Below are 57,671 nucleotides of genomic sequence, written 5' to 3'. Positions count from 1 at the left end.
AAAGAGTAGTGGCGAGTCAGCAAAAGGTGCACTATCTGCCGCCTTACAGGCCTGAGAATCTACTGAAGTTAAGTACCTGGCTACAAGTGGCACCACGTGCTGTTAAAGAAAATGCTTCAGTAACTCTTATTAAAGCGATAGTAGCGCAACGTTCCATTAAATCGCAACTAGAGGTACGTGAGATTGAAAAGGCGGTAAATATTACGGTTGCTATGCAGTTAAAAGCCATTAAAGCCGCGCAGGAAGGGATGACGGAGGCGCAGGTAGCGGCAATGGTGCAGGAGGTAGCCATCTCAGAAAATGTACAAATGGCTTTCTCTTCTATTTTAACCGTAAATGGGCAAACCCTGCATAACCACTACAGTGCTACTGTTTTGCAAAAAGGACTGATGGTATTGTGCGATTGTGGGGCTGAGTCGCCTATGCACTATGCAGGCGACCTTACCAGAACGTTTCCTGTAGGCAATACCTTTTCGCAGCGGCAACGCGAAGTATATGAGATCGTGTTAAGTGCCTATGAAGGCGCAGCAAGTTTGTTAAAGCCTGGTATATTATTCAAAGATGTGCATACAGGTGCCTGCGAGAAACTGGTAGAGGGACTTAAGCAGATAGGGCTGATGCGAGGCGATGCAAAGGAGGCAGTAGAGCAAGGTGCACATGCATTGTTCTTTCCCTGTGGCTTAGGGCATATGCTAGGACTGGATACACATGATATGGAAGACCTGGGAGAGGAGTATGTAGGATACACAGAATCCTTAAAAAAAAGCACACAATTTGGCCTTAAATCGTTGCGCCTGGGCCGTTCGCTTGAACCAGGATTTGTTTTAACAGTGGAACCAGGCTTGTACTTTATTCCGGAACTCATAGATAGGTGGTCTGCTGAGAAAAAGTATGCTGATTTTATCAACTATGATAAAGTTGCAACCTATAAAGATTTTGGAGGCATTCGCATAGAGGAAGATTACCTTATAAACGAGGAAAAAGGTGTTGTAATAGGTAAGCCGTTGCCTAAAACTGCTGATGCTATAGAAGAACTCAGAGTTTAATTCCTGCATCATATAAAACAGAAAACAAGCAACGTTTGTCTTAGAAGTTCGCTTTAAAGGTTAATGACAGCCTAGCTGAAAAGTTGCAAGACATCTTACAAAATGTGCTCTTCTCTGGCTATTAATTACGTGGCGAAATGATCGATCTAATTCATAATTTCTAATTCTTAAATCTTAATTCTTAATTCCAATAAACCATGTCCTATAAGAATAGCTGGTCCTGCCTTTTTATATTAACCATAGTTTTACTTTGTGGTATTGGCGCAGTAGCCCAGAATAAAACTTTTTCCAGGCAGGATTCACTTCGTGGTGCTGTCACTCCTGAGCGCGCGTGGTGGGACTTAACCTATTATCATCTTAACATTCGGGTAAATCCCGCTGACAGCACCATTGGGGGAGTAAATACGATTCAATACAAAGTGCTTCAGCCAAAGCAGGTCATGCAGGTAGATTTGCAGGAGCCCATGAAGCTTGAAAAGGTGGTGCAAAACGGGAAGGAGTTAAAGTTTAAAAGAGAAGGAAATGCCTTTTTTGTGCAGCTCGAAGAAAGTCAGCAAGCAGGTGCTTTAAATCAGGTTGATGTATACTACAATGGAAAACCTGCTGTCAGCAAGAACCCACCCTGGAGTGGCGGAATCACCTGGAAGAAGGATGCAAAAGGAAATCCGTTTATAGCCAATTCAAATCAAGGTGATGGAGCCAGCATGTGGTGGCCCTGCAAAGACCACATGTACGATGAGCCGGATAGCATGCAGATAAGTGTGCGAGTGCCTGAGCACCTGATGGATGTTTCCAACGGAAAGCTGAGGAAGGTGGAGCAGCATAACGATAAAACTAAAACCTACCACTGGTTTGTTGCTAACCCTATCAATAACTACGGCGTGAACATCAGCATTGCAGACTATGCTCACTTTTCTGAAAAGTACCAGGGCGAAAAAGGTACCTTAGACTGTGATTACTATGTACTGAAGGAAAACCTGGATAAAGCCAAAGAACAGTTCAAAGATGCGCCACGTATGCTGCAAGCTTTTGAGCATTGGTTTGGGCCTTATCCTTTTTATGAGGATGGTTATAAATTAATAGAAGTGCCATATCTGGGCATGGAGCATCAAAGTGCTGTAACTTATGGGAATGGGTACCAGAACGGCTACAGAGGCAGAGATGGAAGTGGCTCCGGATGGGGACTTAAATTTGATTTTATTATTATCCATGAATCTGGTCATGAATGGTTTGCCAACAACATTACCTATAAAGATATTGCTGACATGTGGATTCACGAAAGCTTTACCAATTACTCTGAAAATCTTTTCCTGGACTACCATTATGGTAAGGAAGCCAGTAGTGCCTATGTAATTGGAACAAGGCAGGGTATCCGCAACGATATTCCTATTATCGGGGTGTATGATGTAAATCAAAGAGGCTCTGGCGATATGTATCCGAAGGGTGGAAACATGTTGCACACCCTTCGCCAGATTGTGAACAATGACGAGAAGTGGCGAAATATACTTCGAGGCATGAACAAGGAGTTTTATCACCAGACGGTTACTACACAACAGATTGAGGACTATTTAAGTCAGCAGGTTGGCCGTAACCTGGCACCTGTTTTCGACCAGTACCTGCGCGATGTGCGAATTCCTAAACTGGAGTATAAAGTAACAGGAAGCAAGCTTTCTTACAGGTGGAGTAACAGCGTGAAAAATTTCGATATGCCTGTGAAGGTGTTTGTGGATGGAAAAGAGAAGTGGCTGGAGCCAACCACGACCTGGAAAGAAATGAAAGGACTAAAGAAGAATGCCTCTGTTAAGGTAGATCCAAATTTTTATGTAGAGGCGGGGTCCTTGCCAGTACAGTAGCATATACGGCTGCCTAAAAGAAGTCTCATTCAATTGTCTGTTCGCATTGAGTGGGACTTCTGCATTTGTAAACAATACAGTATGTTATTCTCCAGGAATCGCTTTTCACGGCAAAATGGAAACAAGGTTAATATAGTATTACAATGTGCTAACATGTTGAAGGAGTTTATTAGATTATAAATGCATCTTGCTCATGTCTAACAATCACAACATTCATCATGGCTGCGATTCCAAATGCAGGTGTCGGCTCTTGTTCAGGCAAGGGAGGTACCAACCAACATCTTTTTGTCTTATTTCTGCTTATTCTTTTTCCGAGCCTGTTATGGGCTCAGGGTACTAAAGAAGATTACCTCCGGGCCGAATCATTCAAAAAGAAAGTGGAGGGGAAAGTATTTAACACCCCATATGCCTTTCAGTGGCTGGAGAAAGAAAATAAGTTCTGGTATATAAATAACACACCTCAGGGCAAAGAATTTGTGCTTGTTGATGCGGACAAACAAACTCGTAAACCGGCATTCGACCAGGCAAAGCTGGCAAAAGGATTAGCTACGGCATCAGGTAAGCCAGTAGAACCTTATAACCTGCCTTTTTCTACTATCGAATTTTTGGAAGGCGGTAAGATGTTAGAATTTGAATATGATGATAAACGCTGGCAATATATACTCAGCACAAGTAAACTAGTAGACAAGGGAAAGGTAGAGCCCAAAGAGAGACCTAATAGATATTGGGGAGCTGGAGCGAATGAGCTAAATAACAAACCTGTCGTTTCTCCGGATGGTAAATGGCTAGCTTTTATCAAAAATTTTAATGTTTACATCAAAGATAACGCATCCGGGGAAGAAGAGTACCAGTTGAGTTATGATGGCTCTGAGGGGGAGTATTACTCGTCGTTTTTTTCCTGGTCGCCAGATTCAAAAAAACTGGCAACCAATAAGGTGCGGCCTAACAAAGAACACCTGATCTACTTTGTGGAATCTTCTCCGGAGGATCAGCTTCAGCCCAAACTGCACTCTCGGAACTACCTGAAGCCGGGCGATGCACTGCCGCAGCGCGCACCTCAGTTATTTCTGGTAGAGGACAAGAAACAGCTTGATGTCGATGCCTCTCTGCTGGAAGACCAATACAACCTGACCTACCCGGTGTGGCGCAAAGACAGCCGCGGCTTTACCTTCGAGTATAACCAGCGGGGTCACCAGGCCTATAGAGTGCTGGAGGTGGAAGCCTCGACTGGCAAGGTGAAAGAGTTGATAAGCGAAGAGAGCAAAACCTTCATCGACTACAGCGGCAAAAAGTACCGCTACGATGTGGCAGACGGCAAGGAGATCATCTGGGCTTCGGAGCGAGACGGCTGGAACCACCTGTACCTCTACGATGGGACTACGGGCAAGGTGAAGAGCCAGATAACAAAAGGTGAATGGGTGGTGCGGCGGGTGGTGCACGTAGATGAACTCAAGCGGAAAATCATATTGGAGGGAAGTGGCAAAGAGCAGGGGCAGGATCCTTACCTGATCCAATACTACAGCGTGAACTTCGACGGTACCGGTTTGACTGCCCTTACAACGGAAGACGCCAACCATAAAGCTGTCTTTTCACCGGATTTTACCTATTTTGTAGATACTTATTCTAAAGTAGACCTGCCTCCAACCACAGTGTTGCGCAGTGCCGCAGACGGGAAGATAGTGATGGAGTTAGAGCAGGCGGATGCAACGGCATTGTTGGCAGCTGGATGGAAAGCACCTGAAGTGTTTACTGCAAAAGGCAGAGATGGTAAAACAGATATTTGGGGAATAATTGTAAGGCCATCAAATTTTGATCCCGCCAAGCAGTACCCTGTGATTGAGTACATTTACGCAGGTCCCCACAGTTCTTTTGTGCCAAAGACCTATAATCCTAACTCCCGATTTATGCATGAACTGGCAGAGCTAGGTTTTGTAGTGGTGCAGATGGATGGCATGGGTACATCAAACCGATCCAAGGCTTTTCATGATGTGTGCTGGAAAAACCTGAAGGATGGCGGCTTTCCAGACCGAATTGCCTGGATGAAAGCGGCTGCGCAAAAATACTCCTACCTGGATCTGAATCGTGTAGGGATTTTTGGAACATCTGCTGGAGGGCAGAGTTCAGCAGGAGCTCTGCTTTTTCACCCTGAGTTTTACAAAGTGGCTGTTTCTTCAGCTGGTTGCCATGATAACCGCATGGATAAAATCTGGTGGAACGAGCAGTGGATGGGTAAAATTGGACCCCACTATGCCGAGTCTTCAAACGTGGTAAACGCCCACAAGCTGCAAGGGAAATTAATGCTGATCCTGGGGGAGCTGGATGATAATGTAGATCCTGCTTCTACGCTTCAGGTGGTGAACGCATTGATCAAAGCCAATAAAAATTTTGATTTCCTGATGGTGCCGGGTATGGGGCATTCTTCAGGCGGAGATTATGGCGAACGCAAGCGCCGGGACTTCTTTGTAAAACACCTTCTCAGTATAGATCCGCCAGCATGGGAAAATTCAGATAGCCCTGCCAGAGCTACGGGCGGAGCGATAGGTATGACAAAGTAGACTAAAGCATACCAACTCGTTTACAACTTTAATGTATAGATAGTTAAAAGAATGAGTTGTTCTTATTTTAACCATGTATAAGAATATGCTTTATAATAGAAGGTAGTATAGTATCATGATTTGGTTGAATACTGAAATTTCTAAAGCAGCTCATGCATTAGTTTTGCTCCATGGTAGTAAGAGTTATTAGATTGATTCACAACTAAAAGATAACAAATTTATGAGTGTAAAATGGGAGGGAGTTTTCCCGGCAGTAACCACAAAGTTCACAGCAGAAGATGAACTTGATATTCCGGCTTTTGTAGCTAACCTTGAGGCTCAACTTGCAGCAGGTGTTGACGGAATTATTTTAGGGGGCACACTTGGCGAAGCGAGTACTTTATCCGACGAAGAGAAATTTGAGCTGGTTAGGCAGACGGTGGCTTTTGTGGATGGCCGTGTACCTGTAATTTTAAACATTGCCGAACAAACAACCGCTAAAGCTATTGAAGTAGCTGCTACTGCTAAGAAGAACGGTGTAAGCGGCTTAATGCTGCTTCCTCCAATGCGTTATAAAGCAGATGCCAGTGAAACGGTTGCTTACTTCAAGGCTATTGCGAAATCAACTGATTTGCCTATCATGATCTATAACAACCCGATTGACTACCGTATTGAGGTAACATTGGATATGTTTGAAGAATTGACAGCGTGTGCTAATATCCAGGCGGTGAAAGAATCAACTCGTGAAACTTCCCGAGTTACGGAGATGATCAATCGCTTCGGTGACCGATTCAAGATTCTGAGTGGTGTTGATACAATTGCTTTCGAAAGTCTGGTACTAGGTGCTGATGGTTGGGTAGCAGGTCTGGTATGTGCTTTCCCTGCTGAAACAGTGGCTATTTACCGTTTGGTTAAAGCCGGCAGAATAGCCGAGGCAGTTGCTATAAATCGTTGGTTTTATCCGCTATTGCAACTGGATGTGCATCCTAAACTGGTGCAGAACATTAAGCTGGCTGAATTAATGACGGGTTTAGGTACAGAACAAGTGCGGCTGCCAAGAATGCCCTTAGAGGGCGAAGAACGTGAGCGTGTATTGGGTATTATTGAAAATGCCTTACAAAAAAGACCAGTTCTTCCTGAGGTGGAAGTAGCCGATCTGGTCTAAAATAAGCACAAAAGCTTTTTGCCCATTTCTTCCTTTGTCCTGTTGCCTTATGCCAGACGTTTGCTCTTTTATCAAGAAATGGCTATACTTTCGTTAGCAATAGGATTACCAATTTACCCAAATTAGCTAAACATGTCTTACAACGAATTATTCGATAAAGCAGAAGAAGCATTTAAAACCTATTCAAAAACAACGGCTGCGGAGAAAGCTAAGTTTTTAAGAGCGATAGCCACCGAGGTTGAGCAGTTAGGAGAGAAACTGCTGGAAACAGCAAGCCAGGAGTCAAATCTGCCCTTAGCGCGCCTTACCGGCGAGCGGGGCAGAACAACCGGGCAGCTTCGTCTTTTTGCTTCTTTGCTGGAAGAAGGCACTTGGGTAGAAGCCACCATTGATACTGCCTTGCCTGATCGAACACCTTTGCCCCGTCCTGATCTCAGACGGATGTTGATACCCCTGGGTCCAGTGGTGGTATTTGGTGCCAGTAACTTTCCACTTGCATTTTCTACGGCAGGGGGTGATACAGCATCGGCATTAGCTGCCGGTTGTACTGTGGTGTATAAGGAGCATCCAGGGCACCCTAAAACTTCTCAGATGGTGGCAAAAGCCATTGAAAAGGCTCTACAAGCCTGTGAGTTGCCAGAAGGTGTTTTTCAGCATGTAAGTGGCGGCATTGAAGCAGGACAGGACCTGGTGAAGCACCCGAAAGCCAAAGCCATTGCTTTTACAGGCTCTTATAAAGGAGGCCGTGCCATTTTTGATTTAGCCTGCCAGCGGGAGCAGCCAATACCTGTTTATGCTGAAATGGGCAGTATTAATCCTGTTTTTGTTTTACCTGCAAAAGCAGGGAGCGATGCTCCTAAACTGGCGGAACAGGTAGCACAATCGGTATTGCTTGGTGTGGGGCAATTTTGCACATGTCCCGGACTCGTGTTTTTCCCTGAATCAGAGACAGCAGAATCTTTTCTGCAAACCCTATCCAATAAATTAGCCGAGGCCCCTGCAGTTGCTATGTTAAATGATCGCATCTGCAGCAACTACCATGAAAGCCTGAAACACCTGGCTGGGCGTGAAAGTGTAGATCGAATTATAACTCCCGACGAAGATGTACTGACAGCAGGTGCAGCCCTGGCTAAAACCAACGTGAGGCAATGGGTACAGGATAAGGCATTACAGGAGGAAATCTTTGGCCCTTATACCTTGATAGTAACCTATACCAGCCTGGAAGAACTGGAGCTGGCAGCAAGTGAGTTGCAGGGGCAATTAACCTGTACCGTGTGGGGCGAGGCGGAAGAGCTGGCAAAAGCTGCTGATCTGGTGGCTATTATTCGCGACAAATGCGGTCGCCTGCTTTTTGAGGGGGTTCCTACAGGGGTAGAGGTCTCCTACGCCATGACACATGGAGGTCCTTTTCCTGCTACCACAGATAGCCGAAGCACCTCCGTGGGTACGTATGCCATAAAACGCTTTGCAAGACCTGTAACCTACCAGGCAGCCCCGCAAGTCCTGCTTCCTGAAGAGTTAAAAGACGAAAATTCATTACATATCTGGCGAACAGTAAACGGCCAGCTAACACAAGAAAGCCTATAAAAATACTAAATGGCAAGAAAAACTTTTTTCTGCATTGATGCCCATACCTGTGGCAACCCGGTTCGGCTGGTAGCTGGAGGTGGCCCTGTTTTACAGGGAGAGAACATGAGCGAGAAACGACAGCATTTTCTGCGAGAATATGACTGGATAAGAAGAGGGCTGATGTTTGAGCCACGTGGCCATGATATGATGTCGGGCAGTATACTGTACCCGCCACACGATCCTGAGAACGATGTAGCAGTGCTATATATTGAAACCAGTGGCTGTTTGCCTATGTGTGGTCATGGTACCATTGGAACTGTTACTATTGCCCTGGAAGAAGGCCTGATCACTCCTAAAACTCCCGGCCAGTTGCGCCTGGAGGCTCCTGCGGGATTAGTTAAAGTAAGCTATACTCAAGATGGAGACAAAATTAAAACGGTAAAGCTAACCAATGTGGCCTCCTACCTGGAGGCAGAAGGCCTGACAGTAGAATGCCCTGAACTGGGCGAACTAAAGCTGGACGTGGCCTACGGTGGTAATTTCTACGGTATTATCGATCCGCAGGAAAATTTTCCAGGCTTGCAGGAGTTTACAGCAGATAAGCTTATTGCCTGGAGCCGTGTAATCCGGGAGCGGATGAACGAGAAGTACTCATTTGTACATCCCGAAAACCCAACTATAAAAGGGCTATCGCATATTCTCTGGACAGGCGATACTTTACAGCCGACTTCTACGGCACGAAACGCAGTATTTTACGGCGATAAAGCAATAGACCGCTCTCCATGTGGTACGGGTACATCTGCACGTATGGCGCAGTGGTATGCAAAAGGGCTGCTCAAGCCGGGGCAGGAGTTCATCCACGAAAGTTATATCGGTTCAATTTTCAAAGGAACTATAGAAGGTGAAACAACAGTGGCAGGTAAGCCAGCCATCTTGCCTGGCATTGAAGGCTGGGCAATTGTAACAGGGTACAACAACATCTTCTTTGATGACAACGACCCTTATGTTCACGGATTTCAGGTGATTTAACTATGAGCAAGGTAACAATAATCGGAGGCGGTATCATTGGTTTGTTTACTGCTTATTATTTGTCGGAGGAGGGTTTCGATGTAACGGTGCTGGATAAGGGAAATCTTACCAACAGCTGTTCTATCGGGAATGCAGGTATGATTGTGCCCAGCCATATTGTGCCGCTGGCTTCACCTGGTATTATAGGGAAAGGCTTAAAGTGGATGCTGTCTTCTACCAGTCCTTTCTACATTCACCCGAGGCTGGACAGAAGGCTGGTGCAATGGTGCCTGTTGTTCTACAAATCAGCTACCAAAAAGCATGTGGAGTATAGCATCCCTTACCTCAAGAACCTGAGCTTTTACAGCAAAAGCCTATACTTACAGCTTGCAGAGCAGCACAAAGGTGCGGATCTTGGCCTGGAGGAAAAAGGGCTGCTGATGTTGTATAAAACTGAAGAAGCTGCACATGAAGAAATAGAGTTTGCTGAACTGGCTAATCACCATGGTGTAGAAGCACAGGTTTTATCAAAAGAAGAGGTACATCAGTTAGAACCCTATGCAGGTATGGATGTTCTGGGAGGAGTTTTTTTCCCTGGTGATGCACACTTGCACCCTTCCAAACTAAATGATTTTCTAATAAGGGAATTAGAAGGTAAAGGAGTGAAAATAGTTCGGGAAGCTACAGTACTCGATTTTGATATTTCTGGTAAAAAGGTAGAAGCTGTAATTACAGATAAAGGTGATTATTCTTCTGACTATGTCGTAATAGCAGCAGGAACCTGGTCAGGTGAGGTTGCTCAGAAGCTGAAGATAACTATGCCAATGTTAGGCGGGAAAGGCTATAGCTTTATGGTTAATAATACTCCTGCCATTCAGCGACCAGCCATTCTGACCGAAGCCCGAGTTGCCGTTACGCCATTTGGTAACCAGGTTCGCTTTGGTGGAACCATGGAAATTACCAACGACAACGATAAAATTAATCTGAACCGAGTGAAAGGTATCCACAATGCAGCTTCGAAGTACTATGGTAATTTTCAATGCGATTTTCCTCAGAAGCAGGATGTCTGGAGTGGGTTACGCCCATGCTCCCCGGATGGCTTGCCCTACATTGGATTTACAGAACGCTGGAGCAATGTACTATTTGGTACCGGACATAGCATGATGGGCATTAGCCTGGCCCCGGCAACTGGTAAGTTACTGACTGAACTCCTGATGAACAGAAAAGCTCAGGTACAACTCGATGCCTTCTCACCAGACAGGTATAGTTAGGAATTATGAATTAGAAATTAAGAATTAAAAATGATTCCACCAGTTGGTCTCATTCTATGACTGCGGTACATCCAAGAATTAGAGTGGAAGTGCACTGGCTGCACGGAAGGTCATTAGTAGATGGGGGGAGGAGCAGCATGTACTATCATTTTGCTAAGGTAGGGCCAAAGGGTATCGCTTTGGCATTCTTTGAACTAAAACTTTACACGCATGAAAAAGCCTATAAAGTCTCTACTGCATCTTTCAGTACTGCTGCTGCCTTTCTTTACTTTTCCTCCTACAGCTTCTTTACAGGCGCAGGAGGCTTCTACTCTTTACAGCCAGTCAAGTGAGGTACATCCTCTTATTCTGCAGTTACGTGCTGACGAAGGTAGCCTGGGGCGCTTCTACTTTATGCGTAATTCCCCTGAATATATCGAGCGTTTCCAAACACTTTACAAAGACTACCAAACCAAGCTGAATGGGCTAAACTTTGAGAGCTTTAATGCTGGCACCAGAGTAGACTATCTCCTTCTGAAAAGAGACCTGGAAAGCAAAATGCAGTCTCTGGATCTCGCGCTTAAAGAATATAACCAGGTAAAGCAGTGGGTGCCATTTGCTGAAAGGGTATATGCACTTGAAAAGCCCCGGCGAAGAGGTACAGACCTGGATGGGCAGCAGGTTGCAGCAGAACTCAACCTACTCGAAAAAGAAATAGAAAAGTCTAAAGCTGCTCTGGAGAAAGAGGAACAGCTTAACCGTGACCTGTCTTATCGGCTGCATGGCGTCATCAAAGACCTGCAGGAGGGGCTGAAAAGTGTTTATGGCTTTTATTATGACTACGATCCTGACTTTACCTGGTGGTCGCCAGAACCTTATAAACGTGTAGATGCTTTGCTTGCTTCTTACGCTGATGTAGCTGATAAAAAAGGCAAGGTGCCTGCTAAAGGACAGAAAATTGATAAAAGTGGCATAGTTGGTAAACCTATTGGTAGAGAGGAGTTAATTCGGCAACTACAGCAGGAGATGATTCCCTATACCCCGGAAGAACTGATAGAGGTCGCAAACCGTGAGTTTGCCTGGTGCGACCGGGAAATGCTGAAGGCTAGCCAGGAGCTTGGTTTCGGAGACGACTGGCACAAGGCACTGGAGAAAGTAAAGAACACGTATGTTCCTGCTGGTCAGCAGCCAGAGGCAATGATGAAGCTTTACAATGAATCCATTGATTTCCTGAAAAAGAAGGACCTGATATCAATACCGCCTTTGGCAGAGGAAACTTGGCGCATGCAGATGATGACCCCTGAGCGGCAGTTGGTAAACCCATTCTTTTTAGGTGGAGAAACCTTTATTATTTCTTATCCAACCACCACCATGACGCATGAGCAGAAGCTGATGAGTATGCGTGGCAATAACCCGCATTTTTCCAGGGCTACGGTACACCACGAATTGATCGCTGGGCACCATTTGCAGGGCTTCATGAACAACCGCTATAAAGCTTACCGCAATTTTGGTACACCATTCTGGACCGAAGGCTGGGCACTTTACTGGGAGATGTTGCTTTGGGACCTGGATTTTCCCCGTTCACCTGAGGACAGGGTAGGTATGCTGTTCTGGCGTATGCACCGTTGTGCCCGCATCATCTTCTCTCTTAATTACCACCTGGATAAATGGACACCACAGGAATGTATAGATTTCCTGGTGGATCGTGTTGGGCATGAGCGGGCAAATGCCGAGGGCGAAGTGCGCCGTTCATTCGAAGGACGCTATAGTCCGCTCTACCAGGTAGCTTATATGATGGGTGGACTTCAATTTTATGCACTTCACAAGGAACTGGTAGAAAGTGGCAAAATGACAGACAAACAGTTCCACGATGCAGTAATGCAAGAGAATGCAATGCCTGTTGAAATGGTTAGAGCCATTATCACAAACCAGAAATTACCAAATGATTATAAGACCAGCTGGAAGTTTTATGGCACAGATCTGAAAGCTGCTTCTCCTTCAACTACAAAGCGCAAGCAGGCGATGAGGTAGAGGATTAATGTGCTAATTTTTTAATGTGCAGATGTGCTAATGTAGAGATTAGGAAATGTGGAGATTTGAAGATGAGGCAAATGTGTTTAGCTTTTGGTGCTTTTCAAAAGCAACTATAGGTAGCTTCAGTCCTTTCTGGAATTAGCGTTTCCCTTTTTTAGATTTTAATACGAGCATAAAAAGTCTTGTATTGCGATACGTGTGTCCTTTTTCCCAATGCAGCACCAGCTCGTAATCATATTTCAGAAATTCAGGATTCAACTATATTAAAATAAATAGGTACATGCACAAAAACATCCGATTTCTTAAAGCTTTCTCTTGCCTTTTGCTCTGGCTGTTGTTGATAGTTCTTCCTTTTCCGGCTATTCCGCAGGGGAGAGGCGCTATGTACTGGTTGAAGACTGGCAATAGCTATGTGCAGGTAGAGGAAGGTGAGCTTGTGCAGTATACATTGCCTGCAAGGGCAAAGCAGGTACTGGTAGAGAAGGCTAAGTTGATACCTGCAGGCAAATTAGAGCCATTACAGGTAAAGAGCTTCTCTTTTTCTGATGATGAGCAGAAGCTGCTGATTTACACGAATACTGTTCGGGTTTGGCGACTGGACACCAAAGGAGATTACTGGGTATACGACCGGCAGAAACAGGCACTGCAAAAAATGGGAGAAAGCAGGCCTACTTCTTCGCTGATGTTTGCCAAATTTTCGCCGGATGGAAAGATGGTGGCCTATGTTAGTGAAAATAATATCTATGTAGAAAACCTGGAACAAAAAAAGATAACTCAGCTTACCAAAGACGGAACGCGCAAGCGCATAAATGGTACTTTTGACTGGGCTTATGAAGAAGAGTTCTACTGCCGTGACGGCTTTCGCTGGAGCCCTGATAGCAAAAAAATTGCTTTTTGGCAGATAGATGCCACCGATGTGAAAGATTACCTGATGATCAATCATACCGACTCTATTTACCCTGCTGTAATACCTGTAGAATATCCTGTGGCTGGAGAGGCACCTTCTCCTTATAAAATCGGTGTTATTGATGTAGGTAGTGCTGCCACCAAGTGGATTGAAATACCAGGTAATCCGCGCCAGCACTATGTGCCCCGCATGGAATGGGCCGCTAATGCAGATGAATTAATCCTACAGCAGCTGGATCGGAAACAACAGGTAAGCAAGTTGTTCATGTGTAGTATAGCAAATGGACAGACAAAAGAAATTTACTCTGATAAGGACAATGCCTGGGTAGATGTGCTGCCCACCTGGGATAGCAAGTGCCGTTTTGGAGGCTGGGATTGGTTAAGCGGGGGCAAAGAGTTTTTATGGGCCAGCGAGAAAGACGGATGGCGCCATTTGTATAGAGTGAGTCGCGATGGCAGAAAAGAAACCCTGATCACCAAAGGAAACTTTGATGTGATGGAAATAACTGCCATTAACGAGGCAGAAGGATATGTGTACTTTATGGCCTCTCCGGATAATGCCACACAAAAGTACCTGTATCGCGTGCGGTTAAACGGGAAAGGAAATGCAGTGCGGTTGTCGCCTGCCTCACAATCTGGTACCCACAGCTATATGCTATCGCCTGATACCAGGTATGCCTTCCATCGGTTTTCGAACTATTATACCCGCCCCGCATCAGAATGGGTGTCCTTGCCTGCCCATAAAGCACTGGATGGTGTTGGGGCAGTTGAGCAGACTTTAAGTACAGCAGATAAAGCACAATCAAACCTGGAGTTTTTCAAAGTAAAAACTGGCGACGGAGTGGAAATGGATGCCTGGATGATGAAGCCAGCATCCTTTGATCCTGCTAAAAAATATCCCATTATTTTCCATGTGTATACAGAACCTGCCGGGCAAACAGTATTGGATAGCTACGGTACTGGTTATAACAACTTGTACAAAGGCAGTATGGCTGAAGACGGCTACATTTATGTATCGGTAGATAACAGAGGTACTCCTGCTCCGAAAGGCAGAAACTGGCGCAAAAGCATATACCGAAAAGTTGGGGTGCTTAATATTGATGATCAGGCAAAAGCTGCTCGCGAGATTTTGAAACAACCTTATATAGACACAAGCAGAGTTGCTGTGTGGGGCTGGAGCGGAGGCGGGTCTGCTACTTTAAACCTGTTGTTCCGTTACCCCGAAATTTATAAAACAGGTATCTCAGTTGCCGCAGTAGGTAATCAGCTTTCCTACGATAACATTTACCAGGAGCGCTATATGGGGCTTCCTCAGGAAAACAAAGAAGATTTCATAAACGGTTCTCCTATAGCACATGCTAAAAACCTGCGCGGGAATCTGCTCTATATTCATGGTACAGGAGACGACAATGTACATTACAACAATGCAGAACAACTACTAAACGAGCTGATTAAGTATAATAAACAGTTCCAGGTGATGCCTTATCCGAACCGTTCGCACAGCATATCAGAGGGCGAGGGTACTCATGAGCATTTAGCCACCTTATTTACCAACTACCTAAAGCTTTATTGTCCGCCAGGCGGGAGATAGGCTAAGGATTGTACAGTATTGCTTTATATTATTCTGCACACACACTTAACAAATTTCCTGGTATGAACTTTAAACAGGTTACAGTTTGCATTGCACTTGTTTTGCCATTAACAGCTTGCTCAAATGTAAAACCTCCAATAGCTGCTGGTAAAGAAGCCGGAAATAATGTGCAACCCGTCCAATTGCTTGTAAAGCACTACGAAGAGGCCATGGTTACAGCACCACCTGCTTCATTGGGCTTCGATTTGTTTTATAAAAAGTATGCCGATGCGTTTGGCATTCCTGTTATCTCATCTGAGAAAGTGCCCAACACGGCAGTACTTATGGCACGTGATATTGTAAATTACATGCTCTTGAAGCGTATGGATATCCGTATGGCTTTGGTAGAAAAAGGCGCTCGGGTATTAATTATGGCCGAAACAGAAATGGAAACGGATTTGCCGGAGCGACAAGACTGGAAAAAGCCTGCCAGGGATGACAAGAGACTTACTCCTGCCGAGCGGGAAAATTACGACAAACCAGGAGGTATAGCCAGCATGACCGACAGAGAGTACTGGAACCAACGAGCCAGGGGCATGGGGGGTACCGTAACTTCCTGTGCTGAAGAGAACCTGTTAGGCTACCCGAATACACGCTACTATGGCGAGAACATTTTGGTGCACGAGTTCAGCCATAATATAATGAGCGCGTTACGGACAGCAGATCCGGCACTTTATGCCGAAATAGAACCCGCATATATGGCCGCAAAAGCTAAAGGGCTCTATAAGGGCCAGTATGCTATTAATACTGTTGCTGAATATTGGGCTGAAGGCAGCCAATGGTGGTTCTGGTCTAACTACGAATTCTATGATGGAGATACACGTATACAGTCTCCTGGTGATTTAAAAGCTTATGATCCGACACTGTATAGTATTCTGGAACGGGTGTATGCCGGCCATCATATTCCTGCCGATGTATATTACAGCCTTAATGTAAAACCTGCCCGTCTTTAGAGAGCAATATAGCCTTGTTGCCTGCTACTCTTACCTTTTGCTCATTCGTTTTTTTAAGATATGGAACTAGTAAAGGAGATAAAGGTTTTCCTCAAATTCATTTCTACTGCTTGTCTCGAAGCAGCGCCTGATGTTTTGAAGTATGGATAGTAAAGTTTACTACTATGCTTAAAATCTAGAATAACTAAAAACAAGATATACTGTCAGTTAATTTTCTTAATACAGAATAATAGGCAAGTGCCCAGAATGTATTATGCTGCAAATGTTAATATAGTATCATGATTGGGTAATTGGCAATAATACAGGTTTAATATTTGTATTTATATTGCGTATAGTTATTTATTATAAAAAAGTGTTAATATTTTATCGTTAACGATTTTAATATTAAAAAAAGGCTTTAAAATAATTGCCCCTTGCTACTATAATTTTTATAAGTGGAAAGTATTCAAGTCGATCTACAGGCTTAATGAATTAGGTGCTGTTTGTGTAGCAATATTTACCATACTCTATTCTAATATAACACCAGGTGTATGGGTGTTAATAAAGTTGTTATATAATTTTTTTTAGGTTTCTGGAATACATACCTGCTTGAACAGGGGTTAAGTTTATTCTGGTTATCACTGTTTTTATAGGATTCACAACAATTTAATGTTGTTTACACAGAATATTTAAATAGTTCTATTCTATAATACTAACCTAACTCTCCTGCTTATGAAAATTTCAATTACAAGTAAAGTTTTAATAGTCCTGTTGTTAATAGGGTGTTATATACAAGTATATGCACAAACAACAATGCTTAAAGGGAAAGTGCTCGGTGCAGATGGCCCTATACCTGGTGCCACTGTCAGAGTAGACGGCACTACTACTGGGACAGCAACCGCGGCAGATGGTTCTTTTTCTATAAATTGTGATCCTGCTGCAACCCTGGTGGTTAGTGCAATAGGATACAATTTGAAGAAGGTAGCGGTTAACAACCAGCCATCACTAGAAATTACGCTAGGCGAAGATTTGCAGTTGCTGAACGAAGTGGTTGTTACAGCTTACGGAACGGCTAATAAAAGCACCTATACCGGTGCCGCTTCTGTTGTAAGTGGGGAAGACATTCAGAAAATCCAGTCTTCCAACATAAGCCAATCCCTTCAGGGAATGAGCACAGGTGTACAGGTGTTAAACGCCAACGGTCAGCCTGGTAGCGATGGAACAATCATTATCAGAGGGTTGAGTTCAATAAGATCGAATAATAACCCGCTGATTGTGGTGGATGGAATGCCCTATTCCGGTGCTTTAAGTTCCATCAGCCCGAATGATGTCGAATCCATGACAGTATTAAAGGATGCTGCCTCAACTGCGTTATATGGCTCTCGTGCTGCCAACGGTGTTATCGTGATAACTACAAAAAAAGGTTCTGTAGCTAAGCCAGCTATAAATTTTCGCTCTAACTTTGGTTATTCTGATATGGCTGTACCTTTCCCTGATAAAGTAAATGCTACTCAGTTATTCGAACTGGCTTGGGAGGCTCTGAAAAACGGACAAATGGATCAGGGTGTTTCAGAAGCTGATGCAGCCAAATGGGCTTCAGATAATGTTGTGAGCAAATATTTCCAGAACCCGGAGAAAAATGTCTTCAATACAGCCTATCCTATCGGATTGGATGGCAAACTGAAACCTGGCGTTGAGCAACTGTATAACGGAGACTGGATAGGCGAACTGTATAGCCCCGCTTTCAGGCAAGAGTATACACTGGATTTCAGCGGTTCGACAGGACAGAATAATAAGACTCAGTATTATTTATCGGGCTCTTACTTGAATGATAAAGGCAATTTTGCAGTACAGAAGTTCGAACGCTATTCGGCGCGCTTAAATGTAAGTTCAGATATTAAAGATTGGCTGAACGTAGGAACTAATCTTTTCTTTGCGCATTCGTTCCAGGAATATCCATCAGCGGAGACACGATTTTTACGGGTGATGCCTGTTGTATATCCTGTGTATGAGTGGGACTATGAGAATAACCGCTATAAAACCGATTCCTACGGCAATCGGCTGCCCGACTTCGGTGATTATTCAAGAACAGAGTGGAGAGGGTGGAATAATGCCTTCGTTGGCAGCTATAAGAATGAATACGATTGGAATTTTTCTGGCAATCGAACGGATAATTTATCCACGCGAAGCTTTCTGGAAATCAAATTGCTGCCGGATTTAAAATTGAGATCTGGGATAAGTACAGATTTTGGCTTATATTATAATCACTCCTACCAGTCTGCCACTGTATCCTATTCGGCCGGCTATGGAGGCTGGGCAAGCAGAACCGCAAACCGGACCTTTTCTTTTACACTGAATAACATCTTAACTTATGACAAGACGTTTGGCCAGCATCACATCAATGTACTGGCAGGGCAGGAAACTTATAATTATAAGTATAATGGCCTTTCGGCTAGTAGAGAAGGTTTTCCTCTTGGCGGACTTTACGAGATGAGTGCGGCGGCACGAATAACAGGAGCTTCCTCTTCGGAAGATAATTACAGGCTGATGAGTTACCTGTCTCGGGCTGAATACGATTTTGGACAACGCTACTTCATCTCTGCCAGTCTTAGAACGGACGGATCTTCCCGTTTTCACCCGAATAACCGCTGGGGCAAGTTCTGGTCAATAGGAGCCTCCTGGCGCATGTCAGAGGAAGCTTTTATGAAAGATATAACCTGGATTGACAACTTAAAGATTCGCGGTAGCTATGGATCAGTAGGCAACGATAACGTCGGGTATTATGCCTATCAAGGGTTATATGCAACGGGTTATAACGATTATGCCAATCCCGGAGCTCTTTTGTCGCGTTTACCAACCCCTGACTTGATCTGGGAAAGCAACATTCAGGCAAATGTGGGAGTAGATTTTCACTTGTTCAAGCTGATTGATGCGTCGGTTGATGTGTTCGATCGCAGGTCGAATGATCTTATCTTTTACAGACCCTTACCTCCGTCTACCGGTGTTGGGGGGATAGACGAAAACATAGGAGACATCCGAAACTATGGTTACGAAGTGCAGCTCACTACTGATATAATCAACGCGAACGATTTTAGATGGAATATCAATCTGAATGCGTCCAAGTATAAGAATGAAATAACAAGATTACCTCAGGATGAGATCTATAACGGAAGGTACAAATACACAAAAGGGGTATCCATGTATGAGTTCTTCGGGCCGGTTTGGGCGGGAGTAGACCCGGCAACAGGGGATAATACCTGGTGGAAATTTACAGAAAACGGTCAGGAAAGAACATTTGATTACAGTGAAGTAAATAAAACAGATCAAATGAGATACCTGGGTACATCTATTCCGGATCTGCTGGGTGCTGTTACAAACAACTTTAGTTATAAAGGATTGGATTTTTCGGTAATGCTATACTATAGCCTTGGCGGTAAAATGTATGATACTGATTATGCAGAAGGAGTTAGGTGGCGAAGAGGCTTTAACATGAGCACTCAGATACTGGACCGTTGGACGCCTGAAAACAGGGAAACTAATATTCCAAGGCTATCTGAGTTTACTCAAAATAACATAACGGTGTACTCTTCACAATACTTATTTAATAATACATTTATGCGCTTGCGAAATGTGAACATCGGTTATACGCTTCCGGCTTCTTTAACCAGCAAGATTGGCGTGAACTCGCTTCGGCTATATGCTTCAGGAGATAATTTACTGACATGGGGTGAAGCTGCGCGTAGAGGCACAGATCCTGAAACTGCTATTAATGGATACGTGGGCAATGGAGCCAATGGTAGTGCAGCTGCGCCTATACGCAAAAACTATTCATTCGGTGTTCAGCTTTCATTCTAACAGGTAAGTTTATAAAGTTTTCAATTATGGCAAAGACTAACAAAATCATACTTTATATCATCGCATTTGTATTTATATCTAATTCAGGCTGTAAAGATTATCTGGAAACCAATCCGTCTACCCAGGTTTCGGACCAGGTCTTACTGAAAAGAGTAGATGGAGCACAAACAGTGCTGAACGGGATTTACCGGTATATCCGTAACAGGAACTCCGATATCGAATCTAACGGTATCATTTCATATCAGCCTGGTTTCGATGCATCGGCTCAGGATTTAATCGTGTACGAATCTATGGGGCAAATGCAGCTTTTCTACGGCCACCACCTGGCCCAGACCCGTGCTGATGGCGGTCTGACCAGCGGGGTATGGAGCTATTTCTACACGATCATCAACAATGCCAATATCATTCTACAGAACATAGACCAGGCAGAAGGAGCACAGGATCGTAAAAATCAAATTAAAGGGCAGGTACTGGCCATAAGAGGCTGGGCCTATTTTTACCTGGTAAGATTTTACCAGCAAACGTATGCCGTTGGAAAAGATCTGCCGGCCGTGCCTTATTACAGCGAAGCAGGTACGGAGGGTAAAGCCCGGGAAAAAGTATCTGTGGTTTATGGGCATATTGTTAACGACCTGAAAAATGCCATAGAACTACTCGGAGGGTTTAGCAGAGGGTACAAAAGCCAGATTAACCGATCTGTAGCACAGGGTATACTGGCAGAAGTATACCTTACTATGGAAGACTGGAGCAATGCTGCTGCTTTGGCCAAGGAGGCTGCTGCAGGATACCCACTTATGACACCGGAGATTTTTCAGTCTGGCTTTAATGACTGGAGAAACGGAGAATGGATGTGGGGCGTAGAGCAGACGGAGGATCAGAATTTTGGAAATGCTTCTCCATTTACTTTGTGGGCAAACCAAACTCGAGGCGACCGCTGGACGTTTGATTTCTACTTTGTGAATGATAAGTTTAAGGAGCTTTTTTCGGAAGGGGATGCACGTTATCAATTCTGGCAGCGTTCTGATCGGAGCAATCTCTGGACCTCAGACAAATTCAGGGATGATGCCGCCTATCGAGGAGATGTGGTGTTGATGCGTGCTGCAGAAATGTACTTAATAGAAGCAGAAGCACTTGCACGCCTTGGACAAGACCAGCAAGCCAAAAACGTATTATGGCAACTGCAGGATGCTCGTACGGCTGAACGTTCGCAGTCGAGCGGTGCGCAGTTGGTGGAGGATATTCTGATTGAAAGGAGAAAAGAGTTGTATGGAGAAGGCTTTGCCTGGTTCGACCTGATACGAAATCAGAAGCCTCTGCACCGTGAAGGCGATCATCCACGAAAACCAGAGATTCCGGCACGTTCCTGGAAATTTATATTACAGATTCCCACGGCTGAATTTACCAGTAATAAAAGTCTGGCTCCGAATGACCAGAATCCTTACGACGGTATCTTTAAATAGAGAGTTCTCATTAATGTTAGATTAGTTTCTGCTCACCGGCACCTCTATCGGGTTGATAGAAGTAGCCGGTGAGTAGTCTTTTCTGCCTTTGCTTTTCAAAACTCATCAATAGCACTTGATGGCCTATCACTGATTGAATAACATAGTATTACATCTTGGTAATACAAAGGAACAGTTCTGGTTAACTTTTAAGCATTTTGCAATAGGCGGAACTGTAGCAAAGCAACTTGTTTAATAGTTTGCCGCCTGCACCAAGGATCATCCTTTTACACTTTCAACTTCGAATATGAGTGCAAACAAGCAATCGTGGGGCTCGCGGGTAGGGCTAATTTTAGCAATGGCCGGCAGTGCCGTAGGCTTAGGTAACTTCTTACGTTTTCCGGTACAGGCAGTTCAGAATGGCGGTGGGGCTTTTATAATTCCTTACCTGGTGTGTTTTCTGCTGATTGGTATCCCGCTGCTGTGGGTAGAATGGGCGATGGGGCGATTTGGAGGCAGGTATGGGCATCATTCTACACCCTTTATAATGGGCTCTATGAGTAAAGGGCGCTACTGGAAGTATATTGGAGTGTTTGGCATCTGGACAAATATAGCCATTGCGGCGTATTATTGTTACCTGGAGTCCTGGACACTCTCCTACATGATGCATGCCGTTGTGGGCACTTTTTCTGGTTTGAACCAGGAGGGTGTTGCAGATTTTTTTAACGACTACGTTAGCCTTGGGACTACTACCATGGGTATACCCTATGAACCGATTGTTTTCTTTGTGCTCTGCCTGGTGCTTAATACCTATATTTTATCGAAAGGTCTGGCCAAGGGAGTGGAGCGGGTAGCAAAAATTGGTATGCCTCTGCTTATCTTGTTCGGTATCTTTTTAGCCTATAAAGGCTTTACCATTAAAGCAGGGGAGAGCGGTGCTGTTTTTGATAGTTCGGTTGGCTTAAATTTTCTCTGGACTCCTAAATTTGATGAGCTGTGGTCGCCAACGGTATGGCTGGCAGCTGCAGGTCAAATCTTTTTTACACTGGCGGTAGGAATGGGTACCATTCATTGTTATGCGGCTTATTTAAGGTCTAAAGAAGACATTGCCTTGGGGGCCATGGCGGCAGGTTGGATGAATGAGTTCGTAGAGGTGGTTTTAGGAAGTGCCATCCTGATTCCGATTTCAGTAGGTTACCTGGGCATTGAGCGGGTAACAGAACTGGTACAACTGGGTGGCCTTGGGTTAGGCTTTAAAACGTTGCCATACTTGTTTTTCCAGTGGGGTGATGTGTTGGGAGCACTTGCAGGGTTCATGTGGTTTGGCCTGCTTTTCTTTGCCGGAATTACTTCTTCCTTATCCATGGGTACACCCTGGATCGGGTTTTTACAGGATGAGTTTAAGTGGAGAATAAGGCCTGCCGCCTGGTCCTTTGGTTTAATAGTGCTTGTGCTGGGAATGCCTACGGTGCTGTTCTTTCAGTATGGCGTGTTCGATGAGTATGACTATTGGGCTGGTACAGTCGCTTTGGTTGTATTTGCTTTGTTTGAGTCGATCTTGTTTGCCTGGGTTTTCGGTATAAAGAAAGGCTGGGCTGAAATTACTGAGGGTGCTGAAATAAGAGTGCCGGGCATCTATAAGTACATTATCAAGTATATTACTCCTTTTCTGTTGCTGTGGGTGTTTCTGGGATCTTTGATTACTCCTAAAAGCGGAGACTGGGGAGCTGCATTACGAGGTAACTGGAGGTTAGATGATAGCTCGATCATCAGCAAACTTATGAACAGCGGCTTAAAAGAGCAGATAGCCAATGCCGTAGATCCGGAAGAACTGGAAAAGCTGCAACGCACTTTATATTATGTCAATGCCTCTAGGTTACTGCTTGTATTAGCTTTTATAGGAGTAGTGCTTTTGGTATACATAGCTTATCATAACAGACAAAAACAGGAAAAGCATGCATTTAATAAAGTGAAACAGGTATGAATACATCGGCTTTAATTATAATGTTTATAACGGTTACATCTGTATCAGGTATCGCTGCCTACTTTTTTTAAGAAAATACTAGATACTGCTACTAAATAGTTATATATTAATCTAGAAAACTACACTTTAAAATGATTTTCCGGTTGTTAGGCAATTCATTTTAAAGCTGTTGTGGTTCATGTTATATAAGCAAAAAATGTTAATATAGTATCAGGATTGGTTAATACAGAGGAGGTAACTATGTTTGTTAACTATTATATTTGTTTAGCTTCTAAAGTGAACATGATAGTGAAAGCTTTTCATGAAATACAGTAAGAAGCAAGTTGTTAATAAGTACAAATAAATATTAGTTTGCTTCTTTAATTTAAAAGTGATACTTTAGAGTGATTAATCACATAAAAGTAAAGTGTTTGCTGTTCATGTTTGGGTAAACCATAAAAATGAACAGCATTTTTTATCGATATTTATATAAATGTTTAAATGACATTTAAAAGATGGCGAGTGCCGACGGAATCTTTCAAGTTTGGCTGATGGCTGTAGAATAGTCACAGTAATTATTAATTTATAATCAATTGAATCACTATTAGCAAAAATACAAAGCTATGAGGAAGTTTCTTACCCTACTAATCTTCATTGTCCCGCTTTTATCCGGATGCTCGCAGCGAACACAGGTTGGGCAGGGAGCGCAGGAGTTGCCTGCGCCAAAGCGCGTAGAAATTCTTCTTCTGGGCCATAACAGTCAGCACCACAATTCTGAAAAATTCGTTCCGATGCTGGCCCTGCCGTTGTTCCAGAAGGGGATAAACCTAACTTATACAGCCGATCCGAATGATCTGAACTCAGAAAATCTGGCGAAGTATGACGGGCTGATGATTTACGCCAACCACGATCGAATTGCACCAGAGCAGGAACAGGCAATGAAATCATTTGTGGAAGGAGGAAAAGCGCTGATACCACTGCACAGCGCCTCCTATTGCTTCCGAAACTCTGACTGGTATGTGAGCGCTGTAGGCGGACAATTTCAAACGCACAAGGTTGGTACTTTTACGGTTCCTATCATTAAACCGGCACACGAAGTGATGCAGGGACTAACGGAGTTTGAAACCTGGGACGAAACATATGTGCACACAAAGCTAAACCCGGATATAGAGGTGCTGATGGAAAGGGTGGAAGGCAGCCATCGTGAACCCTGGACCTGGGTAAGAAAACAAGGAAAAGGTAAGGTGTTTTACACAGCCTATGGCCATGATGAGCGCACTTGGGGAAACCCTGGTTTTCACGAACTGGTAGCCAATGGAGTGCTGTGGGCAATTAGCGATGAAGCAAAAGACCAACTGGCACGTCTGGAAATACCTGTTCCGGTGTTTGAGGACAAAGAAGTACCTAACTATGAAAGGCGTGATCCGGCACCCAGGTTTCAACATGCACTTACCCCGGAGCAATCGCAGAAACTGATACAGGTGCCAACAGATTTCGACCTGCAGCTTTTCGCCTCTGAGCCGGATATTATTAACCCTATTGCCATGGCCTGGGATGAGAAAGGCCGCTTGTTTGTGATTGAAACAGTAGATTACCCCAATGAGGTGAGGGATGAGGATGGTGTCGGCAGGGACAGAATTAAAATTTGTGAAGACACAAACGGAGATGGCAAGGCAGATAAATTTACTGTTTTTGCTGATAACCTGAATATTCCGACAAGTCTTACTTTCGCAAACGGTGGCGTAATTGTATCCATGGCTCCTCACTTCCTGTTTTTAAAGGATACCAATGGAGATGATAAGGCGGATGTGAAGGAGGTGATGATAACAGGATGGGGTAAGTCAGATACACATGCTGGTCCATCGAACCTGAAGTATGGGCTGGATAATAAAGTATGGGGCGTGGTAGGGTATGCCGGTTACAAAGGTGCAGTGGATGGTCGGGACATGTCTTTTAGCCAGGCTTTATACCGCTTCGACCCGGATGGGCAGAACCTGGAGCCATTAGGCAGAACCACCAACAACACCTGGGGACTTGGCTTCTCAGAAGAATTTGATGTATTTGTTTCTACGGCGAATGGTTTGCATAGTGCTTATTTCGCTATGCCTAACCAGTATGTGAAAAGAGCTGTATTGGGAGGCTCTGGTAATACCGTTTACAGAACAGACTCCCACTTTGATATGCCGCACGTAACACCTTACCTGCGCCAGGTCGACTTTCATGGAGGTTATACCGCTGCGGCCGGCCATAATATGTATACAGCCAGAGATTATCCTAAATCCTACTGGAACAAGGTGGGTCTGGTTTGTGAGCCTACCGGGCGCGTACTGCATAAAGCTATTTTAGAGCCCAAAGGGGCGGGTTATACAGAAAAGAATGGGTTTAACCTGCTAGCCAGTGCCGATGAATGGTTCTCTCCGGTACATGCCGAAGTAGGCCCAGACGGGGCTATATGGGTAGCAGACTGGTATAACTTTATCATTCAGCACAACCCTACGCCTCGTGGCTTTGAAAACGGCAAAGGGAATGCCTATATCAATCCGATGCGTGACAGCCAGCATGGCCGCATTTACCGTGTTGTGTACAAAGGCTCCAAGCCATATCAGAAAAAAGTATTAGCTCAGAATGACACTGAAAGCCTGTTGACTGCATTAAAAGATGACAACATGTTTTGGCGTACAACAGCGCAGCGTCTGATTGTAGAAAATCAGAATAAAGCTGTTATACCAGGTTTATTAGCGTTGATTAAAGACCAGAGTGTGGATGAAATCGGGCTGAACAGTCCTGCGGTTCATGCCCTTTGGACGCTGCACGGACTGGGGGAGTTGCAAGGTACTAATAAAGAGGCTTTGGCAGTGGTAAAAGAGGCGCTTAAGCATCCGGCAGCAGGTGTCAGAAAAAATGCCCTACAGGTGCTGCCGCGCAACCAGGAAACAATGCAGGCAATTTTACAGGCAAACCTGTTAAATGATCAGAACCTGAAAACAAGAATGGCTGCCGTGTTAGCACTGGCAGATATGCCTGCTTCACCTGAAATAGGTAAGCTACTTTTTGAAGCGAGTCAAAAGCCTGATAATGCAGGAGACGACTACCTGGCACAGGCCTTTTTCGCGGCTGCCTTAACACACCAGGAGGCATTTCTGAAATCTGTGCCTAAAGATTTAGCGTTGAACAAACCCGACTCTGTTCTTACCCTTACTGAGCGGCTGGTAAAGAGTATGGACCAGGAACAGTACGTAGTAGACAGGTGGACGCAGATTATATATCCTCCGGATGTAGCTGGTAAAGAAATAACAGTAAAGGTTTCAGTGGGCCCTAATAATGATGGCTTAGAGGGTGTGATTATTTCCCAAGGCAGTAAAAATGCCGGGTATAGTTTATATGTGCAGGATAAGAAACTGCATTGGGTCGTGAATCAGAATGGCAAAAGCTATACAGCAGTTACTTCGAAGCCATTACCTGAAGAGCGGGTGGATGTAGTGGCAAGGCTGGCTTACGGTGGTGAAATGCTACTGGAGGTAAACGATGAAACGGCTGCCAGAGCAAAAGCCCCAGCTTTGTTTACGGCATCCCTTTCTCCGCAGGATGTGCGTGTAGGGCGTGATCTTATGGATGACAATAGAGTAGGAAATTATCCGGAAAGATTCTTTTTCAGGGGTGATCTGAAAAGGTACGGCCAACTGGAGCTTAAAAAAGCCAAACCAACTGCTGCCACTACTGCCAGAACAGCAAAGCAAGGTGCTTCTAAAACTGTTGCCTCCACTGCCTCAAAATCATCTCCCGTTGCTGCTAAACCAAAGGCAGGCAGTGCTTCAGCTAAAGCTGTTACGATCAACATAAAGGTAGTGGAGCATGAGATGAAATTTAATAAAACGACTCTCACAGTAAAAGCAGGCCAAAAGGTAACGCTGCAATTCGACAATCCGGATTTTATGCAGCACAACTTTGTACTGATTGCCCCGGGATCGCTTGAGAAAGTAGGCAAGGCAGCTGACTTGCTGGCAAGAGATCCGAAAGGAGCTGAAAAGCATTATGTGCCGAAAATGCAGGAGGTAATTGTAGCCACCAGACTCGTAGATCCGCAAGGAAGAGAAACACTGGTATTTACCGCACCGGATAAACCTGGTGAGTATCCCTTTGTTTGTACAGTGCCCGGACACTGGCGCATGATGAACGGAATTATGAAGGTAGAGGCTGCAGCAAGTATATAGCAGCAGGATGCAGAAGACACTGCAGGTATGAAAATCTGTTTTATACCTGCAGTGTCTTGTCCTTGAAATTATGGTATCAGGTAGATAAAAAAGCAACAGATATGGTAGTTAATAGCATTACAGCAAACCCACCTTTTGATGCCCCGGATAAAAAATTGTTCTGGGCCTGTTTCGTGGCATTGGTGACCACCTCTTTCGGATTTATATTAAGAGCGCTCACATTACCGCAATGGGGTGAAGAATTTAACCTGACAAATACACAGATCGGAGAAATAGCTGGTGTGGGACTCTGGCCTTTTGCCATCAGTATTGTCTTGTTTAGCCTGATTATTGATCGTATAGGGTATAAGAATTCAATGGTGTTTGCCTTTGCCTGCCATTTGGCATCAGCCGTCCTTACCTTTTTTGCCACAGGGTATTGGTCACTTTACATTGCTACTTTTATTATGGCCTTAGGCAACGGAACGGTTGAGGCTGTAACCAATCCGGTTGTAGCCACCATGTTTCCACGGGAAAAAAGCAGGTGGCTGAATATGCTACATGCAGGATGGCCTTCTGGTTTAGTGCTTGGCGGACTTTTAGCTTTAATGCTGGGAGCTGAAACCAGTTGGAAGCTGAAAATGATCCTGATTTTGTTACCCACGATACTTTACGCTATCCTCATGTTCCCACGTCGCTTTCCATTAAATGAGCGGGTAAAGGCAGGAGTATCCTATATGGAAATGCTAAAAGAGGTAGGTGTTGGAGGTGCACTCATTGTTACAGCACTCATTGTATTTCAGTTAGGCGCAATATTAGAGTGGTCTACTACCGCTAATGTAGCAATAACACTGGCTATTGTGCTAGTGTTTGGCTTGCTTGTCCGAAGTATAGGACAGCCGATATTCATCTTCCTGAACCTGCTGATGATTCCGCTGGCGGTGACGGAGCTTGGTACAGACAGCTGGATATCTGATTTAATGGCACCTGAAATGCATCACATTGGTATACAGGCTGGCTGGATACTGGTGTATACCTCTGCCATCATGGCGGTACTTCGGTTATTTGCCGGTTCTATTATTCACAGAATCTCCCCTCTGGGTCTGTTAGCTGTATGCTCTGCAGTTACATGTGTGGGTTTGCTTCTCCTTTCTGTTTCTAGTGGTGTGATGGTACTGGCTGCTGCCACCGTTTTTGCTTTAGGTAAAACATTCTTCTGGCCAACTATTTTGGGGGTTGTAGCAGAGCGTTTTCCCAAAGGGGGAGCTCTCACATTAAATATAACAGGGGGGGTAGGTATGATAGCAGCAGGTGTTATAGGGGCTGTAATTCTTGGTTTTGCTCAGGATAAGACCATTGATAACAAGCTCAGCGCTTATGATACAACCAATAATACCATGTTGCATAGTACATATGCCACAGAAGAGAAGTCCAGTATTTTTGGGACTTATAAAGCAGTCGATAATGCGCTTCTAGCAGAAGCAGCGGCTGAAGAACAGCAGTTAGTACAATCTATACAGGATGTAGCCCGGAAAGAGGCGCTCCAGGTTGTGGCTATATTCCCCGTAATTATGTTTGCCGGATTTATCTTTTTAATGTTATACTACAAGTCAAGAGGTGGTTATAAGGTTGTGGTGCTACAGGATAAAGAAGCTGTTGCGGCTAAGTAAGATATTGGTATCAGGTACAGGACTAACTAAAAGTGAAGTTCGCTCTTCTGAAGGACAAAGCTCTGTAATAAATGTTATGTTAAGGTGAGTGTAAAGTTATTCGGCTGATTGTTCAGAAGCATAGTCCTGTCACCTGGTACTTAAATCTTCTCACATATTCAAACAAGACCTATCTGAAAATGAGTTTACAAGTAAAATTCGGTGTTAGTACCTGGTTATGGACCTCCCCCTTCAATACTGAAACCTTGAGTTTGTTTCCTAAAATAAGAGAAATGGGCTATGAGGCAGTTGAAATACCCGTTGAAGACCCGGCTTTAGTGGATACAGCAAAAGTAAAGGAAGCTTTATTACGAAATAACCTGGCGCCTATCATCTGTGGTGCTTTCGGGACCAGCCGCGACCTGACCAGTGATAACCTTGCTTTACAGCAGGTAAGCTTCGAGTACATTGAGTCGTGCCTGGACATTTGCGAAAAGGTAGGTGCAGACTTTTTTGCAGGTCCTATGTATTCGGCTGTTGGTAAGGCACGGTTAGTATCGTCTGAACAAAAGAAAGTAGAGTGGGGCCGGGCAGTTACCAATTTGCAGAAAGTATGTGGCATGGCTGAAGTTCGTGGGTTGAAGATTGCCCTGGAGCCTCTTAACCGCTTTGAGTCAGATTTAATAAACACGGCAGAGGATGTGATGCAGTTGGTGGGGGATATCAACCATCCTGCTGCCAATGTTTTGCTGGATGGCTTTCACATGAACATAGAGGAACCTGACATTGAGCGTGCTATAAAGTTGGCGGGGGATAAACTGATACATGTGCAGGTATCGGAAAATTATAGAGGAACCCCCGGCACAGGACAAACCAGGTGGGATGCCTATATGCGCGGGCTTACCGCAATAGGATATCAAGGAGCCATCTCCATAGAGAGTTTTACGCCAGAAGTAAAAGAGCTGGCTGGTGCAGTTTGTATATGGCGACCGCTCGTTCCAAGCCAGGATGGGTTTGCCAGAGAAGGCTTACAGTTTCTGAAGCAATGGGCGGGACAGGGTGCTGCGGAAGAAACCCCTGTACAGGAAGATTCTTCTGTAAGCCAGAATTAAGTTTTACATCTAGTGTCTAATATCTAATTTTCAAACAATTGTATGAGCGAAAAGAAAATTAACATTGCTATTGTAGGCCTTGGTTTTGGTGCCGAGTTTATACCTATTTACCAGATGCATCCCAATGCTACGATGTATGCCATATGCCAGCGTAATGCTGAAAAACTTCATGAAATAGGAGATGCTTTCGGCATAGAAAAAAGGTATACCGACTATGAGGAACTACTTAAAGACCCTGCTGTAGATGCGGTGCATATCAACACACCTATACAAAACCATGCTGAGCAGTCGCTAAAGGCGCTTCGAGCTGGTAAGCATGTGGCTTGTACGGTTCCAATGGCAACTACAGTGGAAGAATGCCGGCAAATTGTCGAGGCGGTGCAGGAAACCGGCCTGACTTACATGATGATGGAAACAGTTGTGTATAGCCGGGAATTTCTTTTTGTAAAAGAATTGTATGAGAAAGGAGAGTTAGGGAAATTACAATTTTTGCGTGCTTCCCATCAGCAGGAGATGGCTGGTTGGCCAGGTTATTGGGAAGGATTACCGCCCATGCACTATGCAACCCATTGCGTTGGCCCTGTGCTGGCACTGCCAAGAGCAGAGGCAGAGTATGTTTCCTGTTTCGGATCAGGGAGGATAGACGAGGAGCTTATTCCCAAATACAATTCTCCGTTCGCCATCGAGACATGCCACATCAAGTTCAGGGATTCAGATCTGGCAGCTGAGGTTACCCGCTCTTTGTTCAACACGGCACGTCAGTATCGTGAGAGTTTTGATGTGTATGGTTCAAAAAAATCTTTTGAGTGGACACAGATCGAACATGAAGACAGTATTATACATACAGGAGAAACACCAGAGCGAATAAAGATACCTGATTACGCGCATTTGTTGCCACAGGAGATTCAGTCTTTTACAACGGCAGGAGTATATGATTCCGACAGCAACCAGCATTTGTCTTTTATACAAGGATCTGGCCATGGCGGATCACACCCGCACCTGGTGCACAAGTTTCTTTCTGCTTTAGTACAAGGAAGAGAACCATATCCTAATGCACGGCAATCTGCTAACATCACCTGTGTAGGTATTTTAGCGCATGAGTCCGCAATGAAAGGAGGAGAGATTATCCGCTTACCTGATTTTACTTTTTCAATGGAAACTGCCGATTTGAACAGCATATAGTATTTTCTAACTATAGTTTATGGATAATTAAATGATTAACCATAAACTATAGTTATATTTTTTTATAAAAGTAAAAATATAAAACTTGATTGTGACACGCTTTTAACAAAATTTATTCTGATAATAGTTATTAGCAGCATAAATTTATATAGTATGCTTCACCCACAAGAGGTAATCAGCTTAAACCATATAACACAGGATAAACAATTGATCAAGCATACTTAGCTTTAATTAATTAACCTATACCTTCCTATAGATCCATTCTCATCAGATATTATAAACTAACAATTTATTTAGAACCTGTAAATCTAATAGTTATAACTTGTTTAATTTTGTTATAACTATTAATGCATTGGTTAATAGATTGTTGCATGGCATTTTACTCCTGAATACCTATTTAACTTCCAGTTTTTATATAAAAATGTCAATAAAGTTAATATAGTATTACATTCAGTTAATTTAAAGAAATAAACTTCCTTTTTTTGAGAGTAAATTAGCATTACTTAAACCTGCATTGGTGGAGCCATCAAGGCCAAATGGCACTCACTGCAGTTTAAGTAACCATGGCGCCCTGATCAGTTAATTTGATTCACATTCGATCTTGTTCTAGTAGGTGTATGCCTTTATGCTATACCTAAACAGGTGTTTGTAAGCGTAACACTACTATATGCAAAAGGTTTTTCTTATGATATAGAATTTACAGCATCCTTTCTTATTAATATTTTAACGGCATTCGGGGCAGCAAAACTGCTCCACAGGAATTTTATTGCCTCTACTATTCTATTTTAATCTTAAATAAGTATTATCATGAAATGGAAATTCAGTAAAAGAAAAACTGCAATGGCAGGCTATATGCTTTTTAGTATTATAACCTGCCTCCCTGCCGGGCGTGTAAATGCAGAAACATTGGATATACAAGCTGCTGCGCAGGCCGATGTAACAGTTACAGGGGTTGTTACTTCATCAGAGGATAATAGTCCTTTGCCAGGGGTATCTGTATCGCTTAAAGGAGGAACTGTTGGTACAACAACAAATGTAGAAGGTCGCTATACCATTTCTGTTCCGGAAGGTGGTACACTACTGTTCAGGTACGTAGGTTACCTAATGCAGGAGGTTGCCGTGGGTAGCCGTTCTCAACTGAATGTATCCTTGGCTTTGGATCAGAAACAGTTAGATGAGGTGGTCGTTATAGGCTATGGTGTGCAGCGTAAAGGTGATGTAACGAGTTCTGTAGCGAGTGTAAAGCAAGAAGATTTTATACAAGGTGCTGTTCGTGATGCGGCGCAGTTGGTTCAAGGCAAAGTGGCTGGTTTACGCATTACTACTCCCAGTGGAGACCCAACAGCCAGTACGCAAATAAACCTGAGAGGAGTTAATTCTATCAATGGAGCGGCTAATGCACTGGTCTTGATTGATGGTATACCCGGCGACCTGAATACAGTAGCACCTGAAGACATTGAGTCAGTTGATGTACTGAAAGACGGATCGGCTGCTGCCATTTACGGAACGCGTGCCACAGGAGGAGTAATACTTATTACCACGAGAAAGAACAAAGGTGAGGGCCGTAATACAGTTGAATACAATAACTATGTAAATATACAGACCATTGCCCGTAGACCGGAACTGCTGACCGGGGATGACTATCGCAGATTAATGGAGGAAGAGGGGATTGCTTATACAGATTATGGCGGGAATACCGATTGGTTAGCAGAAATAATGCAAAGACCTGTAAGCCATAACCATAACCTTACTTTTTTTGGTGGCAACTCCACAACAAACTTCACTGGTTCTTTAAACTATCGTAACTGGGAAGGTATATTCTTGCGCTCAGGACAGGAGCGTTTTACAGCCAGGGCTGAAGTAAATCATGCTATGTTTGAAGATAAACTGCGCACAAACTTTCAGATCATTAACCGGATTACTTCTGCTGCACAGGGTGGAGCTGGCGGGTACGCTTACAGGCAGGCAATCATTCGAAACCCAACTGACCGTGTAAGAAACGAGGCGGGTGGCTGGCAACAGCGAGACGGCTACTTTTATGAAAACCCAGTGTCACTTATAAACGAAGCTCATAATGAGAATGTAGTTAAGGAAATGCGGATGAATGGTGCAGTTGATTACGCTCCTATAAAAGACCTGAACATACGCATGCTGGTGTCTCACAATGAGAGTAGTTCGTTGTATGGTGGATATACCACCTTTAACCATACCGATACCTGGCTCAACAATCGGAACTCCAATGCCTCGAGAAGTACTACAGCAAGTCGTCAGAACTTACTGGAGCTCACCACGAGCTACTCCGAATCGTTTGATAAACACCATGTATCAGTGCTGGGTGGCTATAGCTGGCAGGATGATACCTATGAAGACTTTAATGCCAGTAACTGGGATTTTCCTACTGATGCCTATGGATGGAACAACCTGGGGGTAGGCCAGGCACTGCAACGTGGTCAGGCTGGTATGGGAAGTTATAAATCGAAGCAACAGCTGGCTGGCTTCTTTGGAAGGGTAACTTATAACTGGGACGATAGATTTCTGTTACTGGCCAGTATCCGCAGGGAAGGCTCTTCTACCTTCGGAGACAATTACCAATGGGGTAACTTTCCGGCTATTTCAGCAGGGTGGCGTATCAGCAACGAACCATTTATGAAAGGCATCGAGGCCATTTCAGACATAAAGCTAAGAGCGGGCTATGGTGTGACCGGTACAATAGCTGGCGCTCCGTATGCATCTCAAATTAGCTACAACTTTACGCAGGCCAACGGTGCTTATATCGGAGGTAGGTGGGTTAGAGGCTTTGTGCCAGCACGAAACTTTAACCCGGACCTCCGTTGGGAAAGAAAAGAAGAATATAACGTGGGGGTAGATTTCGGCTTCTTCGGAAACAGATTAAGCGGATCGGTGGATATGTACCGTCGGAATATCAAGGATTTGCTGTTTAACTTCCAGGTTCCCATTCCTCCTTACTTAGTTTCTAATTTAATGATTAATGCAGGAACATTACAGAATGAAGGAGTAGAAGTATTAGTGAATTATACACCCGTTCAAAAAGAACACTTTGAATGGAGTACAAATATAACTTATTCTGCTACCCGTAATAAACTGGTTACACTTTCTAACGACCAGTTCGAAGCAACTAATGATTATTTCAATGCCGGGGGTACAGGAGAACCTATCCAGGATTATACCCACAGAGTTGTCGTGGGAGGGCCGGTTGGGCAGTTTTTTGTATGGAAGACCGTGGGTGTAGACGAGAATGGAGGTTGGTTAGTTGAAAACAGAAACGGAGAGACAATACCCATTAAAGATGCGAAGCCGGAAGATCGCCAATTTTATGGAAATGGAATTCCAAAACACATTCTGGGATGGAATCATGCTATCCGTTATAAAAACTTTGACTTAGGTATAACTATGCGTGGTGCTTTTGGGCATGATATACTGAATTTCCAGCGCATGTTTTACGAAAACCCTAAGAACCCAGCCTACAATATGCTTAGTACGGCCTATGATCCTGTTTACGGCCAGCGTCTGAATAACGACCTGGTATATGTAAGTCACTACATCGAAAAAGGAGATTATCTGAAAATAGATAACGTAACGTTTGGATACACACTTCCAAGTAACCTGATCAGTTTTGTAAGGAATGCACGTGTTTATGTTTCCGGGCTAAACCTGATTACCATTACAGGATATAAAGGCGTTGACCCGGAAGGCGTAAGCTACAATGGTTTTGCTCCGGGCAATGATGAGCGGGACAAGTACCCTACTACCCGTACCTATACGGCTGGCCTTAGCATTTCCTTTTAAGAAGTTCACTTAATATGAAAGAATCATGAAAAAGAAATTCACCATATACATGCTCGCAGTCTCTATAGGGGCAGCAAGCTTTATCAGTTCCTGTACAGATATTGAGGAAGAAGTTTTTTCTGAAGTCCTGTCTACCAGCTTTCAGCCTACCGAACGAGATATTCCGGTAATTATAGCGCCTGTTTATGCCTCCTTCAGAAGCTTAATGATGGGCTGGCAGGGCTACCTGGATTTGCAGGAAGAGTCTGCAGATGCTATTATAACGCCTGCCCGACCAAACGGCTGGTATGATGGGGGAACTTACCTGCGTATGCACCAGCATGTCTGGACGCCGCTGCAGTGGCAGCCTACCAACGTCTGGAACAGTGCTTATACGAGTATAACATCCGCCAATAGAGTGCTGTCTCAGATTGAAGAAGGCACTCTAGCCATACAAAGTGGAAAAGAGAGTTTAGTAGCTGAGTTAAAAGCAGCAAGGGCACTGGCTTACTACCTTTTATTAGACAACCATGGCAGAGTACCTATTGTAACAAATTATAAGGATACCAGCCTTCCAAAGCAGAGTACCAGGCAGGAGTTGTACGATTTTGTAGTTAAGGAACTTACCGATGCCATGCCGTTGCTGAGCGATGATCCTGCAAATACTTATGGGCAGTTGAACAAGTGGGGAGTGAAGGTGCTGCTGGCGAAAATATATCTGAATGCGGGCGTTTACACAGGTACTCCGCAATGGGAGAAATGTATACAGGAATGCAATGATATTATCAGCAGCAATAAGTATATGCTGGATGCAAATTACGCTGATGTGTTTTCCTGGACGAACCACAACTCCAAAGAAATCATTTTTGCAGTGCCCTACGATGAAATTTATGGTACCCAAAACCAGGTACACATGAAAACCCTGGACCCGCTCAGCCGGTTTGTCTATAACATGCAGGCAGGGCCTTGGGGCGGCAATTGCGCTGTTCCACAATTTATTGATACGTATGATCCGCTGGACAGCCGATTAACAGATACCTGGATACAGGGGCCACAGTATCACGCCACCACAGGAGCTGAAGTGATTAACTATACGAAGCATGTGCCAAGCATGGCAGCCACACAATCTAATCATGGGTACCGCATAGGCAAGTATAAAATTAAACCAAATGCCACTGGGGCTCTTGATAATGATTACCCAATGTTTCGTTATGCCGATGTCTTGATGATGAAAGCAGAAAGCCTGTTGCGTACAGGAAAGGCCGGTGAAGCTGCGGAGTTGGTAACACAGGTGCGGCAGCGTGCCTTTAAAACTAATCCAGCTAAAGCGGTAGTTACGGGAGCCGAATTGATGGAAGGTAGCCGTTACAACTATGGATATCAGGCCGAAGACGGCTCTATTACAGAGCAACAAGGCGGTGCAGACATTCAGTATGGCAGATTCTTAGATGAGCTTGGCTGGGAATTTGCAGCAGAAGCGCACCGCCGCCAGGATATAATCCGTTTTGGAGTATTTCGAACGAAGAAGTGGTTTAATCACAGGCCGCATAACGAAGCCCAGCACAAAACACTTTTCCCGATTCCTGATGCAGAAATCAATAAGAATCCGAATTTAACACAGAATACCAGCTATTGAATTTAAGAAGGTATATTTTTTAAAAGTAAGTTGGAAGGTGAATACTGCCTGCAGGTGATTGCTAAAGAAGCAGTTTCCTGCAGGCAGTATTCTTATAACAGCCTCACGTTACAGGATATAATAGTTTAATGATGTCTCTGTAGATCAGTTACATATGGTCCTGGTGCTTTTATTCCCTCAACTCTATATAAGTGCAGCCAGATAGGAATCAGAACCTGTAAACAATGTTAATATAGTATTATGATAGGCTAATATGTTGAATGGGTGTAGCTGGTAATATGTGCATATTGCATAAGCTGGGCGAGAAAGTAATCGCTAAATAAATCTTTAACTCCTGCTTCTGTTATGGCTATAGCTAATTTAGATACTGTTCTGAATAGAACTTTTGTGAAAATGAAACTCTATGCAGTTGCCATGTTAGGCATTTTTCTTTGCATCCCGACTTTACTTGAAGCACAGGGAACAAAAGAAGACTATCAACGGGCAGAAGCGCTGAAGGAGAAAATGAACCATGGTGTCTACTACGCCCCTTCGCAGTTTAACTGGCTGAAAGAAGACCATTCCTTCTGGTATGTACGACAGGTGCCAAACGGCAAAGAATTTGTTTTTGTAAATACTTCTAAACGAACACGAAAAGCGGCTTTTGATCACGTAAAATTAGCGAAAGCCTTAACTTCTGCTGCGAACAAGGAAATAAGTTCTGCTAATTTACCTTTTGATGAAATCAGTTATGTGCAGGGGGGGAAAGCAATTGAGTTCAAATACAATGGAAGCAGGTGGCACTATACCCTGGCTTCAGGTAAATTAAAAGAAGCTGGCAAAGTAGAGCAGCAGGAAAGGGGCAGCAGGTATTGGGGAGCTGCCTCAGATGACAGTCAGGGCAACTCTGTTCCTTCTCCAGATGGTAAATGGCTAGCTTTTATCAAAAATTTTAATGTTTACATCAAAGATAACGCATCTGGGGAAGAAGAATACCAGTTAAGTTATGATGGTTCTGAAGGTGAGTATTACTCGTCGTTTTTCTCCTGGTCGCCAGATTCAAAAAAACTGGCAACCAATAAGGTGCGGCCTAACAAAGAACACCTGATCTACTTTGTGGAATCTTCTCCGGAGGATCAGCTTCAGCCCAAACTGCACTCTCGGAACTACCTGAAGCCGGGCGATGCACTGCCGCAGCGCACACCTCAGTTATTTTTAATAGAGGACAAGAAACAGCTTAAGGTCGATGCCTCTCTGCTGGAAGACCAATACAACCTGACCTACCCGGTGTGGCGCAAAGACAGCCGCGGCTTTACCTTCGAGTATAACCAGCGGGGGCACCAGGCCTATAGAGTGCTGGAGGTGGAAGCCTCGACTGGCAAGGTGAAAGAATTGATAAGCGAAGAGAGCAAAACCTTCATCGACTACAGCGGCAAAAAGTACCGCTACGATGTGGCAGACGGCAAGGAGATCATCTGGGCTTCGGAGCGAGAGGGCTGGAACCACCTGTACCTCTACGATGGGACTACGGGCAAGGTGAAGAGCCAGATAACAAAAGGTGAATGGGTGGTGCGGAGGGTGGTGCACGTAGATGAACTCAAGCGGAAAATCATATTGGAGGGAAGTGGCAAAGAGCAGGGGCAGGATCCTTACCTGATTCAATACTACAGTGTGAACTTCGACGGTACCGGTTTGACTGCCCTCACAACGGAAGACGCCAACCATAAAGCTGCCTTTTCACCGGACTTCACCTATTTTGTAGATACCTATTCTAAAGTAGACCTGCCTCCAACCACAGTGTTGCGCACTGCCGCAGACGGGAAGATAGTGATGGAGTTAGAGCAGGCGGATGCAACGGCATTGTTGGCAGCTGGATGGAAAGCACCTGAAGTGTTTACTGTAAAAGGCAGAGACGGCAAGACTGATATTTGGGGAATGATAGTCAGGCCGTCAAATTTTGATCCCTCCAAGCAGTACCCTGTGATTGAGTACATTTACGCAGGTCCGCACAGTTCTTTTGTACCGAAAGTATTTAATTCCGACTTCCGGTATCGCTTTCTGCACGAGCTGGCTGAACTGGGTTTTATAGTAGTGCAGATGGATGGCATGGGTACATCAAACCGATCCAAGGCTTTTCATGATGTGTGCTGGAAAAACCTGAAGGATGGCGGCTTCCCGGACCGCATCGCCTGGATGAAGACAGCTGCGCAGAAGTACCCGTACATGGATTTGAGTAGGGTAGGAATATTTGGCAATTCAGCAGGCGGTCAGAGCTCAGCTGGTGCATTGCTTTTTCACCCTGAATTCTACAAAGTAGCTGTTTCCTCCTCGGGCTGCCACGATAACCGCATGGATAAAATCTGGTGGAATGAGCAGTGGATGGGTAAAATTGGATCCCACTATGCCGAGTCATCAAACGTGGTAAACGCCCACAAGCTGCAAGGGAAATTAATGCTGATCCTGGGGGAGCTGGATGATAATGTAGACCCTGCCTCCTCATTACAATTGGTGAACGCATTAATTAAAGCCAATAAAAATTTCGATTTCCTGATGATCCCAGGTATGGGGCATTCTTTGGGTGGCGATTATGGCGAACGCAAGCGCCGGGACTTCTTTGTAAAACACCTTCTCGGTATAGATCCGCCAGAGTGGGATGAAGCTACTTTTAAATCATCCGCAAAATTATAAGAAATTATTATTAGCGCTTTCAAGATATGGACTTCATAAAACAACTCGCTTTAGGAGTGGCACTGAGCAGTAGCAGTATCGCTGTCGCACAGCACCAGGATTATCCTATTCAGCCTGTACCTTTTACCCATGTGCATGTGCACGACGATTTTTGGGCACCCAAAATGGAGGTAAATGCTTCTGTTACCATACCTCATACATTGGAAATGTGCCGCAAAAATGGTCGAATTGATAATTTTTTGCGTGCAGCTGGAAAGTTGGATGGAGATAATTTAACAGACTTTACTTTCGATGATACCGATATTTACAAGGTTATTGAAGGTGCTTCTTACGCGATGCAAGTACAAAAGAATCCGCAGCTTGATGCTTATGTGGATTCTCTGATAAATATAATCGGAGATGCCCAGGAAGAAGATGGCTATCTCTTTACGTTTAGAACGGTGAAAGCAGCTAGGCCGCACGAATGGATAGGAAGTAAACGCTGGGAGAAGGAAGAAGACCTGAGCCATGAACTTTATAATTCAGGCCATCTTTTCGAAGCTGCTGTAGCTCATTATCAGGCTACCGGAAAAAAAACGTTGTTGGATATCGCTATAAAAAATGCCGATTTATTAGTTCGTGATTTTGGTTACGGGAAAGAAGAGCGATACCCGGGGCACCAGGTGGTGGAAATCGGATTGGCAAGGCTATACCGGGTAACAGGTAAGAAAGAATATCTTGATCTGGCTAAGTTCTTCCTGGATGTTCGGGGGCCAAAAGGTACAGAATACAATCAGGCGCACAGGCGGGTTGTGGATCAGCATGAAGCAGTCGGACATGCCGTGAGGGCTACTTATATGTACACTGCCATGGCCGATATTGCTGCTTTGACGGGAGACAAGAGCTATCTGGCGGCTATTGATGATATTTGGGGAGATGTAGTGAATAAGAAGCTTTACATAACTGGAGGGATAGGAGCAACAGGCCATGGTGAAGCATTTGGGAAAGCATATGATTTACCAAATATGTCGGCTTATGCCGAAACTTGTGCCTCCATTGCCAATGTATACTGGAACAGTCGCATGTTCCTTTTGCATGGTGATGCAAAATATGTAGATGTGTTGGAGAGAACTTTATACAATGGTTTGCTCTCAGGTGTATCATTAAGCGGCGACCGTTTTTTCTATCCTAATCCATTGGCCTCTATGGGGCAGCACCAGCGAGGTGCCTGGTTTAGCTGCGCCTGCTGCATCTCTAATATGACGCGCTTTCTGCCATCGGTTCCAGGGTACGTATATGCCCAGAATAACAATGATTTGTACGTGAACCTGTTTATGAGCAATAGCAGCAATATCAAGCTGTCAGCAGGTAGCGTGCAGGTAAAGCAGCAGACGAAATATCCTTGGGATGGAAAGATAACTATGGAAATCGATCCGCAGAAGAACAAGAACTTTACCCTGAAAGTACGCATACCAGGTTGGGCGCAGCAACAACCTGTACCGGGAGATTTATACCAGTTTATAGATGCAGAAGCGAAACCAATTACTCTTATGGTAAATGGAAAACCAGTCAAATATACATGGGATAAAGGCTATGCAGTAATTACGCGAACATGGAAGAAAGGCGATAAAGTGACCCTGGATCTGCCTATGGAAACTGAAAAAGTGGTGGCAAAGGCCGAGGTAAAAGAAGATAAAGGTAAATTTACTTTCCAACGGGGGCCAATAGTTTACTGTTTAGAAGGGCCTGATAATAAAGACAACCTGGTCCAAAATATTTTGGTAGATAAGGCTGCGCCTGCTGATGTTACCTTTGAAGCCAATTTGCTGAATGGCATTAACGTATTGAAAACAAAAGGGGCAGGTTACAAACGACAACTTAATTCTGATATATTACTTAGGTCTGAGCAGGAGGTGAAAGCAATCCCGTATTACACCTGGGCTAACCGCGGCCCTAACGACATGATGGTTTGGGTGCCTTATGAGGCTTCAGCCTCTAAACCACAACCAGCACCTACCATTGCTTCTAAAAGTAAAGTGTCTTCTTCGTTGGTTAACTCCAGAACAGTAAATGCTTTAAAAGACCAATACGATCCCGTAGATTCGAAAGATGCCAGTTACCCTTACTTGCATTGGTGGCCTAAAAAAAATACCACCGAATTTGTGCAGTATGATTTTGATGGGGAATATACCGTCTCTCAGTCTAAAGTGTATTGGTTTGATGATAGTCCGTGGGGAGGCTGCCGAATTCCCGCTTCTTATAAAGTATATTATAAAAAGGGGGAAGAATGGGTGCCGGTAAACAATATTACAGCCTATGAGATTGCCAAGGACAAGTATAATACAATCAAATTTGAACCTGTGAAGACTACAGCCCTAAGATTGGAAGTGCTGCTTCCCGCTGAGCATGCCACTGGTATTCATGAGTGGTCGATTGAGTAAGTATATTCTTAAAAACAATAATCCAGATTTAACTGGCAAGTGTAGTAAAGCCGAGGCATCAAAACTCAGGTTTTTTCTGCAGTTGTCTGTTTTTTAGAGATAATTTGTATTACCTGTTTGCCTTTGCATACTTAGCAGGTATAAGGTTCTTTTTTTTACTTGTTAAGCATCTGTGAACTGATAGGCAAGTACGCTTTCTAAGCGGCTGTTTCTTAGAAGCGCCTTAAACGTAAAAAGCAGATCAGGGAAAATGACGGCTATATAATTTATGTCGTAGTGATACAAATTCGTTTTATATTTGTAGCTATGATCATCTTCCAGAATGGCCTGATAAGCTTAGACTATAATCCTTCCACTGATATTCTGACTGTGGATTTGCCGAATGCGATAACGTTCGGTGTGCCTGAGCTGAATCGCTCTCTGGAGCTGGTGGCGGAGCATGTCAGGAACTATGACATCAAAAAGCTTTTGCTTGATTCCAGTCATGTGCTGGTAGATCAGATTGAGGACGACACCTACAAACGAATTGTGACCAGGTTTGTGGAAGATCTTACCAAATCACGTTTAGAAAAGGTAGCGCGGGTAAACAGCAGTATTCATAGTGCAGAAACAAGAGCCGTGGCTGTTACCAGTGAAGCCAGCGATAGAACAAATGCCGCTATGCAGATCAGGATGTTCTCGGGCAAGTATGAGGCATTAAACTGGCTGTTAAGTTAAGAGAATATGCTTTTCATTCTTTTCTTTACTTTTTAGAAAAACTCCTGAAAAGTAAAGAAAAGAATCTACCTTCAGCTCTTAATGAGCTCTTGAGCATACAAAGCCTGCTTATATCCTTTTTTCAAGCTGCTGCATGACCAGTTGTACTACTTCAGCAACATACCTGATTTTCTTTTCCAGTTCCTCCGCTTTCACCACCTCTTTTGCGTCCTGCTCAATCTCTCTGATTACGTGGTGCAACTTTTGAATGCCCATCACCTCCAGGGTTGGTTTAAGCTGATGCGCCTCTGTACTGACACCCATCCAATCGGAGTTCTTGTAAAACTGGTTAAGCTTTTCCACATGGCCGGGCACAGTATTCAGAAATACCTGGATGGTTTTGTTGATGAAGGCTTCATTGCCGCGGGACATCCGGTGGAGCAGGTCCAGGTTGTACAGAGGTTCTTCTGTATGAGCTGATGTGTGTGAATTTACCTTTTCCCGGACTAGCCCGACTTCAGGACTAGCTGGCACTATACCTCCACGCGCTGTAAGAAGCTCATTGATTTTCCGGTAAAGTGTTTGCTCATCAAAAGGCTTAGATAAGTAATCATCCATGCCGGCTGTCAGGTATTTCTCTGCATCCCCTTTAATAGCGTTGGCTGTAAGAGCTATGATTGGAACCTGGGCCTGCTGCGGGTTTGGCAGCTGACGAATCAGCCTGGTAGCTTCTACACCGTTTAGCTCTGGCATCTGGATGTCCATCAGGATCAAGTCATAGGTATTATGGCTTGCCAACTCGTAAGCCTGCAACCCGTTAGTGGCTACATCTACACTGGTTCCCCAACCTTTTAGAATAGCTACTGCCAGAAAAATATTCACTTCATTGTCCTCTGCCAGCAGCAGTTTCAGATGCGAAAGAGAAGTGAAGACCGGTTTTTCTTCAGACCTTGACTGAAGTACTTCCGTGCTTTTAGGGTAGGTTATCTCAAAACTGAAGGTGCTTCCCTGGTTTTCGCGGCTTGTTACCCAAATGCGACCGTCCTGCATTTCAAGCAGCCTTTGGCAAATATTAAGACCAAGTCCAGTGCCGCCGTACTGCCTGGTGGTATTGGTAAAGGCCTGGTTAAACTCTTCAAAAATGCTCTCTAACTTTGTTTCCGGTATACCGATTCCGGTATCCTTTACCGAAAACTGCAGGGTAACCTCATCGGCGGTTTCTTGGGTAATGGCCATAGATAGCTCTACAGAACCTTTGGCAGTGAATTTTATCGCGTTGTTCAGCAGGTTGAGCAGCACCTGGTTAAGCCTGTACGGATCGCCTAAAAGGGCGTAATGCATGTCGGGCATGGGCCGGAGCACATACTGAAGCTCTTTTTCCTCTGCCCTGTATTGCAGGGCATTAAAGGAAGCCGATACGGTCTCAGAGAGGCTGAACGGAATCTGCTCCAGTTCCATCTTTCCCGCCTCAATTTTAGCCATATCCAGGATATCGTTTATGATCACGAGCAGATTTTCTGATGAACTCCTGATAATGCCCAGGTAATCTTTTTGATGCCGATCCAGCGAAGTTTTCTCGAGCAGGCCTGCCATGCCCATAATGCCATTCATGGGGGTTCTGATCTCGTGGCTCATATTGGCCAGGAAGAGCTCCTTCACCCGCGAAGATTCTTCTGCCTCTTGTTTGGCACGTTTCAATTCCTCCTCTAGTTGCAGGCGTGCGGTTATGTCCTGAGCTATCCCAATCACATAGGGTGGCTCTCCGTCTTCCTGAACCTTATAGTTGCGGAACAGCAGCGAACGGCGCTCCTGCTGCCTGTTCTGTACATGGATGATGCTCTCTATCGCCACCTCATGCTCCATGCGCTGCAGGTAATCTGTTACTTTACTGCTACTATCGTCCGGTAGTACCTGCCGGAGGTTTCTGCCGATTATATCCTTCTCCTCAAAGCCAAGTTGCTCAAGCAGGTAAGGGTTGACCGTTAAAATATTGCCCTGCATATCGTGGCTCATGATGTACGCGTGGCTGTGCTTGATAAGCTCTCTATACTTTTTCTCGCTATTGATCAGGGCTTCCTTCGTCTGTAGCCTTTGAGAAATATCGCGTGTAGCCGTCTGCAGCTTTACAACCTCTCCCGCATTGTTCAGGATAGGTTTAATATCAGTTTCCAGCCATATAGTATCTCCATTCTTCGTTTGCCCTCGGTACTGCACCTGTACGCTCGCTTTTCCCTTAACCACTTCTTCTGAGATAGTGTTCGTTACACGCTGCCGGTCTTCCGGATGCACGTTGTTGAAAGGCGACTGCCCTAACATTTTATTTGCTTTTATTCCGAACATCTCTTCAAAAGAGTTGGAAAGGTAAATAGAAGCGCCGTTGGGTTCGTGCAGCCCGATGGCATCTTTGGAGTTTTCGGAGAGGAGCCGATGCAACGATTCGCTTTCTTCCAGGCGGCTTTTAGTTCGCTTTTCTTCTGTAATGTCTATTCCAGATGAAATCAGGAACGCAATCTGCCCGTTTTCGTCGGTTACCGGGCATACTCTTCTGAGGAAGACAATCTCTTTGGCGTCTTTATTGATAAAGTGATCTTCAAATTCGACAAGAGCCTTGTCGCACTGGGCTTTTTCGAGGTAGAATATCCTGTTTTGGATTTGCTGCTGCGCCATTCCACGAAAGTTTCCATAGTCCTGGGTGGTTTTACCAATAAGCCATTCCCTTACCTCTTTATCTTTTACAGCAGTATGATTAATGTAGCGGTACCGGAGTTCCTTATCAAACACAACCACATCAATTGGAACTGTGTTAAGAATAGACTCATAAAAGTTTTTCTGCTGTGCCAGTTGCTGGCTTTGCAGTTTTTGTGCCGTAATATCGGTGGCAGAACCGATAACGAGGCTTACCCGATCCCCGTCCTTACGCTGGTATACAGCTTCGCGGCAGTGCAGCCATCTGGGTTCACCGGCTTTGTTTTTTACCTTCAGCTCCATTTCCAGCACTTCATCGTGACTGGCCTGTTTCATGCGGAGAAGGTGCTCTTGCAGTTTTTGTGATTCCTCCTTAAAAGCGATGGTATGAAAATTTATTCCGGCTTTTGCCTCCAGGTCCTTCTTCTCATACCCCAACACCTGGCTCACATGCGCATTGGTATAGGTAAACCTGTCGGTTTCCACATCATAAATGTAAATGATGCTCGGCACGGTCAGGGTGATGTTATGCACCATTGCTCTACTTTCCTGCAAAGCCTGCTCGGCCAGCCTTCTTTCGGTAACGTCTGTCAGGTGCAGGCTGAAATAGCTTTCGTTCTGTGCTAACCGATAGGTGAGGCTATAGTACCTGCCGGCAATATATACCTCCAATTCACCTGGCTCTGCTGATGAGCCGCCCTGCAACCTGTGAAGCAGCAGTTTTCTAAAGGTTTCCAGTCGCCTGATGGAAACCTTTTGCAATAGTACTTGACCTGCGTTGTTTGCATAGGTTACACCGCCCTCTGTACTGAGACGGATCACCGGGTATTGATGCTCCTCTTCCTGCTCAGGGGCTGTCAGCATAGTACGCTGTTGGTTAAATCTGGCGGTGGCATCCCGGTACAGCCAGATAGTGCCTGCCGTTACACCAAAATCGGATAAATCTACAGCGGAGGCATCCAGTGCTTCCCGTTCCACTACGAATCCATTTTGAAGGGTGTAGGCAACCGGCGAAGAAGGTAAAGCCTGAGAAGGATGAATGCTGTGTGTCGGAACAGCCGCCAGAAGGGTTTTCTTTTCTATCGCCTCTGTTGGACTACCTGGGTATGAATCGGGTGCCTGTGGCAGGTCAAATAGCTGGGCAAAGCGATCATTAACATATCGAATGATTCCGTCTGCATCTGTTACCAGAATAGCATACTGCAGCTTTTCAAGCAGGTGAATGTGGTTTGTACTCTGCAACGTTAATTATATTGTGTTAGCTCGTCTTTTCACTGTGCTCGTGCTGCACATGGGTTGTACAACGCCTGCCTCTTGAAAATCAGTATTGGATTAAGGTTGGCCTTTGTATTTAATGCTGCTGATCTCAGTCTTACAAAATAAACCGTTTATGTTTGAATTTCAATGCGATGAGCTTGAAAAATTACTATAATTTCATTAGGATGTCTTTAAATGTTAATATAATCTTATGACAATTAACCTATGTTTTGTACAGCTGTTAAGCCTTAAATAGTTCCTTATTAAGAAAGGCTGTCGTACCAAATACGCTGCAGACAAGCGAGTAGAGATAACGCCTGTCCTGCCTTCAGAAACAAATACGTGCAGGAGCCTGTAGAGGTGCTGGGTAGAAATATAGTGCTGGAAGAGGGGCTTGCGTGGAGGGTATTGAAATAACGACTTATACAGCCACCTTAAATTGTTCCAGCCATTCTACAGCGCTTTTTTTATCTGTAAACATGCGCGTAGGATTCCTAGGCTTGTTCACCATGATAAAAAAATTGGCTGTCATTTTTATAACCGGGGAATTGATGAGGATAGCACTCGCCAGAACCAGTTCATTGCCTTCATTGGCCAGGTAGTCGCGTGCCTCTTTGGTAGAGTGCTTCACATTGGTAATATCAAACAGGCATGGGTAAGACACGCCCTCGAAAAACGCCATCCTGTCTTTCACAATAACCGAAGTTATAGCTACATCCAACTCCTCAATTTTCTTGAAAGTGCAAAGAGCAATGCCATTTGCAATCTCAATTTTTGAGTAAGTTGTTTCTATTTTTTTGTTAAATTTTTCGCTTTCCAAATCTTTCATTTGATTTGAATTATTTTACGCTTAGTTTGTTTTTCTAAGAATGGCTACAAATTTAAAATAACATGGCTAAAATCCGGCACAATAATATATTAGATACGGTAGATTCTGTACTTTCGGTCTCGAAAAAGAAAGGTATTATTCACCTTCATGCTGAAGATGAATCACTTGATGGGCAGACCCTCACGCTGCAGGGAAAAAAAGTTTTACACTTTGGCACCTGTGGTTACCTGGGGCTCGAGCATCACCCGGAAGTAAAGCGTGGTGCCATAGAAGCTATTGAGCGGTATGGCACACAATTTCCAATGTCCAGAACGTACGTTTCAAATCCTTTATACAAGGAACTGGAAGAGCGTGTTCAGGCCATGTATAATGCACCTGTTGTTATCTCTAAAAACTGTACCCTCTCGCATCTTACAACCATTCCAAGTATCATTCGACAGACGGACCTGGTTATACTGGATCACCAGGTACATGCCAGTGTACAGGAAGCTGTAAAGAAAATGCTGAGCCAAGGCGTAACAGTTGAAATGATCAGGCATAATAACCTGGAAATGCTTGAAGACCGGATACGCAAACAAAGAAACAAGTTCGACAGGATCTGGTATATGGCAGACGGCGTGTATTCTATGTATGGTGATTTTGCACCTATCAAAGAAATGATTGCCTTGGCAGAAAAATATGAGCAATTGTATTTATACGTGGACGATGCGCATGGTATGAGTTGGGCAGGCAAGCACGGAACAGGCTATGTCATGAGCCAGATGGAAAACGGTTTGTACCGTAAAATGATATTGACGGCTAATCTTGGCAAAGGCTTTGGAGCCTGTGGCGGTTTATCTCTTTTCCCGGATGAAGAATGGTATAACAAGGTAAATAACTTTGGCGGTCCGCTCACTTTTTCTGTACAGATAGAACCTGCCACACTGGGAGCGGCGCTGGCTTCTGCCCGGATCCATATGAGTGACGAAATTTATATCTATCAGGAACAGCTGCAGGATAAAATCGCTTATTTCAATACTTTGCTGAAGCAAACCGACCTGCCGCTGGTGCACGAGAGCGAGAGTCCTATCTTTTTTATCGGGACAGGCAGCATGGATATGGGCAATTACCTGGTGCAGGAACTGCTCCGGGATGGTATTTATGTAAACCTGGCTACTTTTCCGGCCGTACCAGCTAAAAATATTGGTATCCGGATTACGATTTCTCTGAATAACTCCTACGAAGCCATTGAAGAGTTGGTGACTAAGCTACAACTGCACTTTAACAGGGCACTTCAGGAAACGAACCAAACCATTGAAAAGATCAGAAAAGCTTTTAAAATGCCTGCCCTGGAAGTGACAACTAACCATCAGGAAGCTGGTACACCGGCAGCTGTTGCTGTAACTAGGTATAATACCATTGCAGCTATAGATGCTGCTGAATGGAACCGCTATGTCGGTCACCAAGGCATGTTTGACTGGAACGGCCTTCGGTTTCTGGAAGAAGTATACCAAGGCAACGCAGAAAAAGAAAACAACTGGCTTTTCAGGTACTATAGGGTGGAAGATCAGAAAGGCAAAACCATTTTAATGACTTTTGCAACCGTTGCCCTGCTCAAAGAAGATATGTTTTTAGAAGCATCCATCTCTAAGGCAGTAGAAAAAGAGCGGGAACTCAATCCCTATTACCTTACCTCCACAGGCATTGTAATGGGTACTTTATTTACAGAAGGAAATCATATGTACCTTGACAGGGAAAGCCCTTACTGGAGAAATGCTCTGAAAGCTTTGATAGGAGAGTTATACAAAGAGCAGGAGCAACATCATGCCAGTAGTATTCTCCTGCGTGACCTGGACGCCAACGATCCGGAACTTAAGGAATTTATGGTGGAACATGATTTCGTTAAAATGGATTTGCCGGAGTCGTCTGTGGTGGAGACGTTAGGTTGGGCATCTGAAGAAGAGTATGTTGCCACGCTCACGAAAAAGAGCCGGGTACATTTTATGCAAAAGATCAAGCGCAACGAGCATTTATTCAGAGTAGAGGTGAAGGAGGCTTTATCAGCAGATGAGCTGCAGCACGCCTTGCTTCTTTTTCAGCAGGTGAGGGAGCGAAACATAGCCATTAACAGTTTTGCACTACCGGAAAAGCTGTTCCATCACCTGAACACGACCAATGAGTGGGAGTTTGTATTGCTGTACCTGCATGAGAATATCTCTGATAACAGAAAACCTGTTGCAATCGGCTTCTGCCATAAAAATGCCGACCAGGTATACAGCCCTATGTATATTGGAATGGATTACGATTATGTGCTGGAGTATGGAGTTTACAGGCAGATGCTTTACCAGGTGGTGAAGCGGGCCAATGCGCTGCATTGTGAAAAGATGAATTTCGGTATTTCGGCTTCTCTCGAAAAGAAAAAGCTTGGAGCCACTCTGCATCAGAAAGTAGGCTACTTCCAGGCCAAAGATAATTTTGAGATGGAGATGATGCGCGCCACCATCGCCATTGAAAAAGACTAAACGTATAAAACCTATAAAAGCAGGACTTGCCGGTCTTAAAGTGGCAGGTCCTGCTGTTTTGCAACCTAACTAACGTGAAAGTACTCAAAGAAAGAATTGAAGAAATTATCACCCTGATTGCTGAAGTAGCAAACGGCAACTTCGACTATGAAATTGAGGCTTCTGAAACCGGCGATGAGCTGGATGCCCTTATATCCGGAATCAGTATGCTTGGGCAGGAGCTTAAAAGCTCTACCGTCTCGAGAGACTTCATGCAGAGCATCTACAAAGGAGTGGTGGATGTTTTGTTGGTGCTTAACAAAGACTTTACCATCCGGAATGTGAATGAAGCCTGCGAAGATTTGTTCGGATGCAAAGAAAACGAACTGCGTGGTCTGCATTTAACAGAAGTTTTAGACAATCCTGATAAGCAGGGAATAAGCCATATAATAAAAGCACTGGAAGCAGACGGCAAGTACATGAATGCTGATGCCCAGCTGATGCTCAGGAAACAGAACAGGTTGATTTCTGTTTCATCCTCTTTTTCTTATCTGTTGAATAACAGGCAGGAAGTCGACGGCATACTTATCATAGCAAAAGATATTTCGGAGCTGAAGCAAAAAGAGCTGGAGCTGAAAGAGGCTAAAACAAAAGCGGAAGCAGCCAACGAGGCAAAAAGTAATTTTTTGTCGAGCATGAGCCATGAAATCAGGACACCGCTGAACGGTATTATGGGCTTCACAAACCTGCTCATGGAAACGGAACTGAACCCCGACCAGGAGCAGTACGTGCGGCTGATCAATACCTCGGGCATAGCCCTTACCAAACTTTTAAGCGATATACTGGACCTGCACAAGATCGAGCAGGACAAAATTACAGTTGAGCATATTCCATTCAATATCCGGGAGAGCATCACATCTAACCTGGAACCATACAAACACCTGGCGCAAAGTAAAGGTCTCTCACTTACCTGTGCATTCGATGCGCTGGTACCCGAGGTGGTGCAGGGTGACCCCACCCGCATCAACCAGGTGTTGATTAATTTGGTAAGCAACGCCATTAAATTTACCTCGAGCGGTAGTATTCACGTGGAAATTAAGGCAGGGCAGAGAACAGCAGATTCCACCCGAATCCCACTGATTTGTACCGTAACAGATACCGGAATAGGTATTCCTCCTGAAAAGCAGGGCCTCATTTTCGACTCCTTCACACAATCCGATCAGTCAACTAACCGGAAGTATGGTGGCTTCGGGCTTGGATTGGCGATCAGCAAAAAGCTGGTAAACCTGATGCAGGGCGGGATAGAGGTACTGAGCCCGCTGCCAGGCCTGCTGCATGGTTCTCAGTTTAAATTTACAGTAGATGTAGAGGCTGTACCAGAAGCCGGACAAATGCCTTCACCAACAGGACCTGTTACAAAAAGTAAGCTCGAAGAGAATGTCCATTTTCTGGTGGTAGATGACAATGAGCTAAACCGCATGCTTCTGGAGAACGTGTTGAAAGGCTACGGAGCCTTTGTTACAACAGCCAGAAGTGGAGAAGAAGCGCTGCAGCTCTCTAAAACAACTGAATTCAGCCTGGTGTTTATGGACTTGCAAATGCCAGAGATGGATGGTTTTGAGGCAACCAGATTACTTAGAACGGCAGGTTTTACAAATCCTATCATTGCTTTTTCAGCCAACGTTTACCAGGAAGATATCCAGAAAAGCCTGATGGCAGGTATGAACGATCATCTGAGCAAGCCTTTTTATCCAAGCGACCTGGATGCACTGCTGCAAAAGTGGATGCCTTACCTGCTTTTGTCTTAAGCAAATATACTGATCCGGTTGCCAGCCCGGTTTATTTAGCAGCGTAAATAAAACAATTGTATAGTCGTTTTCCCGTGGTGCAGCCAGAACACGGTTATGAGAATTTTTGAGAATGATTTGCACTTGCAAATTTTATCTTATTACATTTGCGTAACTAATTACATAATTGTTTACGCAATGGAGTTTTTTAACCAGATAGGCAAAGTAGCTTTGGGCAGCAGGCTGCGGATGTTAACAGAAAAAATAACCGAAGACGCAGCCCAGATATATAAACTTTACGACATCGCCATGCAACCCAAATGGTTTCCTGTGTTTTATGTGTTGTCGCAGGGAGAGCAGAAAACGATTACAGCCATAGCCAAAGAAATAGGGCATTCACATCCGTCTGTTAGTAAGATTATTGCTGAAATGTCGAAGAAAGGGCTTGTACTGGAGGAGAAGGATTCCCGTGACGGCAGAAGGAACCTGGTGAGGCTTTCTGAGAAAGGGCACGAGATCACAGCCAAAATTCAGGATCAGTATGCCGATGTAAGCAGGGCAATCGAAGACATTTCTGCACAGGCGACACATGACCTGTGGCAGGCAATAGAAGAGTGGGAGTTTCTCCTGGAGCAGCAATCGCTCTTACAGCGTGTAAAGCAACAGCAAAAGCACCGTGAGAGCCAGCAGGTAAGCATTGTGGAGTATAATTCTGCTTATGCAGCGGCATTTAAAGCACTCAACGAAGCATGGATTTCCAGGTACTTTAAAATGGAAGAGGCCGACTACAAAGCCCTGGATAATCCGGAAGGTTATATTCTGAAAAATGGAGGTTGCATTCTCGTAGCTTTGTACAAAGAGGAGCCGGTAGGTGTATGCGCTTTATTAAGCATGGATGATGCTGAATATGATTTCGAGCTGGCTAAAATGGCAGTAGATCCCAAGGCACAAGGTAAGAACATCGGCTGGCTTTTGGGACTGGCCGCGAAGCAAAAAGCCCTGGAAAGAGGGGCTAAAACCCTATACCTAGAGAGTAATACTGTTTTAAAGCCAGCAATTAACCTGTACCACAAGCTTGGTTTTAAAAAAGTTGTCGGCCGTGCAACACCCTACGAGCGTTGTAATATTCAGATGGCGCTACACCTGGTATAACCGTTCTTCTAAGGGTATGTTCATGCGGTTTAATGTTCAGCAGGAGCCAAAGCAGAGCAGTCCAAGGCATCGAACCTGATCGCATAGCTACTCGAATCAGCTATAAATTCACGGCCAGTGGCGCTGTTGTAGCTGTAAGGCTTTTGAAACAGTTTGTTGTTCTCAAGTTTGAAATGCACCGGCAACGTGTCCTGCCGTCCTTCCTGGCTGAAGGTCCAGGTGGCCTTGATTTCATTCCCTTTTCTGGAACCTTGTATTGTGCCGCGCCTGGCATCTTTTTCAAAAAGCTGGTTCGTAAAATAGCCTGTTATATTTTCTTCTTTGATTTCTAGCTGTACCCAGGCTGTATCTTGGTGCTGATTACCCGATACGCTTTGGAAGCAGCGCTTTACCGGTTGTTCGTCTGGCTGCTGCCCCGAGGCCGATGTCTTATGTGCTTCTCCTGTGTTGCTGTTACAGCTAAAGAGGCCTGTTGCCAGGAAAATAGAAAATAAGGAAGTTCTCATTTCAGGTATCTGTTAAATTGTAGTGGTTGTATGGTTTGAACGTATGAATTACCACAAAAAGTCTTTTAAGAATATATTCAGGCAAATACTATAATCGTGGTGGTTTATATATAATCCTTATATTTGAGCATCGCATTGTCGCTTTATAAGCCAGGTTTAACTAAAGTAGTGAAAGATCATGAAAATAGGGATAGCAGCAGATCATGCAGGTTTCGAACAGAAGCAAAACCTGGTGAAGCAACTTCGTGAGGCTGGATATAGTGTAACAGACTATGGTGCTTTTGAATACAATGCGCAGGATGATTACCCGGATATTATTCTGCCCCTGGCAAAAGCAGTGGCATCGGGTGAAGTAGCAAAGGGCATTGCCGTATGTGGCAGTGGCGTAGGTGTATCCATTGCTGCCAATAAAATAGCGGGAGTGCGTGCGGCACTTATTACAGAAACTTACTCTGCGCACCAGGGAGTAGAGCACGACGACATGAACCTGCTATGTCTAGGAGGCAGGGTGATCGGGCCTGTGCTTCAGTGGGAGCTGGTAGAGGCATTTCTAAAGGCACGGTATCATGGAGAAGAAAGGTTCCAGCGCCGGCTCGATAAAGTGAAGGCTTTAGAGCAGCGGAAAGCATAGTAGAATAGTGTGGGCTGGTGTAAACTTGCCCATGAATATAAATACAGAACAACCTAATACAAGTCTTGTTTATGAATGAAACACAGTATGATTTTGGTATTGTAGGGTTAGGCGTGATGGGCAGAAACCTGTTGCTGAACATGGCCGATAATGGCTTTTCCGTGATAGGCCTTGATTTGGATCCTTTGAAAGCGGCTGCACTGGAAGCAGAAACCGGCCAGGGGAAAACGGTGCGCGGCACTACCTCTGCCGAAGAGTTTGTAAGCGCCCTGCGCAGGCCGAGGGCACTTATGCTGCTGGTGCCAGCCGGAAAACCAGTTGACGCAGCCATTGCCAACTTGCTGCCGCTGCTGGAAGAAGGCGATATTGTGATAGACGGTGGTAACTCTTACTTCCCGGACACAGACCGCCGTGTAGAAGCTTTGGCTGCCGAAGGCATCCACTTCTTCGGGATGGGTATTTCAGGAGGAGAGAAAGGTGCACGTTTCGGACCAAGTATGATGCCGGGCGGAAACAGGCAGGCCTATGAAAGGCTTCGCCCTGTTTTTGAAGCGGTAGCAGCCAAAGTAAACGGTGAACCCTGTGTGGCCTATTTAGGCAATGGCTCGGCAGGAAACTATGTGAAAATGGTGCACAACGGCATCGAGTATGGCGTAATGCAGCTTATCGCAGAAGTTTACGACCTGTTGAAACGCTGCCTCGGACTCGACGATAAGGCCTTACAGCAGACCTTTGAGGAATGGAACCAAACAGAGCTGCAGTCTTACCTGGTTGAAATTACCGGTGAAATACTGAAAAAGCAGGACGAGGAGACGGGCACAGCCCTGGTTAACCTCATCTCAGACCGTGCCCGATCGAAAGGTACCGGTAAATGGACTTCTCAGAATGCAATGGACTTACAGGTGCCGGTGCCAACTATAGATATGGCTGTACTGATGCGTGATATGTCTAAATATAAAGAGGAAAGAGTAAGTGCCGCAGCTTTGTTGAAAGGCGTTTCAGCTGTTGCCGAACCACAGGATAACCAGAAGCAGGCGGTAGATCAGGTGCGAAATGCTTTTTTCTTTGCGATGCTGGTTACCTATGCGCAGGGGCTGGTACAACTTCGGGTCGCTTCTGCAGAGTATAATTATGAGCTTGAGTTGCAGGATGTCGCCCGTATCTGGCGCGGCGGCTGTATTATCCGGGCTGCTTGCCTAGAAGATTTCAGAAAAGCTTTTGAAAATGCTCCTGAACTACCTAATATCCTGCTCGACCCGCAGATAGGGCAGAAGTTACTGCAGCGGCAAAACGATATGAGAGACATCCTGAAACTGGCTATCGACAAAGGAATTCCAATGCCGGCTATGATGTCTTCTTTAAGCTACTTCGATGCTTACCGTAGCGAAACATTACCAACAAATCTTATACAGGCACAGCGTGATTTCTTTGGTGCCCATACCTATGAGCGTATAGACCGGGAAGGTATCTTCCATACAAAGTGGAATTAAGAAGTATGCATGGGCTACTTTCAGATTTTCATTCCTTATATGCTGCTTAAATTTAACTGATAGATGAATACAGGCAAAATAGCTGTACCGACCGTAGTGGTCATATTTGGTGGAACCGGCGATTTAACAAAAAGAAAGCTGGTGCCTGCTTTTTACCATTTGTTCCTGGAAGGGTGGCTTCCCGATAAATTTGCTATTGTCGGCCTAGGCCGTTCAGGATTTAACGATGCCGATTACCGGGAGCATCTTCACGAAGGGCTTACGCTGTTTTCCCGAAGCGGCAAACCTGCCGAGGAAAAATGGGCACAATTCCAGCAGTCGATCACTTTTCTGCAATCTGATATCGATAACCCGGCTTCTTATACACAATTGGCAGAGCGGTTAAATGCCTTCGACCAGGAGTGGGGAATGAGAGCCAACCGTCTGTTTTACCTGTCGGTTGCCCCTCGTTTTATCGAGGCTGTTACTGTTCATTTAGGAGAGGCCGGCGTGGCTAGTGAAGTAGAGCGTGACCGTATTATAGTAGAGAAACCTTTCGGAAAAGACCTGGCTACAGCGCGTAGCCTGAACCAGCTGCTGACCCAGACATTCCAGGAGAGCCAGATTTATCGTATCGATCATTACCTGGGCAAAGAGACCGTGCAGAATATACTGGCTTTCCGTTTTGCAAATGCACTTTTCGAACCATTATGGAACCGGAACTACATCGACTTTGTGCAGATTACGGTGGCTGAAATGGTGGGAGTAGAAGACAGAGGGGGATACTACGAAGGAGCAGGCGCTTTGCGCGACATGATTCAGAATCACCTGCTGCAGCTTTTGTGCATGGTGGCCATGGAGCCTCCTGTTTCATTTGAAGCCGAGGAAATTCGTAACCGGAAGGTGGATGTACTGCAGGCTATCCGTCGTTTTACGTACGAAGACGTCAATCAGAATGCGGTGCGCGGGCAGTATGGCCCGGGTTGGGTGCAGGGAGAGAAGGTGCCAGGCTATCGCGAGGAAGAGGGTGTAAACCCCGGTTCTAATACCGAGACCTACGCAGCCCTTAAGTTGCACCTGGACAACTGGCGTTGGCAGGGCGTGCCGTTTTACCTGCGTACCGGCAAGCGGCTGCAGGAGAAAACTTCTTCCATAACAGTACAGTTCCGGCCTGTTCCACACTTGTCGTTCCCTACATCTCTGTCGGAAAACCTGATGCCAAACAGGCTGACCATCAGTATTCAGCCACAGATGGACATCCGTCTACGCTTTACGGCAAAAAGACCAGGACTTTCCATGACGCTGATTCCGGCTGAAATGGTATTTGACTTTAACAGCTACTCTAAAAACTCTCCGGAAGCATACGAAACACTGTTGTTAGATGCCATGCAGGGCGATGCTACGCTGTTTATGCGTGCCGATCAAATAGAAGTGGCTTGGGAGGTTATTTCACCTATACTGGATACCTGGGATTCCAGGCCATCTCTCGAGTTTCCGAACTACGCTGCCGGTATGTGGGGACCTGAAAACGCAGAAGCATTAATTGCCAGGGAAGGCCATACCTGGGCAGTCTCCACAGTCAGGAACAGGTAAATCAGAAAGAAACATGTTACAGATATACGAGAATACAAAAGAGCTAAGTAAAGCAGCTGCAGAAGCTTTTGTGAACGTGGCTCGTGAAGCCGTGCAGCAACGGGGAAAGTTCACTGTTGCACTTACAGGAGGATCATCTCCGGTAGAGTTGTACCGTTTGCTGGCGCAGGCCCCTTATCGGAATCAGGTTCCATGGCAGCAGACATATATTTTCTGGGGTGATGAGCGATGGGTGCCCTTAACCGACGACAAAAGCAATGCGAAAATGGCATTTGAGACGCTGCTGAATCTGGTGCCGGTTCCGAAGGACCAGGTATTTCCGATGTGGAAGGAGCTGGAGCCTGCGCAATACGCAACAGAATATGAGCAGCTTCTTCGCCAGCATCTAGGACAGGAAAACCCGCAGTTCGATCTAATACTACTAGGTATGGGTGACGACGGGCATACCGCTTCCTTGTTTCCGGGAACGGCAGTGCTTCACGAAAAAACAAAACTGGTGCAGGCATATTACCTGGCTCCACAGGAGATGTACCGCATTACCCTAACTGCTCCATGCATTAATGCTGCACGCCACATTTTCTTCCTGACGTTCGGCGAGAAAAAAGCGGATGCTTTGTATGAGGTGCTGGAGGGCGAAGCGAATGTTGAACAGTACCCATCACAACTAATTAAACCCTTCCAGGGAGAACCAACCTGGTTTGCCGATAGGGCGGCTGCAAAACGCCTCACGCGTTAAGCATATAATATAGGTGTTATTCTA

32 protein-coding genes (1 of these 32 only partly in view) are annotated in these 57,671 nt (G+C 44.8%); 29 read left to right on the top strand and 3 right to left on the bottom strand.

The genetic code is table 11. The features are described 5' to 3' along the window. The 22 genes from C1N53_RS07960 to C1N53_RS07855 all read left to right on the top strand — a co-directional run. Positions 1–1,046: the 3' portion of an aminopeptidase P family protein gene (locus tag C1N53_RS07960; protein WP_137758795.1), read on the top strand. The gene continues 340 nt to the left of window position 1, outside the view; only the last 1,046 of its 1,386 coding nucleotides appear in the window; the start codon falls outside the window, past its left edge; the stop codon is at positions 1,044–1,046. 197 nt (positions 1,047–1,243) lie between these two features. Beyond that, a complete protein-coding gene (locus C1N53_RS07955) occupies positions 1,244–2,899 on the top strand; it encodes a M1 family metallopeptidase (protein WP_137758794.1) in 1,656 nt (551 codons plus the stop codon). A gap of 218 nt (positions 2,900–3,117) precedes the next feature. Continuing rightward, a complete protein-coding gene (locus C1N53_RS07950; RefSeq protein WP_137758793.1) occupies positions 3,118–5,454 on the top strand; it encodes a S9 family peptidase in 2,337 nt (778 codons plus the stop codon). A gap of 220 nt (positions 5,455–5,674) precedes the next feature. Continuing rightward, entirely contained in the window at positions 5,675–6,598 is a 924-nt protein-coding gene (locus tag C1N53_RS07945; protein ID WP_137758792.1) for a dihydrodipicolinate synthase family protein, read from the top strand. Between the two features lie 132 nt (positions 6,599–6,730). Further along, positions 6,731–8,185, top strand: coding sequence for an aldehyde dehydrogenase (NADP(+)) (locus tag C1N53_RS07940; protein ID WP_137758791.1), 1,455 nt, complete (start codon positions 6,731–6,733; stop codon positions 8,183–8,185). Between the two features lie 9 nt (positions 8,186–8,194). Continuing rightward, a complete protein-coding gene (locus C1N53_RS07935) occupies positions 8,195–9,196 on the top strand; it encodes a 4-hydroxyproline epimerase (protein ID WP_137758790.1) in 1,002 nt (333 codons plus the stop codon). Positions 9,197–9,198: 2 nt separating this feature from the next. Continuing rightward, positions 9,199–10,446 carry an FAD-binding oxidoreductase gene (locus C1N53_RS07930; RefSeq protein WP_137758789.1) on the top strand — a complete coding sequence of 416 codons (1,248 nt, stop codon included), beginning with the start codon at positions 9,199–9,201 and terminating at the stop codon, positions 10,444–10,446. Positions 10,447–10,656: 210 nt separating this feature from the next. Then, positions 10,657–12,456, top strand: coding sequence for a DUF885 family protein (locus C1N53_RS07925; protein ID WP_137758788.1), 1,800 nt, complete (start codon positions 10,657–10,659; stop codon positions 12,454–12,456). Positions 12,457–12,739: 283 nt separating this feature from the next. Further along, positions 12,740–14,956, top strand: coding sequence for a S9 family peptidase (locus C1N53_RS07920; RefSeq protein ID WP_137758787.1), 2,217 nt, complete (start codon positions 12,740–12,742; stop codon positions 14,954–14,956). Positions 14,957–15,018: 62 nt separating this feature from the next. Further along, positions 15,019–15,948: a hypothetical protein gene (locus C1N53_RS07915; RefSeq protein WP_206077629.1), complete on the top strand. Its 930-nt coding sequence runs from the start codon at positions 15,019–15,021 to the stop codon at positions 15,946–15,948. Positions 15,949–16,740: 792 nt separating this feature from the next. Continuing rightward, a complete protein-coding gene (locus C1N53_RS07910; protein WP_168193989.1) occupies positions 16,741–19,782 on the top strand; it encodes a TonB-dependent receptor in 3,042 nt (1,013 codons plus the stop codon). 26 nt (positions 19,783–19,808) lie between these two features. Continuing rightward, positions 19,809–21,242 carry a RagB/SusD family nutrient uptake outer membrane protein gene (locus C1N53_RS07905; protein ID WP_137758785.1) on the top strand — a complete coding sequence of 478 codons (1,434 nt, stop codon included), beginning with the start codon at positions 19,809–19,811 and terminating at the stop codon, positions 21,240–21,242. Between the two features lie 286 nt (positions 21,243–21,528). After that, positions 21,529–23,205: a sodium:calcium symporter gene (locus C1N53_RS07900; RefSeq protein ID WP_137758784.1), complete on the top strand. Its 1,677-nt coding sequence runs from the start codon at positions 21,529–21,531 to the stop codon at positions 23,203–23,205. Between the two features lie 602 nt (positions 23,206–23,807). Beyond that, the gene (locus tag C1N53_RS07895; protein ID WP_137758783.1) at positions 23,808–27,395 is read left to right on the top strand and encodes a PVC-type heme-binding CxxCH protein; all 3,588 of its coding nucleotides are present in this window, start codon (positions 23,808–23,810) and stop codon (positions 27,393–27,395) included. 56 nt (positions 27,396–27,451) lie between these two features. Further along, entirely contained in the window at positions 27,452–29,044 is a 1,593-nt protein-coding gene (locus tag C1N53_RS07890; RefSeq protein ID WP_206077628.1) for a sugar MFS transporter, read from the top strand. A 179-nt stretch (positions 29,045–29,223) separates the two neighbouring features. Continuing rightward, positions 29,224–30,135, top strand: a complete 912-nt coding sequence (locus tag C1N53_RS07885; RefSeq protein WP_137758782.1) for a sugar phosphate isomerase/epimerase — start codon at positions 29,224–29,226, stop codon at positions 30,133–30,135. A gap of 42 nt (positions 30,136–30,177) precedes the next feature. Next, a complete protein-coding gene (locus C1N53_RS07880) occupies positions 30,178–31,317 on the top strand; it encodes a Gfo/Idh/MocA family protein (protein WP_137758781.1) in 1,140 nt (379 codons plus the stop codon). A gap of 807 nt (positions 31,318–32,124) precedes the next feature. Then, positions 32,125–35,124, top strand: a complete 3,000-nt coding sequence (locus C1N53_RS07875) for a SusC/RagA family TonB-linked outer membrane protein (RefSeq protein WP_240773430.1) — start codon at positions 32,125–32,127, stop codon at positions 35,122–35,124. A 25-nt stretch (positions 35,125–35,149) separates the two neighbouring features. Continuing rightward, entirely contained in the window at positions 35,150–36,739 is a 1,590-nt protein-coding gene (locus C1N53_RS07870; protein ID WP_137758780.1) for a RagB/SusD family nutrient uptake outer membrane protein, read from the top strand. A gap of 393 nt (positions 36,740–37,132) precedes the next feature. Beyond that, the gene (locus C1N53_RS07865) at positions 37,133–39,406 is read left to right on the top strand and encodes a S9 family peptidase (protein WP_137758779.1); all 2,274 of its coding nucleotides are present in this window, start codon (positions 37,133–37,135) and stop codon (positions 39,404–39,406) included. Between the two features lie 26 nt (positions 39,407–39,432). Next, the gene (locus C1N53_RS07860; protein ID WP_206077627.1) at positions 39,433–41,826 is read left to right on the top strand and encodes a glycoside hydrolase family 127 protein; all 2,394 of its coding nucleotides are present in this window, start codon (positions 39,433–39,435) and stop codon (positions 41,824–41,826) included. 306 nt (positions 41,827–42,132) lie between these two features. Further along, entirely contained in the window at positions 42,133–42,543 is a 411-nt protein-coding gene (locus C1N53_RS07855; protein WP_137758778.1) for a hypothetical protein, read from the top strand. 108 nt (positions 42,544–42,651) lie between these two features. Here C1N53_RS07855 and C1N53_RS07850 read toward each other — a convergent pair whose 3' ends face one another. Next, positions 42,652–46,449, bottom strand: a complete 3,798-nt coding sequence (locus C1N53_RS07850; RefSeq protein WP_137758777.1) for a PAS domain S-box protein — start codon at positions 46,447–46,449, stop codon at positions 42,652–42,654. Positions 46,450–46,885: 436 nt separating this feature from the next. Then, entirely contained in the window at positions 46,886–47,293 is a 408-nt protein-coding gene (locus C1N53_RS07845) for a hypothetical protein (protein WP_137758776.1), read from the bottom strand. Positions 47,294–47,355: 62 nt separating this feature from the next. Here C1N53_RS07845 and C1N53_RS07840 point away from each other — a divergent pair, with 62 nt between their 5' ends. From C1N53_RS07840 to C1N53_RS07830, 3 genes are all read left to right on the top strand, one after another. Then, on the top strand, positions 47,356–49,794 hold the full coding sequence (locus tag C1N53_RS07840) for a GNAT family N-acetyltransferase (RefSeq protein WP_137758775.1): 2,439 nt from the start codon (positions 47,356–47,358) through the stop codon (positions 49,792–49,794). A 74-nt stretch (positions 49,795–49,868) separates the two neighbouring features. Continuing rightward, a complete protein-coding gene (locus C1N53_RS07835) occupies positions 49,869–51,581 on the top strand; it encodes a PAS domain-containing hybrid sensor histidine kinase/response regulator (protein WP_137758774.1) in 1,713 nt (570 codons plus the stop codon). Between the two features lie 177 nt (positions 51,582–51,758). Next, positions 51,759–52,712: a GNAT family N-acetyltransferase gene (locus C1N53_RS07830; protein WP_137758773.1), complete on the top strand. Its 954-nt coding sequence runs from the start codon at positions 51,759–51,761 to the stop codon at positions 52,710–52,712. 29 nt (positions 52,713–52,741) lie between these two features. Here C1N53_RS07830 and C1N53_RS07825 read toward each other — a convergent pair whose 3' ends face one another. After that, a complete protein-coding gene (locus tag C1N53_RS07825; protein WP_137758772.1) occupies positions 52,742–53,218 on the bottom strand; it encodes a hypothetical protein in 477 nt (158 codons plus the stop codon). 178 nt (positions 53,219–53,396) lie between these two features. Between C1N53_RS07825 and C1N53_RS07820 the strand changes: the two genes are divergently transcribed. The 4 genes from C1N53_RS07820 to pgl all read left to right on the top strand — a co-directional run bounded on the left by C1N53_RS07820 (position 53,397) and on the right by pgl (position 57,647). Next, positions 53,397–53,849 (top strand): RpiB/LacA/LacB family sugar-phosphate isomerase, encoded by a 453-nt coding sequence (locus tag C1N53_RS07820; protein ID WP_137758771.1) that lies wholly within the window; start codon positions 53,397–53,399, stop codon positions 53,847–53,849. 71 nt (positions 53,850–53,920) lie between these two features. Next, positions 53,921–55,339 carry an NADP-dependent phosphogluconate dehydrogenase gene (gndA, locus tag C1N53_RS07815; protein ID WP_137758770.1) on the top strand — a complete coding sequence of 473 codons (1,419 nt, stop codon included), beginning with the start codon at positions 53,921–53,923 and terminating at the stop codon, positions 55,337–55,339. Between the two features lie 63 nt (positions 55,340–55,402). Further along, positions 55,403–56,911 carry a glucose-6-phosphate dehydrogenase gene (gene zwf, locus C1N53_RS07810; protein WP_137758769.1) on the top strand — a complete coding sequence of 503 codons (1,509 nt, stop codon included), beginning with the start codon at positions 55,403–55,405 and terminating at the stop codon, positions 56,909–56,911. A gap of 13 nt (positions 56,912–56,924) precedes the next feature. After that, on the top strand, positions 56,925–57,647 hold the full coding sequence (gene pgl, locus C1N53_RS07805) for a 6-phosphogluconolactonase (RefSeq protein WP_137758768.1): 723 nt from the start codon (positions 56,925–56,927) through the stop codon (positions 57,645–57,647). The last annotated feature ends 24 nt before the right edge of the window (positions 57,648–57,671 follow it).

The organism is Pontibacter sp. SGAir0037, assembly GCF_005491705.1.
Taxonomy (GTDB): domain Bacteria; phylum Bacteroidota; class Bacteroidia; order Cytophagales; family Hymenobacteraceae; genus Pontibacter.
The sequence above is the reverse complement of the archived record's forward strand: the minus strand, read 5'-3'. Positions and strand labels throughout refer to the sequence as shown.

Bases quoted from the DNA above. Each gene is read 5' to 3' on its own strand.
- C1N53_RS07955 (WP_137758794.1), top strand. From the start codon at position 1,244: ATGTCCTATAAGAATAGCTGGTCCTGCCTTTTTATATTAACCATAGTT.
- C1N53_RS07950 (WP_137758793.1), top strand. From the start codon at position 3,118: ATGGCTGCGATTCCAAATGCAGGTGTCGGCTCTTGTTCAGGCAAGGGA.
- C1N53_RS07945 (WP_137758792.1), top strand. From the start codon at position 5,675: ATGAGTGTAAAATGGGAGGGAGTTTTCCCGGCAGTAACCACAAAGTTC.
- C1N53_RS07940 (WP_137758791.1), top strand. From the start codon at position 6,731: ATGTCTTACAACGAATTATTCGATAAAGCAGAAGAAGCATTTAAAACC.
- C1N53_RS07935 (WP_137758790.1), top strand. From the start codon at position 8,195: ATGGCAAGAAAAACTTTTTTCTGCATTGATGCCCATACCTGTGGCAAC.
- C1N53_RS07930 (WP_137758789.1), top strand. From the start codon at position 9,199: ATGAGCAAGGTAACAATAATCGGAGGCGGTATCATTGGTTTGTTTACT.
- C1N53_RS07925 (WP_137758788.1), top strand. From the start codon at position 10,657: ATGAAAAAGCCTATAAAGTCTCTACTGCATCTTTCAGTACTGCTGCTG.
- C1N53_RS07920 (WP_137758787.1), top strand. From the start codon at position 12,740: ATGCACAAAAACATCCGATTTCTTAAAGCTTTCTCTTGCCTTTTGCTC.
- C1N53_RS07915 (WP_206077629.1), top strand. From the start codon at position 15,019: ATGAACTTTAAACAGGTTACAGTTTGCATTGCACTTGTTTTGCCATTA.
- C1N53_RS07910 (WP_168193989.1), top strand. From the start codon at position 16,741: ATGCTTAAAGGGAAAGTGCTCGGTGCAGATGGCCCTATACCTGGTGCC.
- C1N53_RS07905 (WP_137758785.1), top strand. From the start codon at position 19,809: ATGGCAAAGACTAACAAAATCATACTTTATATCATCGCATTTGTATTT.
- C1N53_RS07900 (WP_137758784.1), top strand. From the start codon at position 21,529: ATGAGTGCAAACAAGCAATCGTGGGGCTCGCGGGTAGGGCTAATTTTA.
- C1N53_RS07895 (WP_137758783.1), top strand. From the start codon at position 23,808: ATGAGGAAGTTTCTTACCCTACTAATCTTCATTGTCCCGCTTTTATCC.
- C1N53_RS07885 (WP_137758782.1), top strand. From the start codon at position 29,224: ATGAGTTTACAAGTAAAATTCGGTGTTAGTACCTGGTTATGGACCTCC.
- C1N53_RS07880 (WP_137758781.1), top strand. From the start codon at position 30,178: ATGAGCGAAAAGAAAATTAACATTGCTATTGTAGGCCTTGGTTTTGGT.
- C1N53_RS07875 (WP_240773430.1), top strand. From the start codon at position 32,125: ATGAAATGGAAATTCAGTAAAAGAAAAACTGCAATGGCAGGCTATATG.
- C1N53_RS07870 (WP_137758780.1), top strand. From the start codon at position 35,150: ATGAAAAAGAAATTCACCATATACATGCTCGCAGTCTCTATAGGGGCA.
- C1N53_RS07865 (WP_137758779.1), top strand. From the start codon at position 37,133: ATGAAACTCTATGCAGTTGCCATGTTAGGCATTTTTCTTTGCATCCCG.
- C1N53_RS07860 (WP_206077627.1), top strand. From the start codon at position 39,433: ATGGACTTCATAAAACAACTCGCTTTAGGAGTGGCACTGAGCAGTAGC.
- C1N53_RS07855 (WP_137758778.1), top strand. From the start codon at position 42,133: ATGATCATCTTCCAGAATGGCCTGATAAGCTTAGACTATAATCCTTCC.
- C1N53_RS07845 (WP_137758776.1), bottom strand. From the start codon at position 47,293: ATGAAAGATTTGGAAAGCGAAAAATTTAACAAAAAAATAGAAACAACT.
- C1N53_RS07840 (WP_137758775.1), top strand. From the start codon at position 47,356: ATGGCTAAAATCCGGCACAATAATATATTAGATACGGTAGATTCTGTA.
- C1N53_RS07830 (WP_137758773.1), top strand. From the start codon at position 51,759: ATGGAGTTTTTTAACCAGATAGGCAAAGTAGCTTTGGGCAGCAGGCTG.
- C1N53_RS07825 (WP_137758772.1), bottom strand. From the start codon at position 53,218: ATGAGAACTTCCTTATTTTCTATTTTCCTGGCAACAGGCCTCTTTAGC.
- C1N53_RS07820 (WP_137758771.1), top strand. From the start codon at position 53,397: ATGAAAATAGGGATAGCAGCAGATCATGCAGGTTTCGAACAGAAGCAA.
- gndA (WP_137758770.1), top strand. From the start codon at position 53,921: ATGAATGAAACACAGTATGATTTTGGTATTGTAGGGTTAGGCGTGATG.
- zwf (WP_137758769.1), top strand. From the start codon at position 55,403: ATGAATACAGGCAAAATAGCTGTACCGACCGTAGTGGTCATATTTGGT.
- pgl (WP_137758768.1), top strand. From the start codon at position 56,925: ATGTTACAGATATACGAGAATACAAAAGAGCTAAGTAAAGCAGCTGCA.